This is a genomic window from Acidobacteriota bacterium, assembly GCA_016712445.1.
Taxonomy (GTDB): domain Bacteria; phylum Pseudomonadota; class Alphaproteobacteria; order Caulobacterales; family Hyphomonadaceae; genus Hyphomonas.
This window is the reverse complement of record JADJRB010000001.1, coordinates 2,387,830-2,443,278: the sequence shown is the minus strand read 5'-3', so window position 1 is coordinate 2,443,278 and position 55,449 is coordinate 2,387,830. Positions and strand designations below refer to the sequence as shown.

Below are 55,449 nucleotides of genomic sequence, written 5' to 3'. Positions count from 1 at the left end.
GCCGCCGGCCTGTCGGCCCTGATGACCGGCCACCGCGCCCCGCCCTCCGACGACCTGCGCCTGCGCATGGAACAGATCATCTCGCTCGCCGAAGAAATCGTGGAGGATGCCGACGCCCTGCCGGACCTTCCCGCCCTGTCCGAGGAGCCGCCCGCCCGCGTGCGGCGCACACGCCTGCCCGACCGCCGCAAAGGCTACATCCAGAAAGCAACCGTCGGGGGCCACAAGGTCTACTTGCACACCGGCGAATTCGACGATGGCAGCCTCGGCGAGATATTCATCGACATGCACAAGGAAGGCGCCGCCTTCCGCAGCCTGATGAACAATTTCGCCATCTCGGTCTCGCTCGGCCTGCAATACGGTGTGCCGCTCGAAGAGTATGCCGACGCCTTCGTGTTCACCCGGTTCGAACCTGCCGGCGCCGTGACCGGCAATGACCGGATCACCAACGCCACCTCGATCCTCGACTACATCTTCCGCGAGCTCGCCGTGTCCTATCTGGGCCGCGATGACCTCACGACGGCTGACGTCACGCATGACGGCCTCGGCCGGGGCGCCGGCGATGCGACCCGGGCAGAAGCGGCGTTCTCCAGCGAAGCGGCGCAGTTCATTTCTCGCGGCTTCTCGCGTGGCCAGCTGCCGGACAACATCGTGATCCTGGACAAGCGCCGCGCCGAAAAGGCAGCCGAAGAACCGGCTGAGAGCGAAGCCGCCCTGATGCCGACCTATGTCGCACAGGCCTGTCCGTCCTGCGGCAGCTTCACGCTGTTCGAAGCCGGCCCGGACGGGCATCTGGCGTGCGACACCTGCGGCGAGGAAAGCCGCGCCAGCCAGTAACCTGACAGGCGAACGGGCCCCCGGCTCGCACTTCTCCCGGCGCGAATTACATGACCATGCGGCAACACTTATTGCATTCTGGCAACAGTCATGCCGCATTTACAGTTCTTACAGCTTGTTCAGTATAGACCGTTCCGGAAAACGGCTATTCCGAGTCCCATGGACAACTTGAATCTGCGTCTCGTATCCCTTGCCGGTGCCTTCGCGGCTTTCGCGGCGCCGGGCGCCCTTGCCCAAGGCCAGCCCGTTGCCTGGTCGCCGAGCTATGTCGGCACCTGCGCCACCTGCGAACTTTCCGGCCGCAACCTGACGGGCTGGACGCTCGCCGGCGCCAACTATTCGGAAGCGAAGCTCGACTATTCGGTGATGCGCGGCGTGCAGGCCACGGCCGTCAACTTCGAGCGCGCGGACCTGACCGGCGCTGACATGCGCGGCGCGGTGCTCACCAATGCGAAGCTGGCCGATGCGATCTTCGCCGGCACGCGCCTTCAGGAAATCACGGCCTCGGGCGCTGACCTGCGCCGCGCGCTGCTGCACGGCGCAAGCTTGCAGGACGCTGTCCTGATCGGTGCCAACTTCGAAGACGCCGAGCTGAACATCGCCCGCCTCGAAGATGCCGACATGTCGACCGCCAACTTCGACGGCGCCGTATTCGACCGCGCCAACCTGCGCGGCGCGATCTTCAACGGCGCCAATTTCAAGGATGCCCGCTTCAAGGGCGCCGACATCACCGGCGCGTCCTTCAAGGACGCACGCTTCCCGGGCGCGAGCCTTGAGGGCGTGAAGGGGTTCGCTGAAGCCGACTTCGAAGGCGCCTGCGGTTCGCTGTCAACCCGCCTGCCGCCGGAAGCGCGCCTGCCGCTGTGCACCAATGCCCAGCTGTCGGCGCAACTGTCAGCCGATCTGGACTGATACCAACAGTCACAGCCAATTCCAGGCGCTCCGCGGCGCGCAGTTTGCTGCGCCGCACCCTTGTTAATTAAACGCAATGAACCCGCCTTTCGCTTGATCGGGCGGATGCCCCGATCAAGAACCAGACACCGCCTGGCCCGGACGCACGGCGGCAAGTTGGATCACCTGTCCATCCGTCTACGGCTTGAATCGAAAGGGAATGGGGAATGAAGAAATTTGCAGCATTGTTGGCGGCCAGCGCGTGTCTTGGCTCCGCCGCCTGGGCCGGCACGTTCATCGCGGTCACCGACCCCGCTGGTAGCGCCGGCACCGCCGCCATCGGCATCAATGATCATGGCGAAGTCTCGGGTTCCTACACGACCGACGGCGTAGACATGATCGGCTTCACCGGTTCGATCGACGGTGTCTACGAGACGTTCTCGTTCGACGGACACCCCACCCAAGGCCGGGGCCTCAACAACAGCGGCACGGTGACCGGTTACTATGTGCCCGACGGCCAGATGAATGCTTTCGTGCGTGCGCCAGACGGCGTGCTGTCGCCCGTAACGAAGGACGGAGCTGCGATCATCGGTCTCGCGGAAGGCATCACGAACGGCGGCAAGTTTGTCGGCGACTACCGCACCACGCCACCAGCCGTGCCGGCGCGCACCGGCTTCGAAGGCTACGCAGCCAGCTATGCCGGCGACGTCGTGTTGCCCTTCCCCGCCGTGCGCATCGCCGCCCGCGGACGCAACACCAGCGGTGACATTTCGGGCTGGTTCATCGCGGCCGCCGGCGAAGCCCCTCAGGGTTTCCTGATCAAGGGCGGCGTCACCACGGTGCTCACCTATCCTGATCCCAATACGGCCACCTTCGTCGAAGGCCTCAACGACAAGGGCGAACTCAGTGGCTCCTGGGTGGACATGGACGGCAACTCGCACGGGTTCGCCCTCGCCTCGGACCTTGTGACGTGGACATCCTTCGACGCCCCCGGCGCCTCACAGACGCAGGCCTGGCAAATCAACAAGCATGGCGAGATCGCCGTCTCGACGTTCAATGAGGCGACCGGTGCCTCAGGCTCGTTCGTCTATTGCCCGGGCAAAGGCGGCCTCTGCGCCGGCAAGAAGGGAAAGCCTGCGAAGGAGAAAAAATCCAAGAGCAAGGAGAAGCTGAAGAAGCCCAAAGCCGGCATCAAGGGTGTTGATCCGGAGGCCAAGTCCAAGGGCGCTTCCCACTAGAAACGCAGCGCCTGCTTACTGAAGCAAGACGGAGGCCCGCTCCATCTGGAGCGGGCTTTTTCGTCAGGCCTTGACCTGCGGCGCGAGACGGATGTTCAGCTCACGGAGCTGTTTTTCGTCGACCGGGCTCGGCGCCCCCATCAGCAGGTCGCGGGCCTGCTGGTTCATCGGGAACAGGATGACGTCGCGCAGGTTGTCGACTTCGGCGAGCAGCATGACGATCCGGTCCACACCCGGCGCAATGCCGCCATGCGGCGGGGCGCCGAAGCGGAACGCGTTGAGCATGCCGCCGAACTTCGATTCCACGACCTCCGGACCGTAGCCCGCCAGTTCGAACGCCTTCAACATGACTTCCGGCCGATGGTTCCGGATGGCGCCCGAGGACAGTTCCACACCGTTGCAGACGATGTCGTATTGGAAGGCCTTGAGGGCGAGCTGCTTCTCGACTGTATCTGCCGCCTTCAGCGCGTCCATGCCGCCTTGCGGCATCGAGAACGGGTTGTGGCTGAAGTCCACTTTCTTGTTGTCCTCGTCCCACTCGTACATCGGGAAATCGACGATCCAGCAGAAGCGGAAGATGCCTTGCTCGATCAGGCCGAGGTCGTTGCCGAGCTTCGTGCGCGCGGCGCCCGCCAGCTTGTAGGCAGCATCCTTGGCGCCGGCCGAGAAGAACACGCCGTCGCCTGCACCGAGGCCCATCTGCTTCAGCAGCGCGGCAAGGTGTGCGGGTTCGAAATTCTTCAGCACCGGGTCCTGGCTATCGACCCCGCCGCCATCGGCGTCCTTCAGGCGGGCATAACCGAGGCCGGGGGCCTGCATGTCCTTCTTCGCCCACTTGTCCATCTCGTCGAAGAACTTGCGCGACTGGGATGCGGCCGCCTTCGGCGCGGGAATGGCAATCACCTTGCCGCCGCCCGCGATGATCTTGGCAAAGATGCTGAAGCCGGTCTTGCTCTCGTCCGCGAAGAAGTCGGTGACGTCGGACAGGATGATCGGGTTGCGCAGGTCCGGCTTGTCGGAGCCATACTTCGCCATCGCCTCGGCATATGGAATGTGCGGGAAAGGACCCGGCGCCACCGTGCGGCCCTTGCCATCCCAGTCCGCGAACTCCTCGAACACGCCGCGCATGACCGGTTCAATGGCGCCGAACACGTCGTCCTGCGTCACGAAGCTCATCTCGATATCGAGCTGGTAGAACTCGCCGGGTGAGCGGTCAGCGCGGGCATCCTCGTCGCGGAAGCAGGGTGCGATCTGGAAGTAACGGTCGAAGCCGGAGACCATCAGCAGCTGCTTGAACTGCTGCGGCGCCTGCGGCAGCGCGTAGAACTCGCCGGGATGGATGCGGCTCGGCACGAGGAAGTCGCGCGCGCCTTCGGGGCTGGAGGCGGTCAGGATCGGCGTCTGGTATTCGGTAAAGCCTTCGGCCACCATCCGGCGGCGCAGGCTCGCTATCACGTTGGATCGCAGCACCATGTTCTTGTGCAGCGCCTCGCGGCGCAGGTCGAGATAACGGTGCTTGAGGCGGATCTCTTCCGGGTAGGAATGATCGCCGAACACCGGCATCGGCAACTCAGCCGCTTCCGACTGGACCTCGACCGCCCCGCCGACCACTTCGATCTCGCCGGTGCCGAGGTTTGCGTTCACGAGGTCGGCGTCGCGGGCTACAACCTTGCCCTCAACCGTGATGACGCTTTCGGCCCGCAGGCGCTCAACGGTTGCAAACCCTGCAGAGCCCGGATTGAAGACGATCTGGGTCAGCCCGTAATGGTCGCGAAGGTCGATGAACATGACCCCGCCATGGTCGCGCCGACGGTGCAGCCAGCCGGAAACCCGCACGGTTTCACCGACATGGGACTTGCGCAGCTCCCCGCAGGTATGGGTGCGATAGGCGTGCATCGGGCGAAACTCCGGAAAATCGGTCCAACAGAAAGAAGCGGCGTAGGGCACAGACCCCCTCGCCTTTGTCAAGATCGTGCGATAAGCGCTGAAACAATGACTGACAACACCTTGACGCCCATCACTGAGCAGTCCGCGCTGGAAGACCTCTGCGGACGCCTTGCCGAGGCGGATTTCGTCTGCGTCGACACCGAATTCCACCGGGAGACGACCTATTGGCCGGAACTGTGCCTGATTCAGGCCTCCGGGCCCGGCGTGGAGGGCGTCATCGACCCCCGCGCCGAGGATCTGGACATCAAGCCCTTCCTCGACCTGATTGCCTCGGACCGCCAGACCAAGGTGTTCCACGCCGCCCGGCAGGACATCGAGATCTTCAACCGCCTGATCGGCCACCCGCCCGGCCCGATCTTCGACACCCAGATTGCCGCCATGGCGCTGGGCTTCGGTGATTCGATTTCCTACGACAACCTCGTCCAGCGCGTACTCAAGAAGCAGATCGACAAGTCCAGCCAGTTCACCGACTGGATGCGCCGCCCGCTGAGCCAGAAGCAGCTGGTCTACGCCCTCGGTGACGTGACCCACCTGCGAGACATCTATCTCAAGATGCGCGACGAGCTCGAGCGCACCGACCGGATGACCTGGGTGCGCGAGGAAATGTCGGATCTCGAAAACCCCGAGACCTACGACACCGATCCCCTGAATGCCTGGCAGCGCCTGAAACTGCGCATGCCGAAGAAGGACTATGCGGCCATCGTGGTCTCCGTCGCCGCCTGGCGCGAGCGTGTGGCGCAAGAGCTCGACAAGCCCCGCCGCCGCATCCTGAAGGACGACGCGATCCAGGAGATCGCCGCCCAGAAGCCGCGGTCGGAGGAAGACTTCGCGCAGCTGCGCGCCGTGCCGAACGGTTTCATCCGTTCCAAGCATGGCAGCGGTTTGATCGAGGCCGTGCGCGCCGCGATCGACTCGCCGGACAGCTTTGCGCCGGAATTGTCGCGCCCGGTCCAGAACGCGCAAATCCCAGCCGGCGCTCCCGAACTGCTCAAGGTGCTGCTGAAGCATGTCTCGGACGAGAATGATGTCGTGCCACGCCTGATCGCCAACTCCGCCGACATCGACCGGATCGCGCGCGGCGAGACGAGCGAGGACATCCCGGCGATGACCGGTTGGCGCTACGACATGTTCGGCAAGAAGGCGATCGCGCTGCTCTCCGGCAAGCTCGCCGTATCGTTCAAGGGCGGTCAGGTCCGTTTGTTCGACGTCTGACGATCAGCGCACGCTGGTCCGCGACTTGAGCTTCAGCTGGCTTGCCGCCTGCGACAGGCGCCGTTCGACGGTTTCCGAAATCAGGCTCGCATCCCGCTTGCTGACTTCCAGCTCCAGCGTGTCACCCGAGCGCCGCAGTGATGCGCGTTTCAGGATCGGCCCCGAGCGGCCCGAGAAGACGGCGCCGAGACGCATCAGCAACCCCACCTGCCGCGCCCGGTCGGTCTGCGACTCGGTGGTCAGCCCCGCATGCTCGACTGGCCGCCGGAAGTCCTTGTCGTACCGGCACCCGATCGCATAGGCGATCATCGCGCGCTCGGGATGGGTGACGCCCAGATAGGGCGCTCGCAGGGCCTGATCATACGCCATCTCGGCGCGGTGGTCGGGATGATAGCGCCCGGCGCTGTCGGCCATCATGCAGGCCGCCTTCTCGATGCGGATATCGGCGTCGGGCGAGCCGAACAGGTCGGGCTGCGGCACCAGCGCGGGCGCGATGAAGTCGTGCAGTGCGCGGCCGAAATTCACCTGGTTGTTGTCAAGCCGGGCATAGGCGATGATACCATCCGTCAGCGGATCATCCAGCTTCATCGACAGGATGTCGTGCAACACGCCTTCGCGCACACCTGTGGCAGAGATGGTCACGCCTTCCAGCTTGCCTTGCGCCAGCACCTCTTCCATCAGGATTGCCGCCATCGGAAAATGCTTGGCCCGGCGCTTGTCCAGCGCCTCGATCTGCTGGCGCGCCGCCGCGTTCGACAGCGAGTCGACACACAGCTTCGAGGCCCGCGCCACCTGCCCTTCGTTCAGCTGGTAGCCCTGCAGCACATGCAGCGGATATCGCTCCAGCTCCATCACCAGCCGCCCGAAGGCGCGCCAGGCGCCGCCGACCGCAAAGAACCGCCCGCGCGCCCCGTTGAGCACGTCGCTTGTCTTCAGCGTTTCGCGGATGCGCTTGCGCAATTCCTTCGGCTCGCTGACGAGATCGCCGAGTGCCAGCGGGCCCAGCATCAGGCTTTCGCCTTCGGCCGTCGCGCCGCCGCCGATCCGCTTCAGTTCGAGACTGGAGCCGCCGAGGTCACCGATCAGGCCAAGCGGATTGTGGATGCTGAGATCGACGCCCCGCGCCGAGAGGCGCGCCTCGTCCTCTCCGCTGAGCAGGCGCACCGGCCGGCCCAGCACCTTCGCTGCCTGCTTCAGGAATTCGCTGCCGTCACTGGCCACTCGCACCGCCGCGGTGGCGACCGCTTCATAGGTGTCCACATTCAGTGCCCGGAGGATGGCGCGGTAGCGCGCCAGCGCCTGCAACGCCGAGGCCACCCCCTGGGGCGAGAGATGCCCCGTCTTGGTCAGCCCTTCACCGAGCCCGGCCATGACCTTTTCGTTGAAGCTCTGCAGGATCGAAGCACCGAGGACATCGCAGATCACGAGGCGGACCGAGTTGGAGCCGATATCGATGATGCCGGCCTGGCGGGGTTGGGGTATTGTCATCAATGACCCTCCGGCAGCGTCAGGCGCGGCGGCAGGCTGACCTCAAGCGCGCTGCCCCGGCCCGACAGGCTGGGGTTCGACATGAAGTAACCGTGCGCCGAAAAGCCCCGGTCGGGCCGTTCGCTGACGAGCCTTTTATAAGTGCCGTCCGGCCGCATCAGCCAGGTCTGCTGCTCGTCGTTGAGATTGGCGACCATGATCTGGTTCATCACCTGGCGGTGCACGGTCGGGTTCTCGATCGGCACCAGCACTTCGACCCGGCGTTGAAGATTGCGCGGCATCCAGTCAGCAGACGACATGAACACTTTCGAGCGCGGCGACGGCAAGGCCTCACCATTTGCGAAGCACAGGATGCGCGCATGCTCGAGGAAACGCCCGACAATGCTCTTTACCGTGATGTTTTCCGACAGGCCCTCCACGCCCGGTCGCAGGCAGCAGATGCCGCGCACCACCAGCACGATCGGCACGCCCGCCTGGCTCGCCTTGTAGAGCGCGTCGATCACTTCGCCGTCGACCAACGAATTCATCTTCGCCCAGATGCCGCAGGGCTTGTGCTTGCGCGCGGCCTGCGTCTCGGCGCTGATCATTTCCAGCAAATGCTGCTTCAGGTTAACCGGCGCCATGCAGATCGTCTCGAACTCCGGCGCCACATCCGGCGGCTCGCGGTTGGCGGTGACGTAGTTGAACAACCGGTTTGCGTCGCGCCCGAGGGCCGGATCAGCCGTGAACAGCGACAGGTCTGTATAGATACGCGCATTGATCGGGTGGTAGTTGCCAGTGCCGAAGTGCGTATAAGTGCGCAGCTCGTTGCCTTCCCGGCGCACGACCAGAGACACCTTCGCATGCGTCTTGTATTCGATAAATCCGTACACGACCTGTACGCCTGCCCGTTCCAGGTCGCGCGCAAGGCGCAGGTTCGCTTCCTCGTCGAAGCGCGCCTTGATCTCGACCAGCGCAGTCACCGTCTTGCCGGACTCGGCGGCCTCGATCAGCGCCCCGACAATCGGTGAGTTGATCGTGGTGCGATACAGCGTCTGCTTGATCGCCACCACCTGAGGATCATTCGCCGCCTGCCGCACGAACTCCACCACAACATCGAAACTCTCGAAGGGGTGGTGGACGATGATGTCCTTGGCACGGATCGCCGCCAGGATATCGCCGCCCATCTCGCGGATGCGCTCAGGATAGCGTGGCTCGTAGGGCGGAAAGATCAGGTCGGGCCGATCATCGACAATCAGCTCAGCGAGCCGCGCCATCCCGAGAATGCCGTCATACAGCACGACGTCCGACGGCTCGGCGCCGATTTCCCGGATGATGAAGTTGCGCAGCCGTTCCGGCGCGCTCGATTGCATCCGCAGGCGGACGATACGTCCCCGCCGGCGCTGTTTCAGCAGCACTTCGAACTCGCGGATCAGGTCTTCGGATTCTTCCTCGATCTCGATATCGCTGTCGCGCACGATGCGGAACAGGCAGCGGCCCGATTCCTTGAAGCCGGGAAACAGTGTCGTCAGGAACATCCCGATCACGTCTTCCAGTGCAATGAAGCGGATACCCGGCTTGTTGCCCTTCGGCAGCCGGATGAAGCGGCGCACGAATGTCGGCATCGGCACGATACCCACCTGTTCCTCGCCACCGCCATGCGGCTGCAGGTCAAAGGCGATGGTGAAGCCGAGGTTCGGGATGAACGGGAACGGATGAGCCGGGTCAATCGCCAGCGGCGTCAGGATCGGAAAGATGTTCGCGTGGAAATAGGTTTCGATCTCGACGCGCTCGCGCTTGGTCAGCTCATTCGCCTCCAGCACGAAGATGCCTTCGGCGGCCATGTCGTCCTTCACCTGCCGCCAGCATTTCTGCTGCCGGGCGATCAGCGTCAGCGCCGCCGCTTCGATCTCGGCGACCTGCTGGGCCGGCGTCAGCCCGTCTTGGCTGGCCTTGGTGATGCCCGCGCGCACCTGCTCGCGCAGGCCCGCATAGCGCACCATGTCGAACTCATCGAGGTTGCTGGCCGAGATGGAGAGGAACCGCAGCCGCTCGAACAGCGGATGGGCGGCGTTGTCGGCTTCCTCCAGCACACGCTGGTTGAACTCAAGCCAAGACAGCTCGCGGTTGAGGAATCGCTGCGGGGATCCCATCAGCTGCTTGTTGATGCGCTGCTGGCCGTCCACCATGCCGGTTCACCCCTCGTCTGCCTCATATCCCCCCGTCTCCCCCATCTGTTCGAGCACGCGGCGGGCCAGCGGCAAGCTGGGAGCCCGGTCGTGCGCGCTGACGGCGTCGCTGAGATGGTCCATGAAGGTCTCAACGGCCTCATAGGCAAGTTCCAGCCTCGGCACCAGATAGTTGAGCGTTTCAGGCGAAAGCCGCAGGTAACGGCGGGCGGCGGCAATTTCGAGCCGCCGGCGCACGATCTCGTCGTCCGGCTGGCCGATTTCGCCCACGGGCATCGCATTCAGCCGCGACTTGAGATCGGCCGAGCCGGTGCGCCACTGCGAAGGCGGGCGGTGCGCCATCAGCAAAAGGCGCCCGCCGCCCGTCGCCACGAGGTTGATCAGCGAAAGCAGCGTCTCATCGTGTTTCTGGGCGGCGAGGTCGCCGTCATCGACCACCACGTGCCGGCCTGCCAGCGCATCGAGGCCGCGCCGGCCGGCCCGGCCAAGTTGCGTAGAGGTGAGGTATTCGCCGCCGAACCGCTCCGCCCAGGCTTCCGCCAGGAAGGTGAGCCCGGATTTCGACGCGCCCGTGACGCAGAGCACAGGCGTCGCCCACCCCTCGGGCTGCGCAGCAATGCGCAGCGCCGCGGCATTGTGCGGACCCTGCAGCAGGCCGTCCCAATGCGCTGCCGGCGCGGGGAAACCGAACATCGGCTGCGACGGACTATCCGGATCGCTGCCCGCCGCCGTCACTGCCCGATCGAGCCGGACACCGCAGAGCGTAGCGTCAGCTTGTCGTTCTCGCGGCCCAGCATCACGCCGCGCTGGACCAGGTCGCTGCGCAGGCGCGATTCGTCGCCCGCATAGGAGAACTCGACCAACGCCCCTTCGCGCGCGACCGCCTTGGTGCGGAAATCCGACACGAGCGGCGAGCGGGCGAGCGCCCCGCGCAGCGTGTTCCACTCCGCGAGCGATGTGTAACGCACCGAGGCGGCGACGTTGGTGCGGCTGGTGTCGCGGATGATCGACGATTGCTTCCACGACTCGTCCAGCAAGGTCGTCACGGCCTCGACGGCGCCGGCGAGCGTGGCGGCCGGCGGCGTGGCGCCGACCGGCTCATTGCCGGCCGCCGTGATGGTCGACACGATCACGCGCCAGGCACCGTCGCGGCCTTGCAGCTCGGCAAGGATGCCGCGCCGGGCGTTCAGCGCGGTCGCTTCCGCCGAGACTTCATTCCAGGTGGTCGAGGGCGTGTAGCCGAAACCGGTGGTGGTCACCGACGGCACAAGGGCGCCCTTGTTGCGCTCGCCGAATGCCTCGGTCCAGGCGGCCTGCATGCCGGTGGTGGAAACAGGCAGCATCAGGCCCAGCGGAGCCTGCGCGTCCATGTAGGGCACCTTCAACGAATCGAGGTGAGCGCGCACCGTCTGCGGGTTCAGGACGACCGCCAGCTTGCCGCGATAGCGGCCCGCACCGGCGGTTTCCTCTTCAACGTCAACCGCGGCCGTGAAGCGCGAGGCGAGCGCCGCATCGACCGGCACACCGCCGGCCGCTGCGCGGTCTGACGCGAGCGTAATCTTGTTGATCAGCGACCGGGCCGCCGCGAGGCGCGCCGCCGACATCGCCTTGTCACGGGCCTCGAGCACCGTCGGTGCGGTCTCGTCCACGGCGATGCCGCGGATCGTGTAGACGTCCTTGGTATCGGCAACGGCCACACCGGCGCCAGCGAAGGCCATGAACAGGGCGGCCAGGAACAGTCGAATCATGGAAGGCAAACTCCTTGCTCAGGCTCTTCTATCAGCCGGAATCAGCGCCGGAAACCGCGAGCTTCACTTCCGAACCTTCACTGGAACTTGTTCCAGCCTCATGCTAACGCGCCGGTTCGGGCAAGCCGTGGGGCATTCCAGATGAACGCGACTTCTAAACCGCCCCTGTCGTACCGCGACGCAGGTGTCGATATTGAGGCAGGCGAGCGGCTGGTTGATGCCATTTCGCCGATGGCCAAGGCGACCCGCCGGGCCGGCGTGATGGGCGGCCTCGGCGGGTTCGGCGCACTCTTCGATCTGAAGGCAGCAGGCTACAGCGACCCGGTCCTCGTTTCAGGCACGGACGGCGTCGGCACCAAGCTAATGCTGGCCTTCGAGACCGGCATCCACAATACGGTCGGCATCGACCTCGTCGCCATGTGCGCCAATGACGTGCTGGCACAGGGCGCTGAACCGCTGTTTTTCCTCGACTATTTCGCGACCGGAAAGCTGGAAGGCGGGATCGCCGAAGCGGTCATCTCCGGCATCGCCGAGGGCTGCCGCCTGTCCGGGTGCGCCCTGGTAGGCGGCGAGACCGCCGAAATGCCGGGCATGTACCCGCCGGGACATTATGATCTGGCAGGCTTCGTCGTCGGCGCGGTCGACCGCGACAAGGTCCTGCCGCGCATGGACACGATGGCGCCGGGCGATGTGCTGATCGGCATCGCTTCTTCCGGACCGCATTCCAACGGCTACTCACTGGTGCGCCGCATCGTGGCGCGCGAGGGCCTGTTCTATGGCGGTCCCTCACCGTTTTCGAACAACCAGACGCTGGGCGAAGCGCTGCTGACGCCGACACGGCTGTATTCGCACCTCACCCTGCCCCTGATCCGCTCTGGCCGCGTGAAAGGCCTCGCCCACATCACCGGCGGCGGCCTGACCGAAAACACACCCCGCATGTGCCCGGAAACGCTCGTGCCCGTCATCGACCGCAAGAGCTGGACGCCGCCGCCCGTCTTTCAGTGGCTGCAGGAAGCCGGCGGCGTCGAGACCGACGAGATGCACCGCACCTTCAACATGGGTATCGGCATGGTGCTGGCGGTCAGCCCGGCGGACGCTGACAGCGTGATGGCCGACCTGACGGCCGCCGGCGAGAACCCGCGCGTGATCGGCGCGCTCGCATCGGCATGAGGCGGCTCAGGCTGGCGATCCTGATCTCGGGCCGCGGCTCGAACATGGAAGCCTTGCTCCGCGCGGCAACTGCGCAAGACGACTATCCCGCTACGCCGGTACTCGTTCTGTCGAACAAGCCTGAAGCGGCCGGGCTGAGGTTTGCCGAGAATGCCGGCGTGCCCATCCTCGCCCTTGACCACAAGCCGTTCGGGAAGGACCGCGAGGCCTTCGAGCGCGAACTCGACGCCGCGCTGCAGAAGGCGGGCGTGGAAGTGATTGCGCTGGCCGGATTCATGCGCGTGCTGACACCCTGGTTTGTCACGAAGTGGCAGGGGCGCATGGTCAACATCCACCCTTCGCTGCTGCCGAAGTACAAGGGCCTCGACACCCACCAGCGCGCGATCGATGCCGGCGACACGGAAGCCGGCTGCACGGTCCACTGGGTGAGCGCCGGTGTCGATGAAGGCGAGATCATTGCGCAGGCCAGTGTGCCGATCCTGCCGGGCGATACCGCCGAGACACTGGCGGCGCGGACCCTGCCGGAAGAACATCGCCTCTATCCGCTGGCGCTCGCGATGGCATGCCATAAGATACGCGCCAGAGAGGCAGCGCCATGAACGACATCGTCATCACCAAGGAAGACGGCCCCCGCAAGGGCCGCTACGTCGCCCGGATCGCCGGCATCGAGGCCGAAGGCGAAATCGCCTATACGCATCCGAAGCCCGGTGTGCTCAGTGCCAACCATACCGGCGTGCCCGACGCGATGGGCGGGCGCGGCGTCGCGAAAGCCCTGCTCGACTTCATGCTGGACGACGCCCGGACCAACGGCTTCAAGATTGTTCCTGTCTGCCCGTATGTGCGAGGCCAATACGCCAGGCACCCGGAATGGTCTGACCTCTTCACTATCCCGCCCGGCGTCGATCCCTGATCGCGAAACCAAACCCACCGAACGAGGCGTCCCATGCAGCAGATCGTATTGGCCCAATATTGCGACGGGCCACCGAAACCGTCTGACTTCCGGCTGGAAACCGTACCGACACCCGAACCCAAGGACGGACAATTCCGTGTACGGCATGTCTGGTCTTCGGTAGACCCCGGCACGCGCTCGCGCCTTTCCGGCGGCGACAGCTATGCTGCAGCCCTGCCGCTCGGCAAACCGATCGACGGGTTCAGCGTCGGCGTGGTCGATGCCTCAAACAATCCTGACTGGCCGGTCGGCACCAAAGTGTTCTGCGCCGGCGGCTGGAAAACCCATTCGGTCCAGTCCGGCAAGGGCTTCATCGGCAAGGTGATGGACGTGCCGGGCGTGCCGCTGTCCGCCTGGATCGGCGTGCTCGGCGTGCCGGGCCTGACTGCCTGGTTCGGTGTGAAGGATGTGGCGCGCTTCAAGGCCGGCGACGCCGTGCTCGTCACTTCAGCGGCCGGGCCGGTGGGTGCAACCGCCGGCCAGCTGGCGAAAAGCTGGGGCGCCTCGAAAGTCGTCGGCGTCGCCGGATCGGATGCGAAGTGCCGCTGGCTGGTGGACGAAGCGGGCTTCGATGCCGCGATCAACTACAAGACCGTCGAGAATCTCGATGCGGCCATCGCCGAGCAGTTTCCGAAAGGTGTCGATGTGCTGTTCGACAATGTCGGCAATGCGATGGTCAACCGCGTTCTGCCGCTGATGGCGATGCACGGCCGCATTTGCATTTCCGGACAGGTTGCAGACTATAATCTGACCCCGGAGCAAACGCCCGGCATCGTCAACACCAAGCCGTTCATCACCCACCGCGTGAACATGCAGGGCCTCGTCGTGTTCGACTTTGCGCGCGGCTTCCCGGACGCGCTCGGCAGCATGGCGAAGATGATCGCCGACGGATCCCTGAAGACCCAGGAAGAGCGCTTCGAAGGAATTGCTTCGATGCCGGAAGCCTTCTGCGGCCTGTTCCGGGGCGAAAATGCCGGCCGCCGCGTCGTGCGCGTCGGCGAAGACTAGAACGGGCGCACCGCCTCGGAGCTCAGCCCGGCGGCTTCTTCAGTCCCTTGAGCGCATCGGCGCGGGCCGACGCGATCTGGTCGCGCAGCGCCGCGCGCACCGCATCGGCGTCACCGGCTGCGCCCGCCTGCCCCTGAACCGGCATCAGCGGATTGTTGCAGTTCGAGCAGACCGCCTGTGTGACCCGGTTGCGTGTTCCGCATTTTGAACAGGTCCATTCCGGGATCGGAACCGGATTCATGTCGTTCGGATCATTCCCGCGCGATTGCCCGGGCACGAGGGCGTTGCCGCAATTGGCGCAGAAAGCGTGCGTTACCTTGTTGCGCGTGCCGCACTTCGAACACGTCCACTCGGGCGTCGGAACCGGAAACATGTCGTTGGGAACGCCGGTCGTCGCCTGCACGGGGATCAGCGGCGTGCCGCAGTTCGAGCAGACCGCCTGCGTGATCTTGTTCCGCGTGCCGCATTTCGTGCAGGTCATTTCCGGCGTGGGAATGGGAAACATGTCGTTGGGGTCGCCGGTGCGCGCACTCTGCCGTTCGAGGTGGGCGCGGATGGCGTCCTTAAGCACGTCCTGCACGAGGCGGTCGCTGCCATCGACCTTCTGGTAGGCGCCGCGCGCCTTGCTGCATTGCGAGCAGGCCGAGGCGGTGATCGAATTGCGCGTGCCGCAATCGGCGCAGGTCCAATACAGGTTCGGCACCGGCGCGGGTGTGATGTTCATGGCGGTTTCCTCCGGCAGACCTGCTGAAGTGAAAGGCGCGGGAATTCCGGCAAACAGGTCACGGAAGGCACAAAAAAGCCGGCCAGGCGAACTCGGCCGGCTTTTGTATCGAAGCGGCTGGCCTGGACTCAGGCGGTCAGGTCAGCTTCCGAGAAGAACTGGACGATTTCGAGCGCGGCATTGTCGGCCGAGTCCGAGCCGTGCACCGAGTTCTCGCCGATCGACTTGGCAAACAATTTGCGGATGGTGCCGTCGGCGGCGTCTGCCGGGTTGGTGGCGCCCATGACTTCACGGTATTTCGCAACGGCGTCCGGGCCTTCAAGCACCTGCACGACCACCGGGCCGGAGGTCATGAAGTCCACCAGCTCGCCGAAGAACGGGCGGGCACGGTGCACGCCATAGAAGCGCTCGGCCTGGGCCTTGGTCATCTGGATGCGGCGCTGGCCGATGATGCGCAGGCCGGCCTTCTCGATCACGGCATTGATGGCGCCGGTGAGGTTACGCTCGGTGGCGTCGGGCTTGATGATGGAAAAGGTACGCTGAACGGCCATGAGGGCTTCCTGAAGCTGCAAGTTATGGAGTTGCGGCGCCTATAGCGGGCTGACCCCCGGCCTGCAACAGCCGCCTGCAATCAGGCGGCGTCCGGGGCAGCCTGTCTCCCGAATGCAACGCCCGCAGGGAACAATTTCCTCCCCGCGGCGACTTTGATTGACAGCCCAGCCGACCTGTGCATTTTCAACGCCTGTTGAAAAAACTCAACACCTGTTGAGTCACAAAAAATTCCATTCACCAGTCCCGGGAGGACATTCATGGCTGCACATCTCAACAAGTTCCTTATTGCCGCAATGGCGGCGTCGGCCCTGACGCCGATGGCAGGCTACGCGCAGGAAGAAACCACCGCCGCGCAGGAAGACGCCGCTCCGGCCGCGTCCGAGGACCGCCGGCTCGGCGCGGTGGTCGTCACCGCCCAGCGCCGCGAGGAAAACCTGCTCGACGTGCCGCTGTCGGTTTCGGCCTTCGACGGCGACCTGCTCGCCCAGCTTGGCGTCCAGACGCTCGACGAAGTCGCCAAGATCTCGCCCAACGTGACCCTCGAAGTCTCGCGCGGCACCAACAACACCCTCTCCGCCTTCATTCGGGGCGTCGGCCAACAGGACCCGGTTTCGGGCTTTGAATCGGGCGTCGGCATCTATGTTGACGACGTTTATCTGAACCGTCCGCAGGGCGCTGTGCTGGAAGTCTATGATGTCGAGCGCATCGAGGTCCTGCGCGGCCCGCAAGGAACGCTCTACGGCCGCAACACGATCGGCGGGGCGGTGAAATATGTTACCAAGGGCCTCGCTGACGAGCCCATGTTCAAGGCGCGCGGCGCCTACGGTTCCTACAACCAGGCCGACATCGTCGCGTCGGGCTCTGTGCCACTCTCCGACACCGTTCGCGTCGGCGGCGGTCTCGCCTTCTTCACGCGCGACGGCTTCGGCGACAACTTGTTCACCGGTGAGGAAAACTACAACAAGGACGTCGCAGCGTACCGCCTCTCGGCCGAATGGGACGTCACCGACAACTTCCAGATCCGGGTGGCCGGCGACTACATGAACGACGAGTCGAACGCCCGACAGGGCCACCGCCTCATTCCCGATCTCTCGGCGCCGTTCGAGTATCCGGTGCTCAGCAATGTCTACGACACGCGCGCCGGTCTCGATGTCGTGAAGCAGAATGTTGAAGTGAAAGGTGGCTCTCTGGTCGCCGAGTACGAAGTCAACGACCACATCACTCTGAAGAACATCCTCGCCTACAGAGAGGACGAAGGCACCTCGCCGATCGACTTCGACTCGCTGCCCGCGGTCGACGTCGACGTGCCGGCGATCTACACGAATGATCAGCTCTCGAACGAATTCCAGATTAACTATTCGGGCGACCGCCTGAACGGCATCATCGGCGCGTACTATCTGGATGCCAATTCCGGCACCGTGTTCGATGTCGGCCTGTTCACGACGGGCGAACTCCTGAACCTGATCAACAGCACGACCGCTTTCACGGGCTTCACCGCGCAGACCTTCGGCGAAGTGGGCACGGAAACCTGGTCGGTATTCGCCGACTTCACCTACGACCTGACCGACAAGCTCTCGATCGCCGTCGGCGGCCGTTACACTGAAGACGAGCGCACCTCGACCGTTCTGCGCCGCAACTATGTCGGCGGCTTCTCCGAATTCTTCGGCGGCAACGGCATTCCGATCCAAACCACCTCGAACTTCGAAGGCTCGGAAACCTTCGACGATTTCAGCCCGCGCGTCTCGGTGACCTACAAGCCGGTGGACGACCACACCGTCTACGCCACCTACGCCCAGGGCTTCAAAGGCGGCTCGTTCGATCCGCGCGGCCAGTCCACGCTCGCCATCGACCTCAACGGCGATACCGTCGTCTCGCCGGACGAAGTCAAAGCCTTCATGCTGTTCGAACCGGAAGAAGTCGACAGCTACGAGATCGGCTGGAAGTCGAACATGTTCGGCGGCCGCCTGCGCTCCAGCCTCGCGGGCTTCTACATGGACTACAAGGACGTGCAGATCCCGGGTTCGGTCGGCGTCGACGCCAACAATGACGGCATCTTCGAAAGCTTTGCCGGTGTCACCACCAACGCCGGCGCGGCCACCCTCTGGGGCGTCGAACTCGAGAGCAATGCCATCCTCGGCGAAGAGATCTTCAACGACTCGGACATGTTCACGGCATCGACGGCCATCGGTTACATCAATGCCCAGTACGACGAGTTCATCGTCATCGTGGGCGGCGTGCCGACCAACCTCGCCGACCAGCGCGTCGTCCAGAACACGCCGGAATGGACCGGCAGCCTGCGCCTCTCCTACGACACGCCGTTCAACATCCTCCAGAAGGATGGCCGCCTGATCGTCAGCCAGCTGACGTCCTATCGCGGCGACTCGAGTCAGTTCGAAACGCCCACCCCGATCGACCAGGAAGCCTTCACGCTGCTCGACCTCAGCCTGCGCTGGCAGGAAAACGGCAGCCCGTGGGGGTTCACGCTGAGCGGCAAGAACCTGTCCGACGAGCGCTACCGCGTGTCGGGCTACAACTTCCTCAACGCCGTCGGCGCCCCGGCGCTCGGCCTGGAAGGCGTGCTGACCGGCTTCTACGGCGACCCGCGCACGGTCACCTTCGGCGTAGACTACAACTTCTAAGGGCCTCTGGCGTTTCCTCCCCGGTCCGGCCACGGTGTGGGCCGGGCCGACCAGAAAGCCCCCTTGGGGCGGCGTCAGAAGGCGCCGCCCCTTTTTCTTGGGATCAGGGAAATCAGTGCGCGGAGCTTTTCACGCGTTGCGGACGCGGCCGGGCTGCCGGCGCAGCGCGGCGGGCGGCTTCAAAGCCGCCGGTGATGAACGGGATCATGTGCTCGCAGGCGTCGCTCAGGTCTTCGGACCGGCAGACGCCGCCGGACAGGAAGTCGATCCGTCCGGTCTGGGCCAGCACCAGCGTGATCGCGCCGGAAAAGCAGTGATAGCCCCAGTAGAGATCCTTCTCGTCCATGCTGGGCAGCGCTAGGCGCAGCGCGTCGAGGAACTTGCGGATCAGCGGGTCGAAGTGGGCCGCCATCAGCCGTCCGCCCCAACCGGGCGTGTTGTTCACGTAGGCCACGAGGGCGTAGTAATTCTTCCAGGCCGGATCGGCGAGATGATCCGCCTTCAGCATCGGCTCGATATAGGCCCGCACGATCGCCTCTACCGATGGCGCCCCCGGATGCGCAGCGGCCAGCGCCGCATTCAGCGCATCCTCGCGCCAGGCGTTCAGCATTTCGGCGCGGCGCAGGAACACCGCTTCGAACAGCGATTCCTTCGGGCCGAAATAATAGTTCGGCAGCGCGAGATCGACGCCCGCCCGCTTGGCAATGGTGCGCAGCGTGACGCCGTCATAGCCATGCGCACTGAATTCGGCCTCCGCCGCATCCAGAATGGCGGTGCGGCGGTCGGTTTTCGGAGGGGGAGTCGACTTGCGGGCGCTCAGCGGCGTGTCCTCGGCATGGAATTCAAATGCAGTATGTGCCCTTTGGGCGGCGAAAGTCAAAGCAGGTTTGGACCGGCGGCCTGCGGACTGCTTGCATCCTGTACGCTTTCCTGCAAAGTCTTCAACAGGCGTTGAAACGGGACATCAGCTTCCGTCAACCGAGGGAGGCACACGGACCATGCTGGACGCTGGCACCGACATCACGTGGACATCGGCGGACGGGCTCGCGCTCTACGCGAAATCCTACGGACCGGAGACGGCCGGGCTGACCGTTCTGTGCATCCACGGCCTCACGCGCAACCACAAGGATTTCGAACCGATGATCGCCGCCCTGCCCGGCCGCTTCCGGTTCGTCGCCGTGGACGTGCGCGGGCGCGGCAAGTCCGCGTATGATCCCGATGCAGATCATTACAATCCGAAAGTCTACGCCGAGGACATGGGCCGCCTGCTCGACAAGCTCGGCCTCGCCCGAGTTGCTCTGATCGGCACCTCGATGGGCGGCCTGATCTCGCTGATGATGATGCGCAAGATGCCGAAACGCATCGCCGGCATCGTGCTCAACGATGTCGGACCGGTCGTCGAGAAGACCGGCATCGCGCGCATCGCCGGCTATGCCGGCAAGGTCCAGCCCGTCACCGACTGGCCGAGCGCAGCCGCCGCCGTGAAAGCCATCCAGGGCGCGGCCTTCCCCGACATGCCGGAAGAGCGCTGGATGGACTTCGCCCGCCGCACCTACAAGGAAATGCCGGACGGACGGCCCGTGCTCGACTACGACCCGAACATCGCCAAAGGCCTCGGCAAGGTGAAGCCCGGCGCGCTGACGAATTTTGTCATGTGGCGCCTGTTCGGCGGCCTGAAGAAAGCGCCGCTGCTGATCGTGCGCGGCGAGACGTCCGACATCCTCTCGCAGGCAACCGCAGAAGAGATGGTCCGCCGCCATCCCGATGCGCGCCTCGCGGTCGTGCCCCGTGTCGGTCATGCGCCGATCCTCGACGAGGCGCCCGCCATCTCCGCCATCACCGATTTCCTCACCGACCTGGAGACCCGGGCATGACCCCGAACACCCTGCCCGCTGCGGCGCCAAAAATCCCGGGCCGCGCCTGGGTGCTGGCCGTGCTGACGCTCACCTACACGTTCAACCATGTCGACCGTCAGATCCTCGTGATCCTGCTCGAGCCGCTGAAGAACCATTTCCAGATGACCGACGGCCAGATCGGCTGGCTTACCGGTCTCGCCTTCGCCGCCTTCTATGCCACGCTCGGCATCCCCGTCGCCCTCTGGGCCGACCGGGGCAACCGGCGCAACATCATCGCGCTCGCCCTCGGCGTCTGGTCGCTGATGACCGCGCTTTCGGGCGTCGCGCAGACCTACTGGCAGCTGCTCCTTGCACGGATGGGCGTTGGTGTCGGCGAAGCAGGCGGCACGCCGCCGGCGACCTCGATGATCGCAGACCTCTACCCGCCGCAGGAACGCGCCACCGCGCTCGGCATCTACACCTGCGGCATCGGCTTCGGCATCCTCGCCGGCTTCGCTCTCGGCGGCTATGTCTACGAGCTCTACGGCTGGCGCGCGGCCTTCTTCATCGCGGGCGTACCCGGCCTGCTGCTTGCCCTGCTCGTCCGCTTCGGCGTCAGGGAACCGGTCCGCGGCCTCGCCGATCAGCGCACGGACGACGGCCCCGCGCCCACCCTCGGCGAAACGATGAAATTCCTGCTCGGCCAGACGTCCTATCTCTGGCTCCTCGCCGGCTGCCTGCTGATCTGTATCTCGGCCAACGCCTTCCTCGTCTTCACCTCCAGCCACCTGCAGCGCACCTACACGCTGACGCCCGGACAGGTCGCGCTCCCGCTCGGCCTCCTGATCGGCGGCGTCGGCAGCCTCGGCGCCGTCGTCCTCGGCCGCGTCTGCGATACGCTCTCGAAGCGCGACATGCGCTGGCGGCCGGCCATCATCGCGCTCTGCGCCGCCGTCGCCATCCCCTTCGCCTGGATGTTCCTGCGCGCGCCGACTGTCGAGCTCGCCTACGCCTGGAACCTCGTGCCCAGCTTCATCGGCCTCATCTATGCCAGCGTCGCCTACACCGCCTCGCAGGAACTCGTGAAGCTCCGTATGCGATCCTTTGCCTCCGCCTTCATGCTGTTCTGCCTCACGCTGATCGGCATCGGCTGCGGCCCGCTGATCGCCGGGCTCCTGTCGGACCACTTCACCGCCACCGGCGCCGCCCAGCCGCTCGCCCGCGCGCTGGAGATCATCCTCCTGTTCAACGCCGCCAGCATCGTCTGCCTGCTGATGTCCACCCGCCACTACCGCCGCGACGTCGCCCGCGCGGCGGAATAGGGGTCAGCAACGCAACACTCATCCTGAGCGAACTGCGGCCTTGTGCCCCGCCGCAAGGCACCATAGGTCCTGAAAGATGACGGAGTCCGCGATGACCTACACTCTGCCCGACAGCGACCTGACGCCCGAACGCTTCAACCAGCGCGCCGAGGGCAAGCTGCCCGGCCATATCAGCATGGTCGTGACCCATGCCGCGCGCGACCGGTTCGAGGGCTATTTCGACATCGCGCCGCACCATCACGCGCCGAACGGCTTCCTGCACGCCGGCGCCGTCGTCACCCTCGCCGACTCCCTCTGCGGCTATGGCACCGTCGCCAACATCAAGGACGGCGCGACCGGTTTCACCACGATCGAGCTGAAGACCAACTTCTTCTCGACCGCCCTCGTAGGCCGGGTCCACGCCGTCGCGACGCCCGTCCACATCGGCGGCTCCACCCAGGTCTGGGACTGCGAAGTCACCAGCGACAAGGGCAAGCGCATGGCGCTCTTCCGGTGCTCGCAGATGGTGCTGCGGCCGAAAGCCTGATTGCGCGCCGAGCATGCGCCGCTTAGGCCGGTGGCATGAAAGACCTGCCCGCCTGCCCCGAATGCGAATCCGTCCTCACCTATGAGGATGGCCCGCTGTTGATCTGTCCCGAGTGCGGGCATGAATGGGAAGCCGCCGCGCCGAAGGCCGACGGCGACAAGGTCATCCGGGATTCAGTCGGCAACCCACTTGCGGACGGCGACACCGTGACGGTGATCAAGGACCTGAAGGTCAAAGGCAGCTCACTGGTCGTGAAGCGCGGCACCAAGGTCAAGAACATCCGCCTCGTCGACGGCGACCATGACATCGACTGCAAGATCGACGGCATCGGCGCGATGGGACTGAAGTCAGAGTTCGTGAAGAAGGCTTCACCTGGTTAGGCGCTCACCCCCGCGAACGGCTCATCCTGAGCGAAGTCGAAGGAGAGCCGGGGCTTGCGCTGCGCTGCGTGGCACATCCTTCGACTTCGCTCAGGATGAGCGTTGCGTACTTTGGCAGGTTGATCCCTAAACCCCAGCCTCTTTCCATCCGCCTGCGGAGGTTTGCTGGAAGTAGCGGGTGACGAGGCCGGAGTCCTTGGCGGCCTTGAACTGTTCGCGGGCTTTGGCGCGGGTGTCCCGGTCGCCGTCCTCGAAGATCACCATGCAGCGCTTGAACGGCGCCTCGACCGGCGAGTCCGTGCCGTCCATCAGCACGAGCGCATCCGCGTCATTGGCATTCTTCAGCTTCGCCGACAGCAGCACCGGCTGGCGCGCGGCGTCGAGGCCGGGGGCTTCGGCCTGGCCGTGCGGGAGGAAGGAGGCGTCGTCGAAGGTCCAGAGCGCGGCGTCGAGTTTCGCAAGCCGCTCGAGGTTCGGCGAGACGGCCAGCACTTTCCACCCGGCCTCGAGGCATTTCTGCATCAGCGGCGGCGCCGCCACCTCCAGCGCCGAGCGCGAGAGGTGGTAGAACCACCATTCGGGGCGGATCGTTTCGGTCATCCCTCACTCCGCTCATCCCCGCGAAGGCGGGGATCGGGTATTTCCTGCCGCCCGGGACTCCCGCCTTCGCGGGGGTGAGCGGACTTGGGTATTACTCGTAGTTGTCCGTAATCCACTTCGTCAGCAGGCGCGGGCCGTAGCCGGAGGCCCAGCTCGGATCGGTCGGGGCTTTCTCGCCTTCGACCCAGGCCACGCCGGCGATGTCGATATGCGCCCAGCGCACGCCGTCCTTGATGAAGCGTTTCAGGAATTGCGCCGCCGTGATCGAGCCCGCTGCGCGGCCGCCAATATTGCGCATGTCGGCGAACTTGGACTTGATCAGGGAGTCGTACTCGGAGCCGAGCGGCATGCGCCAGACACGCTCGCCTTCAGCAAGGCCGGCCTTGGTCAGTTCTTCGGCGAGGTCGTCGCTGTTCGAGAACAGGCCGGCATGGTGGTGGCCGAGCGAGATGACGATCGCGCCGGTCAGCGTCGCGAGGTCGACGATGGCTTTCGGCTTGAAGTGTTCCTGCGCGTACCAGAGCACGTCGCACAGCACGAGGCGGCCTTCGGCGTCGGTGTTCTGCACTTCGATCGTCTGGCCGGAGGCCGAGCGGAGGATGTCGCCGGGGCGGATCGCGTTGCCGTCCGGCATGTTCTCGACGAGGCCGATGAGGCCTACGACGTTGACCTTGGCTTTCGCCTGCGCCAGCGCCCGCATCGTGCCGGTCACGGCCGCTGCGCCGCCCATGTCGCCGCGCATCTCTTCCATGCCGGGGCCGGGCTTCAGCGAGATGCCGCCCGTGTCGAAGCAGACGCCCTTGCCGACAAGGATCACCGGATCCTCACCGGCCTTGCCGCCGTTCCATTTCATGATGCCGAGCTGGCTTTCCTTCACCGAGCCCTGGCCGACGCCCAGCAGCGCGCCCATGCCGAGCTTCTTCATTTCCTTCTCGCCGAGCACCTCGACTTCGACGCCGAGCGCCGAGAGTTCCTTGATGCGTTCGGCGAACGAGGCCGGATAGAGGTCGTTCGGAGGCAGGTTGACGAGGTCACGGGCGAGGTAGGTGCCGTCGGTGGCCGCATCGAGCGGGCCGTAGGCCGCCTTCGCTGCTTTCGGGTCCGGCGTGACCACTGTGAGGCCGGACAGGCTCGGCTTCTGGTCGGACTTCAGTTTGGTGAAGTAGGTATCGAAACGATACGCAGCGAGCTTGGCACCCGCCGCGATTCGGGCCGCTGATTCGGCGTCAGGCGCTGCAATCGAGGCGGTCTTGAAACCGCTGGAGGCCACGGCTTTCACAAGGTGTGCGCCGATATTCTCAAGGGTGCGGGCATCGCGCTTCTTGGCCTTGCCGCCGCCCATCAGTACGGCGCGGCGGGCCTCGCCGCCCTTCGGCAGCACGATCAAGGCGTGCTGGCCGGCCTTGCCGTCGAACCGGCCGCCTTCCAGCGCCTCGCTGAGCAGGCCGCCCGAGGCCTTGTCGAGCGCGGCCGCCGCGGCCGGCAGCTTGTCGCCTTCGTCTACGATAAAGGCCGCGATGTCCGCCTTGCCGCTTTCTGCGAATGTAATCTTCATGTGTGGAAACTCCGTTGTGAGCGGAAACTAAGCATCGACGCGCCAAGCGCAACTCGTTAGCAAGGGAAATCACCCGACTTACCCACCTGTTTTTACAGCCAGAGTGTCTGCCGCCCCGCCCCGATGACCAAAATCCAGGCCCATCTGTTCCGTCAGATCCTGCAGGCGGTGGTGATCATCGTCGGCGGGCTCGTCATGATGGCGCTGCTGGCGCAGGGGCTGTCGCGGACCGACCTGATCCTCGAAAACCGCCAGTCGGCGCTGACTTACTTCTATATTGTCATGCTCGGCTCGCCGCAGGTGGTCGCCCTGCTGACGCCGCTGGCCATCTTCGTCGGCGCCGTCTGGTCGCTCAACCGGATCCACAAGGATTCCGAGATCGTGGTGGCGCAGGCCGCCGGGATGACGCGCTGGCAGGTCGCCTCGCCCGTGCTGCGGCTGGCGGTGATGTGCGCCGTGCTGCACCTCGCGGTGAACCTCTGGGTGCAACCCGCCGCGCAGCGCACCATGCGCGAAGCCGTCGCGGTGGCGCGGGCAGACCTCGCCGCCGCCCTGATCCGGCCCGGCCAGTTCACGACGAACGGTGAACGCCTGACCTTCTACGCGCGCGAGCAGGTGAACGGCGAGCTGCGCGGTGTGCTGATCTCCGACATGACGGACCCGGACTATCCGACCGACATCCTCGCCCGTTCGGCGGCGCTGGTCAGCGTGGAAGGCCGCCCGACTTTGCTGCTGCGAGACGCGCTGAGCCAGCAGCTCGATCCGAACCAGCAACTGTCGATCCTCGAGTTCGACCAGTACATGTTCGACCTGACCGAGTTCATGAAGGAAGACTCCGAGCTGATCCTGAAGGCGTCGGACAAATACCTGCACGAACTGTTCTTCGTCGACCGCAAGGACTACTTCCAGAACAAGGAAGCCGACGGCTTCCTCGCCGAAGCGCATGCGCGCCTGACGACGCCGCTGCTCAATATCGTGATGGCGCTACTGGCCATCGTCGCTGTGTTGGGCGGCGACTTCAGCCGGCAGGGTTATTCCAAGCGGATCGGCTTCGCGACCGGCGCCGCGGCGCTGGTCCTGATCGTGCAGCTGGCGCTGCAGTCCGAGGCGGCCAACGATCCGGCGCTGAACGCCGTGCAATGGGCCGTGCCGTTGCTGGTGATCGCCAGCTTGTCCTGGGTCTATTTCGGACGCGGGCGCAATATCGGGAAACGGCCGCCACCGATGGGCGGTGTGCTGATCTCGCGCGATGAGGCGGTTGTCTGATGCCGTTCCTGTCACGCATCCAGACCTATATCCTGAAAGAGTGCCTGTCGGGCCTCATCATGGTGCTCAGCCTGCTGCTGCTGGCGATCCTGATGATCGACGTGGTGGAACAGCTGCGCACCGTCGGCGGCGATGTCAGCCTCAGCCTCGTCAGCGCGCTGCGCCTGTCGCTGATGAAGATGCCGCTGCTGATCGAGCAGACCCTGCCCTTCGCCTTGCTGGCGGCCTGCATGCTCGCCTTCACGCGGCTGAACCGGCGCTCGGAGCTGTCGATCATCCGCGCCAGCGGGCTGTCGGCCTGGCGGTTCCTGACCCCGGTGATCGTGCTGTCGGTCGGCCTCGGCCTGTTCTCTTCCCTCGTGCTCAATCCCTTCGCCGCCCGCCTCACCCAGTCGTTCGAGTTCGAGCGTGCCCGGCTGTTGCAGATCGGGCAGGAGACGCTGGCGGTTGCCGACACCGGCATCTGGCTGCGCCAGGGCGACGACACCAGCCAGTTCGTGATCCACGCCCGCAAGGTGGAAGATTCGGGGCGCACGCTGCGCGACGTGAAGATCATCGAGGAGCAGCGTCTCTATTCCGGCCGCAAGCCAACCAGCGACTTCGCCTTCGTGCGCCGCATCGACGCCGAGAAGGCGACGCTGAACGACGGCTTCTGGCAGCTTGAGAACCTCGTCGAGAACCTTCCCAACCAGCCGCCGGAGCGCAAGGCGAACCTTGCCATCCCGACTTCGCTGGACGCGGTGACGCTGCTCGACAAGTTCGCCTCGCCGAACACGATCGGCTTCTGGGACCTGCCCGGCTTCATCTATGACACCAAGGCCGCCGGGCTCGACGCCTCGCGCTACACGATGCGCTGGTATGCGCTGACGGCGACGCCCATCCTGTTCGTCGCGATGGCGCTGATCGGGGCGCTCGCGTGCCTGCGCCTGCAGCGACTGGGCGGCACATCGCGGCTGCTGGCGACCGGTGTCCTGGCCGCCGTGGACCTCTATTTCTTCACCCAGTTTTCGGCGAGCCTCGGGGCCACAGGCGCCGCGCCGCCGCCTGTTGCGGCCTGGTCCCCGCCCCTCTTCGTGCTGTTCGTGGCCCTCGCTTTCGTCGCCTACCGCGAAGACGGCTGACTCTGCGGCGGCCTTGACAAGGCCTCCCTGCCCGAACCATGTCTGCCGCCCTTGAAGCGGCGTTCCGCAATCCGGGAACCGGTTTTCGGGTAAACGCTGCGACCATGAACTGACTGGGAATCCGCATGAAGCTTGTCGTCGTAGAGTCGCCCGCCAAGGCCAAGACGATCAACAAGTACCTGGGCAAGGACTATAAGGTCCTGGCTTCCTACGGGCATATCCGCGACCTCCCGTCGAAGAATGGCTCGGTCGATCCGGCCAATGATTTCGAGATGGTCTGGGAGGCGGATGCCAAGTCGGCGAAGCGGATTTCCGAAATCGCAGGCGCCCTCAAGGACGCCGACACCCTGATCCTCGCGACCGACCCTGACCGCGAAGGCGAAGCCATTTCCTGGCACCTCGTGGAAGCACTGAAGAAACGCAAGGCGCTTAAGAAAGACGTGCATGTCGAGCGCGTAGTGTTCAACGCCATCACCAAGAGTGCCGTGACCACGGCGATGGAACATCCGCGCCAGATCGATGGCGAGCTGGTGGATGCCTACCTCGCGCGCCGGGCGCTGGACTATCTCGTCGGCTTCAATCTCTCGCCGGTCCTGTGGCGCAAGCTGCCGGGCTCGCGCTCGGCCGGGCGCGTGCAGTCCGTGGCGCTGCGCATCGTGTGCGACCGCGAGAACGAGATCGAACTCTTCCGTCCGCAGGAATACTGGAACATCGCCGCCGAACTGCGCGCGCCGGATGGCACCGCGTTCGAGGCTCGCCTGCACAGCCTGGACGGCGAGACGCTGAAGAAATTCACGCTCGGCAACAAGGGCGACGCCGACCGCGCGCTGGAGATCGTCCGCGCTGGTGGCTACTCGGTCACCTCGGTCGAGGCGAAACCGGTGAAGCGCAATCCGCCGCCGCCGTTCATCACGTCGACCCTGCAGCAGGAAGCGAGCCGCAAGCTCGGCTTCAATGCCAAGCGCACCATGCAGGCCGCGCAGAAACTCTACGAGGAAGGCCGCATCACCTATATGCGGACCGACGGCGTCAACATGGCGGAGGAGGCTTATGCCGCCGCCCGCCAGATGATCCAGTCCAACTACGGCGCGCGCTACCTGCCGGAAAACACCCGCCGCTATTCGTCGAAGGCGAAGAACGCGCAGGAGGCCCACGAGGCCGTGCGCCCGACCGACTTCAACCTGCGCCCCGAAGACTATCGCGGCGACGGCGACCTGATGAAGCTCTACACGCTGATATGGCGGCGCGCGGTGGCCTCGCAGATGGAAACGGCGCTGTTCGAGCGCACGACGATCGACCTCACCTCGAAGGACAAGCGCGCGGGCCTGCGCGCGACCGGCCAGGTTCTGGTGTTCGACGGCTATATCAAGCTGTACACGGAAGGTCATGACGCCGGCGACGACGATGACGAGGCCGAAGGCCGTCTGCCGAAGATGACCGAGGGCCAGCATGCCGACCTCGTGAAGGCCGACGCCAACCAGTCGTTCACGACGCCGCCGCCGCGCTATACCGAAGCCTCGCTGGTCAAGCGTCTTGAGGAACTCGGCATCGGCCGGCCCTCGACCTACGCCTCCACCATGTCGACGCTGGAAGACCGCGGTTATGTCCGCGTTGAAGGCAAGGCGCTGGTGCCGGAGGACAAGGGCCGGCTGGTCACGGCCTTCCTTGAGAATTTCTTCGCGCGCTACGTGGAGTATGATTTCACCGCCGGGCTCGAGGAGAAGCTGGACGTCATCTCCGACGGCAAGCTCGACTGGAAAGCCTTCCTGCGCGATTTCTGGACACAGTTCGCCAGCGACATCGACGGCACCAAGGACCTGCGCGTGACGCACGTGCTGGACGCGCTGAACGAAGCGCTCGGCGCGCACGTCTTCCCGCGCCAGGACGCTGACGGCAACCCGATCGAAAACCCGCGCCTGTGCCCGCTGTGCAAGGAAGGCGAGCTGTCGATGAAGCTCGGCAAGTTCGGCGCCTTCGTCGGCTGCTCGCGCCATCCCGAATGCAAATACACGCGCCAGTTCTCGGGCGACGGCGATGCGGCGGGGATCAATCCCGACGGCAACGAGATCGGCATCCACCCCGAGAAGGGCGTGATGATCCTGCTGAAGTCCGGCCGGTTCGGCCCCTATGTCGAGATGGAGAATGGCGAGAAGCCGAAGCGGGCGAGCCTTGCCAAGTCTGACAGCCCCGACACGCTGACGCTGTCGCGCGCGGTCGAGCTGCTCAGCCTGCCGCGCGAGATTGGTCCGCACCCGGAAGATGGCGAGATGATCCTCGCAAACTTCGGCCGGTTCGGGCCTTACGTGCAACATGGCAAGACCTATGCGAACCTGAAGGACCCGACCGAGGTGTTCTCGATCGGCATCAACCGCGCAGTCGACCTGATCGCCGAGAAACGCGCCCGCGCAGCTGCCGGCGGCGGACGCGGCGGCGCGCAGGCGCTGAAATCTCTGGGCGAGCATCCGGACGGCGGCGCGGTCGAAGTCTTCGCCGGCAAGTACGGCCCGTATGTGAAGTGGGGCAAGGTCAACGCCACCCTGCCGAAGGACATGGCGCCGGAGACCGTGACGCTGGAAGCCGCGCTGGAACTGGTGAACGCCAAGGCTGGCAGCGGCACGGGCAAGAAAAAGGCTGCGCCGAAGAAGGCAGCGGCGAAAAAGCCTGCCGCCAAGAAGAAAGCGCCCGCGAAGAAGAAGCCGGCAGCGGAGTGATAGCCCGGAGACGCGCGGCCCCTGCCTGCAAGGCACAGCCGGCGTAACCAATTGGTAATCCCCGCGCGGAATAGACCTGCGCTCGAGTTGGGAGTAGTGTTCCCGCCGGTCTCTTGAGGGGCGACGTCATGGTCCGCATCCGGTACTCACATGCGCTGCTCGGCGGCGTTGCGGTCGTCGCTGCGGCCTGCGCGACGACGGAAGCGGTGAAGACTACGCCGCCGCCGGTTGCCGAAACGCCCGCGCCCGCCCCGCCAAAGCCGGAGCCCAGCGTGTTTTCGGATACGATGTCAGTCTGCCCCGGCATGACGGTCGCCAATCGTCCGGCCACGGACGCAGACCTCGTGATCGCGCCTTTTTCACCCTTCGTCACGGTTGACGGCAAAGTCACGCTCGCGGTCGCGCCGGTCGCCGATGGCTGCTTCTCCTCGGGCTTCGGCCCGCGCAGCTTCTCTAACCACAAGGGCATTGACTATTACAGCTCCGCCCCGGTCGACGTGTATGCAGCGGGCGGCGGCACCGTGAAGGAAAAGACGTACCGGGACGATTTCGGCAACATGCTGGTGATCGACCATGGCAATGGCGTGTTCACACGCTATGCCCACCTCGACTCTTTCGCGCCCGGCCTCGCCGAAGGCCAAAAGGTCGCCGCCGGCAAGGTGATCGGCGTGATGGGCAACACCGCAAGCTACAAGATCCCGCGCCACCTGCACTACGAAATGCTGACCGGCGAATGGGGCGCCCAGGCGAAGTCGTTTGCGCTCACTGCCATCGACCCGATGAAACAGCCGACGGCGGGCACAAGAAGCTGACGTATGCGAATTGATTCCAACGAACTACGGCTTTCAACCAAACTTCAGACTTTCGTCTTCCTAAAGATATTTCCTGCGCTAGGCGCACTTTTGCTTCTGTCGTCGCTTGTTTGTGCTGCCCATTCAATCTCGCTTGGATTGCCTGCAATTATTCAAATTGATGCGAACAGCGCGGCGGGTTCCGCAGGTGCATTCGCCGCCGGTAGCGGTCTCTTTTTCGCAATCAACCAATACTATCGATCTGAACTCGTCCACCGCTCGCAGAGAGCACTCGACGCAGCTTGCCGCGGAGTCGAACGAGCATGGTTAGTGATCGACTCCGACGCGCCGACCCGAAATATTGCTTGGGTGAATGCGGCGCGCTTGTTACTTCGAGCTCAACATTTATCGAAGTCCATTACCGAGGAGTATCATGAGCGGGAGTGGCGGCTGTTCACCGAGGAATGGAAGATAAAGTTTCTGCCATTCTTGAGCAACTCGCACGAATATTACTTTGGGCTTCCCTCTTCGGACCCCGTGGTTCCTGCTACCAAGATTGAAAAGACAGACATCGACAGTATCGCTGAGAGGTCGGTGGTCGAGACATCTCTAGAAATAGATGGCTATTCATCGACTCTACACGCGAACTCATTTGTCAGCGAAAGGGCGATTCGGGTGATATTCGAATTTACTGAGATATACGACCACAATGACGACCCTTTGAACAACACTCGCGGTTTCTTAGACGACGGAATGACTCAAGTTGAAAACCGGCACCTGTTGGGTCTGCTCGCGTATCTGAAAATTCGGCTGCGCTATCTGTTCATTGGTGAGGAAGTGCGCGAACGCTCAAAACTCAACGATTGAGCTTTTGGCACCGCCGGGAGATGGGCCCTCAGACCGGCTTCGCCGGTCGAGGGTGACGCGCATCAAGAGCGTGCAGAAGGAAAAACACTTTCCCCAAGCATTCCGCCGCGAACTCCCCTATATGCGGCCACATGAGCTTTCCTGACCGCCAGACCGTCCTCGATTTCCTCAAGGAACACCCCGAAGCCACCTCCAAGGCCGATATCGCCAAGGGCCTGAAGGTGAAGGGGCGTGAGCGCGCCGTGCTGCGCGAAGTGCTCGAGGAGCTGGAGCGCGAAGGCAAGCTGGAGCGCACCGGCAAGCGGAGTTTCGCGCAGGCGGACCGCCCCCCGCCGAGCGGTCTGGTCGAGTTCACCCGCCAGACCCGCGACGGCGACCTGATCGGCCAATGCGTCGGCGACAATGGCCTGTTCGGCCCGGAACTCGTCTATGGCGGGCCCTCGGGCAAGAACCGCAGCCGCGCGCCGGCCAAGGGCGACCGCGCAATCTGCAAGATCGCCGGGCGCGACAATGGCGAATGGCGCGCCTATGTCGTCACGCTGCTGGAAAAGCGCGTCAGCGACAAGATCGTCGGCCTCTACGAGCGCACGGCGCATGGCGGGCGCGTGACGCCGGCAAGCCGCAAGGAGCGCCGCGAATTTCTGATCCAGGAATCCGACCGCAAGGGCGCCAAGGACGGCGACCTCGTCGTCGCCCAGCCGAAGCCGCAAGGCCGGCGCCAGTATGGCCCGGCGCTCGGCATCATCACCGAAGTGATCGGCCACATCACCGATGCGCGCTCGGCCAGCCTGATCGCCATCCACGCCAATGACATCCCGGTCGAATTTCCCGACGCCGTGATCGAGGAAGCGAAGACCAAGAAGCCCGCCGATGTTCCGCGTACGGACCTGACGCGCGTGCCGCTGATCACTATCGACCCGCATGACGCCCGCGACCATGACGACGCCGTCTATGCCGAAGAACTGGAAGACGGCTGGAAGGTCATCGTCGCCATCGCCGACGTGTCCGCCTATGTCACCGAAGGCTCGGCCCTCGACAAGGAAGCCGAGAAGCGCGGCAACTCGACCTACTTCCCCGACCGCGTCGTGCCGATGTTGCCGTTCGAGCTGTCGGCGGACGCCTGCTCGCTGCGCGAGGGGGAACTCCGCCCATGCCTTGCGGTGGAGATGATCTTCAACAAGGACGGCAACAAGCGCAGCCACCGTTTCTTGCGCGCCAACATGCGCTCGGCGGCAAAGCTCGCCTACGAGGAGGCGCAGGCCGCCATCGACGGCAAGCCGGGCGGCAAGGCCGGCGACATCCTCGAGACGGTGCTGAAGCCGCTCTGGGGCGCCTACACCGCCGTCGCGAAAGCGCGCGACCAGCGCAGCCCGCTCGATCTCGACCTGCCGGAGCGCCGCATCCAGTTCGACGCCGAAGGCGAGATCACCGGCATCACGACCAAGGAACGCCTCGAGGCCCACCGCCTGATCGAGGAGTTCATGATCCAGGCGAACGTCGCGGCCGCCGAAACGCTGGAAGAAAAGAAGAGCCCCGTCGTCTACCGCGTCCACGACACGCCGTCGGACGCGAAGATCGCGGCCTTTGCGGACTTCCTGCAGACGATCGACATGAAGTGGAATATCGGCGAACGTCCGCAGACGCACAAGTTCAACAAGCTGCTCGCGGAAATCCGGGGCGGCGACTATGAAGGCATGATCCAGCAGATGGTGCTGCGCTCGCAGGCGCAGGCGATCTATTCGGAAGAGAACCTCGGCCATTTCGGCCTGAACCTTGCCAAGTATTCCCACTTCACCTCGCCCATCCGCCGCTATGCCGACCTCGTGGTCCACCGTGCACTGATCACCGCCCACGGCTTTGGGCCGGATGGCCTTTCGGAACGCTCTGCCGCCCGGCTGGAGGAAATCGCCAGCCACATCTCGATGACCGAGCGCCGTTCGATGGCGGCCGAGCGCGACGCGACCGATCGCTACCTCGCCATCTTCCTCGCCGACCGCGTCGGCGCGGAATTCGAGGGCCGCATCACCGGCGTCACGCCAGCGGGCCTGTTCGTGGCGCTGGCGGGCAGCGGGGCGGACGGTTTCGTGCCGATCTCGTCGCTCTCCGAGGATTACTGGATCCACGACGAGGCCGCCATGGCCGTTTATGCGCGTGGCTCGGGCAAGACCTTCTCGCTCGGCCAGATCGTCCGTGTACGGCTGCGCGAAGTGACGCCGCTGCAGGGCGGCCTGCTGCTGGAGATGATCTCCGACCCGATGCCCGCCCCCGCCGGACGGCGCGAAGCGCGCAAGGCGATCACGCGGGAGAAAGGGGCGCCGCGCAGCCACCGCGGCCCGCCCGGCAAAGGCCCGCCGCGCAAGGGCAAGCCCAAGTTCGACAAGCGCTCGCTGCCGAAAGGCGCCGGCAAGAAAAAGCGGCGTTAGGCCCTCACCTCCCATTGCTGCGCAATGGGCCCCTCCTCTCCCGCAGTGTGGGAGAGGGGTTGGCGCCGCCTCTTACCCCTCTCCCGCCTCGCGGGAGAGGAGGGACCCGCGCCCGCAGGGCGTGGGAGGTGAGGGTGGTGACCCAACGTCATGGTGCAGTGCGCCTTGCAATCGCCATTCTGGCATCAATGATGTCGTTCATGCTGAACACGGTTTTTGACAAGGATGAGGACGGCGTCGCGGTCACCCGGGGGGTGCCCAGCCTGCGCCCGCGTGACGCCGCAACGCTGATCCTGGTGCGCCGCGACCAGACGCAGCCGCGCGTGCTGATGGGCAAGCGGGCGGGCACAAATGCCTTCATGCCCGACAAGTATGTCTTCCCCGGCGGACGTGTGGATCCCAAGGATTCCAAGGCGATCGCCTGGGAGGAGCTTCGCCCCGAAGTCGAGGCAAAGCTGCGCATCCAGTCGCGCCGCATTCCGCGCGCCTTTGCGCTGACGGCCATCCGCGAGACCTTCGAGGAGACCGGCCTGATCGTGGGGCGGTCAGCCGAAATGCCCGATGCAGCACCGCCCGGCTGGGAAGAATTCCACAGGCTGGACCTGGTCGCGAACCTGTCGCCACTCGTCTTCATCGGCCGCGCCGTGACCCCGCCGTCCCGGCCCCGGCGGTTCGATGCGCGCTTCTTCATGGCCGAGGCCGAACTCGCCCTGATCGACGAGCGCCCGCCGGTTGACGGGGCCGAACTGTCAGACCTCCAATGGGTGACGCTCGCCGATGCGATGAAACTCGACCTGCCCTCGGTGACCCGCTTCATGTTGGGCGAAATCGGCGAGCGGCTGGCCAAACCCGACGAGGAGCACCGCCCGCCCTTCCTGCGCTGGAGCCGGAGTGGCCACGCCACCGACCGGCTGTAACAGTGCAGCGCGCCGGATGGCTTGACTTTGCCGGTCCACCCCGCCAATAAGCGCCCTTTCGAGATACACCCCTAGCCTCAAGCGAGCCGTCCCATGGCAAAACCCGCCACTATCAAGATCCGCCTGAATTCGACGGCAGATACCGGCTTTTTCTACGTGACGAAGAAAAACCCGCGCACCATGACCGAGAAGATGGTGAAGCGGAAATACGATCCGGTTGCGAAAAAGCACGTCGATTTCAAAGAAGGCAAGATCAAGTAAGATCCTGTTCCTTCTGGGAATTTCTGGAAACCCGCGCCCCTTCGGCGCGGGTTTTCGCTTTTGGGGACCTAGACCTCTGCCCGCTCCTGCAGGTGCCGGATGCGGCGCAGTCTGGGGAAGATGACGATCGAGGCCGCCGCGATGCCCATCGCCGCGAATCCGCCTGCCACGACGGTGAACACAGGTCCGGTCAGGGCCGCCATGAAGCCGGCCCGGGTCTCGCCGAGTTCGTTGGAGGCGCCGACGAAGATCGAGTTCACCGCGTTGACCCGCCCGCGCACCTCATCCGGCGTCCAGAGCTGCAGGATGATCTCGCGGACATAGACCGAGATCATGTCGAAGGCGCCGACGCACATCAGGGCGGCGATGGAGAGCCAGGCGAGCGTGGAGGCCCCGAACACGGCAGTCGACAGGCCGAACATCGCCACGGCGCCGAGCAGGATCCAGCCGGCATGGTCCCGGATCGGGAAGGCCGTGATGAGGGCGATGGCAATGATCGCGCCGATGCCCGGCGCGGCGCGCAGCAGGCCGAGGCCCGCCTCGCCGACATGCAGGATGTCGCGTGCATAGATGGGCATCAGCGCCACAGCCCCGCCGAGCAACACGGCGAAGAGGTCCAGCGAGATCGCGCCGAGCACGACCTTGTCCTTCCAGACATAGCGGAACCCGCCGAGGATGCTGGCGAGCGAGGGCGGCTCGCGCGAGACAACCTGGTTGGGTTTCGGGATCGAGAAGATCAGCGTGGCGGCAACCGCCAGCAGCGCCGTGGCGGTGCCATAGGCGGCTTGCGGCGAGAGACCGTAGAGCAAGGCGCCGACCACCGGACCGGCGATGGACGCCATCTGCCAGGACGAGGTGATCCAGCCGACCGCGTTGGGGAAATCTTCGCGCGGTACGAGGTTGACCGCGAGGCTTGTGGCCGCCGGCCCGTAGAAGGCGCGGGCCGTGCCGAGCAGGGTGAGCAGGCCGAGGATGTAGACGGGCTCGAAATGCCCATCGAGGACGTGCACGAGGATGCCGGCCGCGACCGCCATCATCACCAGCGCGCCGACGCCCATCACCATGCGGCGGCCGAGGCGGTCGGCGGCGTTGCCGGTGACCACGACCAGCGACAGCGCCGGCAGGAACTGGACGAGGCCGATCCAGCCCAGCAGCGCCGGATTGCGGGTGACATCATACATCTGCCAGGCGACCGCCACCGAGACGATCTGCACCGAGAAGGATGTCAGGAAGCGCGAGAGGAAATACCGCGCGTAGGAGGAGTGCCGGAAGGCCGCGAATCGGGTGGACATGCTGGGGCGGCCTGCAATCAAACGCTTACCGGCCTGTCGCGCGATGACGGGGGCCTGTCAATCAGGCGGCGATGCTCTCGACCCGGTTGCGGCCGCCGGATTTGGCCTGGTAGAGCGCCGTGTCGGCGCGGTTCAGAAGCTCGGCCATCGTATCGTCCGGCCCGAGCAAGGATGCGACGCCGGCGCTGACCGTGACGGCGACCTGCCTGGTATCGCTGAGCACATTGAACGAGTCGGCGGCAATCGCCCGACGCACCCGTTCCGCTGCCGCGCAGGCGAGTTCGCCCGGCGTCTCCGGAAGTATGACGAGGAATTCCTCGCCGCCGGGACGGCAGGCGACATCCATCGGGCGCACATTGTGGCGCAGGCGGTCGGCGAGTTCCTGCAGCACCTCGTCACCGGCCTGGTGACCGAGCGTGTCGTTGATGCGCTTGAAGTGGTCGATATCGAGCATCATCACCGACAGCGGCTTTCCGCCCTTCACGGCGCGGTGCATGAACTGCTGCAGCTGGTTGGTCATGTAGCGGCGATTGTAGAGACCGGTGAGCTGATCGATGACCGACAGCTCGAGGCCGCGGTCGACCCGCTCGCGCAGGATCTCGACATACCGTGTACGGCGGGTCTGCGTGCGCACACGCGCCACCAGTTCCTGCGCATCGATGGGCGCCATGATCATGTCGCTGGCGCCGATCTCGAGTCCCTTGACCGCCTTGGCGCGCTCCAGCGGATCACAGATCAGCAGGATAGACACGGCGCGGGTCACGTCATTGGTCTTGAAGTGGGCGCAGAGTTTCAGCGGATCGAAGCTTTTCGACAGCAGCGAGACGAGCAGCACATCGGTGCGCTCAGTCGCAAGCTCGCCCATGTTGCCGGACTCCAGCAAGGTCATCACCTTGTGGCCATGCTCGCGCAGCACGTTCGCCGTGCGGGCGGAGGTGCGCGGGTTGTCATCGATCAGGAAGACGCGGGCGGGCTGGTCGATCTCGTCGCTGGCCGAACCATCGACTGCGCCGACTTTCAGGCCGCTCGCTTCGCGCTGGCGCAGTTCGGACGTCACCGCATTGTAGCGCATCAGGGCATTGACGCGCGATGTGAGCAGGAAGTCGTCGACCGGCTTGGTGAGGAAATCCTCCGCCCCCGCATCAAGTCCGCGCACGCGGTCTTCGGCGTCGCTGAGCGCCGTGACCATGACGACCGGGATATGGTTCGTGGCCGGATTGGCTTTCAGGCGGCGGCAGACTTCATAGCCGTCCATGCCCGGCATCATAACGTCGAGCAGGATGATTTCGGGCTTGTGCTCGTTCGCCATCTCGAGCGCCTGCGGGCCGCTGCTGGCGAGGAGCACCGAATGGTACTGTGCTTCAAGCTTGGCGGCGAGCAGCTTGCGGTTCGCTTCGATGTCATCGACGACGAGGATCCGTGCGCTCATGCCGGCTCCTTCGGCATCAGCGCTTCCACCGCCCGGATGAAGGATGCGATCTGGATGGGTTTGGACAGGTAGCCTTCGCAGCCGGCTTCGCGCACACGCTGTTCGTCCGTACGCATGGCAAAGGCGGTCACGGCCAGCACGGGAATGTGGGCGACCTTCTTGTCGTCCTTGAGCCAGCGCGTGATGTCGAGACCCGACACTTCCGGCAGCTGGATATCCATGATGATGAGGTCCGGCAGCTCCTTGCGGGCGATCTCGACCGCTTTGGCGCCGTCGCGGCACTGGAAGGTCTTGAACCCGTAGGCCCCCAGCAAGTCACAGAACAGGCGCATGTTGAGGTCATTGTCCTCAACCACCAACACTGTCCTGGAATGCTCTTTGGTCATACGGCCCGAATTTGCTGACGATTCGCGCGGATGCTGATCCGCGATTTTCAGTTATACTGTCAAAAGTTAACACGTGTTTGAGCCGGTCTGGCGGCAGGTTTCGGGCAAGCAATGCGGAAGGCGGACGAATAGCGACATGGCAAGCCTTTGCCGCGACTGCCTCACTGTAAAGACAGGGGATTTTGACCGGTGCCCGGCCTGCGGGCGGTTGCGTGTCGTCAGTCACCCGGCCCTGCTCTCCCTGTCGATTGCGCATGTTGATTGCGATGCATTCTATGCAGCAGTCGAGAAGCGGGACAATCCGGCGCTTCGTGACAAGCCCTTAATCGTTGGCGGCGGCACGCGCGGGGTGGTGACGACCTGCTGCTACATGGCGCGGCTGTACGGAGTGCGCTCGGCCATGCCGATGTTCAAGGCGCTGAAGCTGTGCCCTGAAGCGGTCGTGGTTCCGCCCGATTTCCGCAAGTACCATGAGGCGGGCCGGGCCATCCGTGCGCGGATGGATGCCCTGACACCGCTGGTGCAGCCGGTCTCGATCGACGAGGCTTACCTGGACCTTGCCGGCACCGAGCGCCTGCACGGTGTGCCGCCGGCGGCGAGCCTGGCACGCCTCGCGCTGGATGTGGAAGCGCAGGTGGGCGTGACCGTGTCGGTGGGCCTGTCCGCCAACAAGTTCCTCGCCAAGACCGCGAGTGAACTCGACAAGCCACGCGGCTTCGCCGTGCTGGCACCCGAGGATGCCGAGGCGTTCCTTGCCGACCAGCCGGTGAGCTTCCTGCACGGCGTCGGGCCGAAATTTGCCGAATCGCTGAACCGCGACGGGTTCCATACGGTCGCCGACCTTCAGCGTGCGGATCTCAAGGACCTGATCCGCCGGTATGGCGAGACCGGTGAATGGCTGAAGAAGTGTGCGCATGGCCGCGACAACCGGAAGGTCAGCCCGCACGACGACCGCAAATCGGTCTCCAGCGAGACGACCTTCTTCGAGGACACCGCCGACCTTGCGGTGCTGGAGGACCACCTCTGGCGCCTCAGCGTGAAGACCGCTGACCGCGCGAAGGCCGAGGGCGTGGTGGGCATCGTGGTGACGCTCAAACTGAAGACAGCCGACTTCAAGCCGGTGACGCGGCGCCTCTCGCTGCACGCGCCGACGCAGCTGGCGCAGGAAGTGTTCCGCACGGCGCGGCCCTTGCTGGCGAAGGAGGTGACGGGGCGTGTGCGCTACCGGCTGATCGGGGTTGGCCTGTCCGGCCTCTCGCCGCACCATGCCGACAGCGTCGACCTGATCGACCCGAAGGTGGCCAAGCGCGCCGCAGCGGAGCGGGCTTCCGACAAGGCACGGGCGAAGTTCGGCCGCAACGCGGTGATCACCGGCCGGGCCGCCCGGATGGCGAAGAAGGACGAGGGCTGACTCGCGCGGCGCCGCAGGCTAGGACGGACGCCAGACAGATGAGGGAGCCTTTCCATGTCCACGCCCGAAGAGAACCTTGACCGTCTCGGCATCGTGCTGCCGGCGCCGATGAAGCCGGTGGCGACGTACGTGCCCTTCGTGATCACCGGCAACCTGCTCTACGTCTCCGGCCAGGTGAGCGCGACCGCGGACGGGCGCATCCTAGGGCGCCTTGGCGAGAACATGGAACTTTCCGCCGGCCAGCACGCCGCGCGCATCTGCGGCATCAACCTGATCGCCCAGTGCAAGGCTGCCGTGGGCGACCTGTCGCGCATCAAGCGGGTGGTGAAGCTCGGCGGGTTCGTCAACGCGGCGCCGGACTTTGTCGACATTCCGCAGGTGGTGAACGGCTGCTCGGACCTGATGGTCGAAGTGTTTGGCGAAGCGGGCAAGCATGCGCGCTCGGCGGTCGCCTGCCCCACCCTGCCGCTGGGCGTGGCGGTGGAAGTGGACGGCGTGTTCGAGATCGCGTGACCGATGGCCGAGCGGTTTGACCTCAAGGGTTTCGCCTATGCCCATCGCGGGCTGTGGCAGCAGGCCGGGCCGCCGGAAAACTCGCTCGGTGGTTTCCGCGCGGCGGCGGCAGCGGGGCTCGGCATCGAGTTTGACCTGCGCCCTTCGGCGGACGGCGAGGCGATGATCTTCCACGATTCGCTGCTTGACCGGATGACACCGGCGAGCGGCGTTTTCGAACAGCGGGCGGCGGCGGAGCTTGCCTCCATCGCGCTTACGGGGTGGGACGAGCGGATACCCTGCTTCGAGGACCTGCTCGCGTTCTGGCCGGCGCACCTGCCGCTGCTGTGCGAGATGAAGATCGACGGATCGACCGACCCGGCGGCGTTCGCCCGGCGGATTGCGGCGCGGCTGGCCGACTGGCCGGGGCGGGCGGCGGCGATGAGCTTTTCCGAGGCGGCGGTGCGCGCGCTGCCCGCCCGCCTGATGCGGGGCCAGCTGGTCCTGCCGGCGGTTCAGGCGGGCGAAGACGTTTTCACGCAGACCGCGAAGCGGGCGCTGGCGGACGGCATCGACTATCTCGCCGTGCATCATACCGATACGGCGCGTGCGGCGGCGTTACTTGAGGGCGCGGCGACGCCGTTCGTGGTGTGGACGATCCGCAACGAGGCCGATCTGGCGGCGGCGCGGACTTACAATCCGGCAATTATCTTCGAGCATATCGACCCGGCGGGCGCGGCGCCCTAAATTGGCGGGATGGATGCCTCCCTGCCCCGCCTCAGCCAGGTCAATTCGATGTCGGCCGTTGATCCGGCGGCGTGGAACGCGGTCGCCAATCCGCCGGGGCTGGCCTACGACCCGTTCCTGACCTGGGAATTCCTGGACGCGATGGAACGCTCCGGCGCCGCAACACCGCGGACCGGCTGGCGGGGCGCGCATGTGCTGGCGCACGATGCCGGCGGGCGGCTGCGCGGGGCGATGCCGATGTGGCTGAAGAGCCACTCGCGCGGCGAGTTCGTGTTCGACCAGAGCTGGGGCGAGGCCTGGGAGCGCGCGGGCGGATCGTATTATCCCAAGCTGCTGTCGGCGGTGCCGTTCACGCCGGTGACCGGGCGGCGGCGGCTGGTGGCGCCGGGGCCGGACGAAGCGCTCTACAAGTCCGCGCTTTTGCAGGGCGCCTTCCAGATGGCGATGGAGATGGACCTGTCCTCGCTGCACATCAATTTCATCGAGGACGCCGAAGTGCCGGCGCTGGAGGCGGCGGGCTTGCTGATCCGCACGGACCAGCAATTCCACTGGAAGAATGACGGGTACGGATCATTCGGTGATTTTCTCGCGACGCTGTCTTCCGACAAGCGCAAGAACCTGCGCAAGGAGCGCGCGAAGGCGCAGGAGGGGCTGGAGTTCCGGCACATCACCGGCGACGCGATCACCGAGGCGCATCTCGACCGGTTTTTTGATTTCTACATGGACACTGGCAGCCGAAAATGGGGCTCGCCCTACCTGACGCGGGCGAGCTTTTCGCTGCTCCGTGAACGGATGGCGAAGGACCTGCTCTTCATCTTCGCCTATGAGGACGGCGAGGCGATTGCCGGGGCGATGAACCTGATCGGTTCGGAGACGCTGTATGGCCGCTACTGGGGCTGTATCGACCAGCGGCCGATGCTGCATTTCGAGACCTGCTATTACCAGGCGATCGACTTTGCGATCGCGAACGGCCTGAAGACGGTGGAGGCCGGCGCGCAGGGCGGGCACAAGCTGGCGCGCGGCTATGGCCCGGTGCTGACCCATTCGGCGCACTGGATTGCCCATGCGGGCTTCCGCGCCGCTGTGGCGGACTATCTCGAGCGCGAACGCGCGGCAGTGGACGCCGATTTCGACTACCTCAAGGACCGCACCCCGTTCAGGAAAGGCGAATGAGCGGGGCAGTTGTCATCCGGAGATGTGCCAGCGCGGAAGAGGCGGCCATCATCTCCGCGCTGCTGAACGATGCCGGAATCGCGGCAAGCCTCGAGAACTGGCACCACGCGATGATCGATTGGGGTGTTTTGCAAGCACTGGGAGGTGTGGGTGTGCGGGTGCCCGCCGACCGGCTGCGAGAGGCGCAAGCAGCGATCATTGACTATGCGGAGAGCGCAGACGAGCGACTGCGCGTCGACTTTCCGGATCTTGAGACGACGCCCTCGAAGCCGAAGCGGTTTCGCCAATTCGTGCTGACGGGATATTACACCGGTCTGCTGCTGGTGCCCCTCATACTGCTTTTCATGCTGATCGAGGTGGTTGCTCAGGTTCGTGCTGTGTCTGCTGACGGCGGGTTCGGTTGGGAATTGCTGGGCGCGCGCCTGGCGGAAGCCGATTGGGTACTTCTGCTGGGGTACGTGGCATTTTCAGCCATGTGGTTCCTTGTGCCACTCGTGATTTTTGTGTTCCTTGCGCGCCAGTTCCTTTCGCGGCGCGCAAAAATGAAAGTTGCCTCATGACCCTTCACGCTCCCTACGACCCCGCCAATATCTTTGCGAAAATCCTGCGCGGCGAGATGCCGAGTGTGAAGGTTTTCGAGGATGAGGTGGCGCTCGCCTTCATGGATGTGTTCCCGCAAGTGGAGGGGCATACGCTGGTGATCCCGAAGGCGGTTGAGGCGCGCAACCTGCTCGACATGCCGGAGGACGAGCTGGGCGCCTATATGCTCCGCGTGCAGAAGGTGACGCGGGCGGTGGAAGCCGGGCTGAAGCCGGACGGGGTGCGCGTGATGCAGTTCAACGGCGCGCCCGCTGGTCAGACGATCTTCCACATTCACTTCCACATCCTGCCGATCTTTGACGGCGTTAAACCCGGCGCGCATGCCAGCGGCGGTATGAAGAGCGCCGCAGACCTGGAGCCAATTGCGGCGAAGATCCGCGCGGGATTCTGAGGCATTTTTCCTAAAGCGGTAGCAGGCCCTCACCTCCCACCGCCTTCGGCGACGCCCCCCCCTCTCCCGGAGGGAGAGGGATTGGCGCGCCGCTTCTGCCCCCATATTCCTTTTGAAAAATTTGGAGACCGCAGCCCAGCACAAGCGCCCGGAGCGGCGGGGCCGTCCGGGGGCTGAGGTTCGTAACGGGCGCGCTGTCAGCTGGTGTTGCAGAGTTGTGCCCAGGCCGTTTCGGCCTCGGCATCGCTGCGCAATAGGCAGGCCGACAGAACGGGATCGAGCGCGGCTGCCTCGAGGCCGGGCGGCGCGCCGAAGGCGAGCGGCGGGGCGGTCTCGCCTTTGGCGGCACGGCGGCGCAGGAAGCGGCGGGCTTCGGCCGTTGTATAGTCGAGCGCGTGGATGACGGCGTTCAACCGGCGGAAGACCTGGAGCGCGAGACGCTCGGCGGGATCGCGGACGGAGGCGGCTTTACCGGGGGCGCTGTTTGCCGCCGGCTTCGGCGAGGCGCCAGCCCGGACGGCGGGCGGGGTTTCCAGCATGCGGAAAGCGGGCTTCAGATTGCCGTAGGAAGGCGCGGCCGGCGGCAGCGGGGCTTTGCACCCGGCCGGCGCTGACGGCGCACGCGGCGAAGGGGGCACCGGCATGGGCAGGCGCGCAGCAACCGCCAGGATGATACGGCGGGCGAGCGCTTCGGCCGGAATGATCAGGGTAAGGAGTATAGCCTTGAGGATCGCGGGGGTTAGCCCGGCGGCTTCGCGCAGCCGCGTGCGTGCCTCGGCCGCAAGGAACATTGCGGCGCCGCGCGGTGTGGCGCGCAGAAGGTCCGTCAACGGATCAGGCGGGGCGGGTGCGGTCATGCGGCCAGTATAAGGCCGGCCGCAGGGGTGTTGCGTAAGTTTCCTGAAATTAGTTTTACACGTTTGCTTTTGCTGGATTATTTTCCGGCAAAGCGTTGCGTAAGCCGGTCAGAGTCCGAGCTTGGCTTTCAGGATGTCGTTGACGGCCTGCGGGTTGGCCTTGCCGCCCGAGGCTTTCATCACCTGGCCGACGAACCAGCCGAGGGTCTGCGGCTTGTCCTTCACCTTGGCGACCTGTTCGGGGTTTGCCGCGATGATCTCGTCGACGACCTTCTCGATGGCGCCGGTGTCGGTGACCTGTTTCAGGCCGTGTTTCTCGACGATGGCGCCAGCCTCGCCCTCACCCGCGATCATCCGGGCAAAGACGTCCTTGGCGATCTTGCCGCTTATCGTGTTGTCCGAGATGAGGCCGATCAGGCCGCCGAGCGCGGAGGCCGAGACGGGGCTGTCAGCGAGCTCCAGGCCTTCCTTGTTGAGGTAGCCGAAGAGTTCCTGCGTGACCCAGTTGGCGGCGAGTTTCGGATCGCGGCCCTTGGCGACGGTTTCGTAGTACTCGGCCTTGTCGGCGTCGGACGTGAGAACGCCGGCGTCGTAACGCGAGAGGCCGTAGTCCTTCTCGAAGCGGGCGCGCTTCTGGTCCGGAAGTTCGGGCAGCGATTTGCGGATGTCCTCGATCCAGGCCTGCTCGAATTCGAGCGGCAGGAGGTCAGGATCCGGGAAATAGCGGTAGTCGTGCGCGTCTTCCTTGGAGCGCATCGAGCGGGTCTCGCCTTTCACGGCGTCGAACAGGCGGGTTTCCTGATCGACCTTGCCGCCGCTTTCGATGATCTCGATCTGGCGGCGCGCCTCGTATTCGATGGCCTGCTGGATGAAGCGGTAGGAGTTCATGTTCTTCAGCTCGCAGCGCGTGCCGAGGTGTTTGAAATCGCCGGTTTCCCGGAACTTCTCGTAGGCGCCGGGGCGGCAGACGGAGACGTTCACGTCGGCGCGCAGGTTGCCCTTCTCCATGTCGCCGTCGCAGGTGCCGAGCGCGATGACGATGGCGCGCAGTTTCTTGACATAGGCGGCGGCCTCGGCGGGCGAGCGCACGTCAGGCTTGGAGACGATTTCCATGAGGGCGACGCCGGAGCGGTTGAGGTCCACATAGGTGGCGTTCGGGTCCATGTCGTGGATCGACTTGCCGGCATCCTGTTCGAGGTGCAGGCGCTCGATGCGGCAGGTGAAGGCGTAATCCTCCTTGCCCGGAACTTCGACGTCGACCTCGATCTCGCCCTCGCCGACGATCGGGTGGGCGAACTGGGATATCTGGTAGCCTTGCGGCAGGTCCGGGTAGAAGTAGTTCTTCCGGTCGAAGCGGCTCCAGGTGTTGATCCTGGCCTTGAGGCCGAGGCCGGTCCGGATCGCCTGCTCGACGCAGAACCTGTTGATGACCGGCAGCATGCCCGGCATGGCGGCGTCGACGAGCGAGACGTTGCAGTTCGGGTCTGCGCCGAAGGTGGTGGCCGCGCCGGAGAACAGCTTCGCATTGGAGGCGACCTGGGCGTGGATTTCCAGCCCCATGACGACTTCCCAGTCGCCGGTTTCGCCCTTGATGCGGAAGGTAGGTCTGTCGGTCATCGGTCGGTCCTCAGGGTATTTCGGGTTCCTTACCCGGCTTGTCATCCCGGCGAAAGCCGGGATCCAGCGGGAAGCAGCGCGGCGGGGCTAACTGGGTCCCGGCTTTCGCCGGGATGACAAGAAAACAGGGCGCTGCAAAGCCTCTGCGTTCAGATTTTGCCCTGTTCCTTGGCAAGGCGGACGCGTTCGGCGCGGGCGGCCATGCGGTCCTTGATCGGGGCATCGGCGGCGACGCGGGTCGGCTTTTCGCCTTCTGCGGCCGGGGGCGGCGGTGGCGGCGGGGCCTCTTCGGGCTCCAGCTTGCCCTCTTCGATCAGCTTGCGGCGGCGGGCTTCGAGCGAGGCCTCGCGGGCCTCATGGGCGGCGCTCTTTTTCGGCGCGAACAAGCCGGCGAGCTTGCCCTGCCCCGCGCCGCCAGGGGCCGGACGGCCGGAGAGGTCGTTGCGGCGGTTCTTCAGCAGTGTCGAGATGCGCCAGGCGACATAGGCGGCCACCGCGACGGCGACGGCCACCATCATGCGCATTTCGGGGTCGAACAGGCTGTAGCCATACTGCGCGAGGATCGCCGCCATCATGGCGAGGCCGATGGCAACCAGCACGACGAAAAGGACAAGGTAGCGGGTCACGGGCTGTTGTCTCCGGGGGCGCGCCCGGGGGGCGTTTCGGAAGCCTCGGCCCGGTTCTTGTAAGGTATGGCATCGAACTCGGCCTTCAAGCGCGCGTCCGAGCCGTCGATGTCGATGAAGCCGGTGGCGGCGATGGCGAGGCCGATGAGGGCAATGCCGGCGAGCAGGCCGACGGGCACGAAGACGAGGGCCTCGCCCTGCGTCTCGTTGGTGTAGGTGAAGTGGGGCGCGAGGTAGAGGCCGATCGCCAGAACGACGAGGCCCAGACCGAACGCGATGCGTATCCAGCGGCTCATGGAGGTAGAACTACCACCACTTCTCCGGTTTGGCCACGAAGCCGGCTGCGTCTTCCAGGGCGCCGCCGACGCGGAAGCAGGCGCTCTCGTCGAGGGCCTTGCCGATGACCTGCAGGCCGAGCGGCAGGCCGTTGGCGGAGAGGCCGGCCGGAACGGCGATGCCGGGCAATCCGGCAAGGTTCGCGGTGACCGTGAAGACGTCGTTGAGGTACATCTCGATCGGGTCGCCGGACTTTTCACCGAAGGCGAAAGCGGGCGACGGACAGGCCGGCGTCAGGATCGCGTCGCAGGTCTTGAAGGCCTCGACGAAGTCCTGGAAGATCTTGGTACGGACTTTCTGGGCGCGCAGGTAGTAGGCGTCGTAATAGCCGGACGAGAGCACATAGGTGCCGATCATCAGGCGGCGCTGGACTTCCTTGCCGAAGCCGGAAGCGCGCGTGCCTTCATAGGTGCCGGTCAGGTTCGCGCCCTCGACGCGGGCGCCGTAGCGCATGCCGTCATAGCGGGCGAGGTTGGACGAGGCTTCGGCGGGCGCGACGATGTAGTAGGCGGGCAGCGCATACTTCGTGTGCGGAAGGGAGATGTCGACGATCTCGGCGCCGGCGGCCTTCAGCCACTTGATGCCCTGCTGCCAGAGCGCGTCAATCTCCTCGGAGAGGCCTTCAATACGGTATTCCTTCGGGATACCGATCTTCATGCCTTTCACGCCCTTGCGGACATCTTTCCGCCAGTCGGGCGTCTTGATGTCGAGGGAGGTGGAGTCCTTCGGGTCGTGGCTGCACATCACTTCGAGGAGGATGGCGCTGTCTTCGACGGTCTTGGTGATCGGGCCGGCCTGGTCGAGCGAGGAGGCGAAGGCGACCATGCCGTAGCGGCTGGCGCGGCCATAGGTCGGCTTGATGCCGACGGTGCCGGTGAAGGCGGCGGGCTGGCGGATCGAGCCGCCGGTGTCGGAGGCGGTGGCGGCAAGGCAGAGGTTGGCGGCGACCGAGGAGGCCGATCCGCCCGACGAGCCACCGGGGGTGAGGCCCTGGTTGTCGCCCTTGCGGCGCCACGGGTTGATGACGTTGCCGAAATGCGAGGTCTCGTTGGAGGAGCCCATCGCGAACTCGTCCATGTTGAGCTTGCCGAGCATGACGGCGCCTTCGTCCCAGAGGTTCTGGGTGACGGTGGACTCGTAGGTGGGCGTGAACTCGCCGAGGATGCCCGAGCAGGCGGTCGTGCGGACACCCTTGGTGCAGTAGAGGTCCTTGATGCCGAGCGGGGCGCCGTCGAGCTTGCCGGCCTTGCCCTTGGCGCGGCGGGCGTCCGAGGCCTTGGCCATCTCGAGCGCTTTTTCCGGCGTTTCGACCACGAAGGCGTTGAGCACGCGGGCGCCCTGGATGGCGGCGTTGAAGGCCTCCGTCAGCTCGACCGAGGAAAACTGCTTCGATTCCAGCCCGTCCAGCGCTTCGGCGAGGGTCAGGGCGGTGAGATCGGTCATCGGGACACGTCCTTGGAGTGAAGCCCCGCCTGCTACGGCCCCGGCGGCAAAAGTTCAAGTCTCCGTGAGGTGATTGCAGCCGGGCGCGGGGCAGCGCACACTGGCGGAGCGTGTGGGATACTGCGGAAGAGGACAACGCCATGAAACAGGTCATTTTCGCCGCCGTCGCGGCTGCAACGCTCGCGGGCTGCACGAGCACCCCGGCTGAACCCAGCCCGCGCGGGATCGCCCAGTATGCCGACGATCCCCGCCTTGGCGAGGAGACCAACAAGGTCTGTTTCGCGTCGAGCATCGACGGGTTCAGCATGAACGACCGCAGCACGGTGCTGCTGCACGACGGCAAGAAGCGCTACATGGTCGAGGTGACGGGCACCTGCCTCGACCTCGACAATGCCGAATCGATTGCCCTCGACAATTCCACCAGCTGCCTGACGCCGGGCGATTCCATCATCATCGCCTCGACCTTCGGGGAAACCTTCGGGTCGCGCCGGTGCATGATCAGGAACATCTACAACTGGGACAAGGACGCCAAGAAGGCTGAAGAAAATCCCGCCTGACCCCGCTGGCGCGGGCATCGGCGCGTGCTAGACACGCGCCATGCTTGCACCAGACGGAGGGGCCCGCGCCGAGGTTCGCACCTCGCCCCTGCATGGCCGCGGATTGTTTGCTTCGGTTCGCCTTCCGGCGGGGGCCGAGATCGGCACCTATCCCCTGCTGGTGCTCTCCCACGAAGACACCGAGACGCTGAAGGCAACGCGGCTCTACCACTACGTTTTCTATGTCGATGAGCGCGCCGACGGCGCGATCCGGGCGGCGGTGGCGTTCGGGGAGATCTCGATGTGCAACCACAGCAGCAAGGCCAATGCCGACTTTACGGTTGACGCGGGCGCGCAAACCGTGAGGTTGACCGCGCGCACCGCCCTGAAGGCGGGAGACGAAATTCTCATTGATTATGAGGAGTTTGCCGAAGAGGCGATCTGACCGCCCGCGGCCCACAGGAGGAAGACCCGATGCCGAAGACCGCCCTTCAACTGCGCAGCCTTGTGCGCTCGTCCGGGGAACTGGAACTGTCACTGGAAGAGGTGCTGGTGCCGGAGCCGGGCCCGGATGACGTGCTGATCGAAGTGCAGGCGACGCCGATCAACCCGTCGGACCTTGGCCTGCTGGTCGGCGCGGCCGACCTGTCGACGGCAAAGCAGTCCGGTACGAAGGACCGCCCGGTGATCACCGCGGCGGTGCCGCAGGCGGCGCTGCGCGTGATGAAGCCTCGGCTCGACCAGTCGATGCCGGTCGGCAACGAGGGCGCCGGTGTCGTGGTGAAGGCGGGCTCTTCGCCGGCCGCGCAGGCGCTGCTTGGCAAGATGGTCGCCGGCCTCGGCGGCGAGATGTATTCGCAGTACCGCCTTTTGAACGTGGCGCAGGTGCTGCCGCTGCCGGATGGCACCTCGGCGCGCGACGGCGCCTCCTGCTTCGTGAACCCGCTGACGGCGCTCGCCTTTGTCGAGACGATGAAGGCGGAAGGCCACACGGCGCTGGTGCATACGGCGGCTGCCTCGAACCTCGGCCAGATGCTGAACAAGATCTGCCTCAAGGACGGGGTGGAGCTGGTCAACATCGTGCGCAAGGAAGAGCAGGCGAAGATCCTGCGAGACATCGGCGCCAAGCATATCGTCGACTCCTCCTCGCCGAAATTCATGGAAGAGCTGATCGACAAGCTGGCGGAGACCGGCGCGACGCTGGCGTTTGACGCGATCGGCGGCGGGCCGCTGGCCGGGCAGCTGCTGGTGGCGATGGAAGCGGCGGCGAGCCGCAACATGAAAGAGTTCAGCCGCTACGGCTCCGGCAAGGAGACGCAGGTCTACATCTATGGCCGCCTCGACATGGGACCGACCATCGTGCCGCCGGGCGTCGGCTTTGCCTGGAAGCTCGGCGGGTTCCTGTTGACGCCGTTCCTGCAGAAGGCCGGCCCGCAGGTGCGCGCCAAGATGCGCCAGCGCGTGGTGGACGAACTGACGACGACGTTCGCCAGCCACTACACGGCGGAAATCTCGCTGGCCGAGGCGCTCGATCTGAAGACGCTGCAGGCCTACAACGCCAAGGCGACCGGCGAGAAGTACCTAATCAATCCGAGCAAGTAGGATTGAAATCTTCGCCCTCTCGGCGTGTCATCCCGGCGAAAGCCGGGACCCAGTATCAACTTCAAAGTCTGGGTCCCGGCTTTCGCCGGGATGACACCGTGGCGAGGTGAAGGTCGGGTTCGTGCTGAGCGAAGTCCAAGCATGGGGTCTGCGGGAACGTTGGTGCGCCCGCTTCATCCTTCGACTTCGCTCAGGGTTAGCTTCGGGGACGAGCCCCTACTCGACCGACTTCGGGACGACGAAGAAGCCGTGGTCGGTGCGGGGGGCATTGGCGAGGACCTGGTCCTGGATGTTGCCGTCGGTGACGACGTCTTCGCGCATCGGGAGCTTGGTCTCGACCACCGAGGTCATCGGATCGACGCCCTCGACGTCGACTTCGTTCAGCTGGTCGATCCAGCCGAGGATGCCGTTCAGCTCACCAGCGAGTTCGTCGAGGCGCTCTTCCGGCACCGCAATGCGGGACAGGCGGGCAACTTTGCGGACGTCGTCGCGGGTGACGCTCATGGGGAAGCTCCTCTTGTGGGGCCCGATTACGCCATAGGCAAAGCCGCTTCAAGGCGGTATGTGCCCGGCGATGGCTGTCGTGGACCTGTTTGACCTGCCGCAGAAGGGCGTGCTGCTGGGGCTGGACCCCGGCACGAAGACGCTGGGCGTGGCGGCGACGGATGCGAGCCGGATCCTGGCAAGCCCGGTGGAGACGATCCGCAAGGAGAAGCTGGCCCCTGCCCTCGAACGGCTGCTGGCGCTCTATGACGAGCGCGGCGCGGTCGGGCTGGTGGTCGGCCTGCCCCTCAACACGGACGGCACGCAGGGGCCGCGCGTGCAGTCGGTGCGCACGCTGGTGTCGAACCTCTTGAAGGCGCGCGACATTCCGGTGGCGTTCCAGGACGAGCGGTATTCGACCGTGGCGGCCGACGAGGTGATGCGGGAGCTGTCCTTCACCGAGCAGCGCCGGTCTGACCGGGTGGACGCGATGGCGGCGGCGATGATCCTGCGCGCGGCGCTCGGGCGGATGGAAGCGGGCGCATGACCTCGTTCCTTGTCGCGCTCGTGCCGGTGATGCTGGTGGTCGCGCTCGGCCAGTTCCTTGTACGGATGAAGTTCATCTCGGCGGATGCGTTCCGGGGCCTCGACCGGTTGTCGTTCCTGGTGCTGCTGCCGGCGCTGATCGTGCGGGCGCTGGCGAATGCGGACTTCGACCATGCGCCGTGGGCGATGCTGGGCGCGCTGATGGCGGCGCAGCTGGTGCTGGGCGGGTTCGGGCTGGTCGCGACGTTCTGGCCGAACATCCGCACGCCGGCAGTGGGCACGATCATCCAGTCCAACGTGCGCTGGAACACGATCATCGGCCTGTCGCTGGGCGGACTGTTGTTCGGCGACGAGGGCCTCGCGCTGGTGAGCCTCGCGGCGGCGGCGATGATCCCGCTGGCGAACGTGATTTCGGTCTATGCGCTGGTCAGCCATGCCGAGCATCCGCCGGGCAGCGCGCCGCGTCCGCTGCTGGCGCTGACGCGCAACCCGCTGATCTATGCGTGCCTGATCGGGATCGGGCTTGCGGGGTTCCATGTCGACCTGCCGGTGATCGCCGACGAGACGCTGAAGATGCTGGCGAATGCAGCGATTGCGCTGGGCCTTTTGAGCGCGGGGTCGGGCGTCGATCTCGGCGCGCTCAAGCGGGCGGGGCTTAAGACGTTCACCTGGTCGCTGGTGCGGCTGGCCGGCCTGCCGGCGCTGGTGCTGGGCATTGGCCTCGCCATCGGGCTGAGCGGCCTGCCCCTGGCCGTCGCCCTGCTCTGCGCGGCGACGCCGACCGCGCCGAACTCGTTCGTGCTGGCGCGTGAACTGGGCGGCGACACGACGCTGGCGGCAAACCTGATCGCGGCGCAGACCACGCTGGCCGCGCTGACCCTGCCGCTGACCTGGGCGCTGATCCTCTGGATTGGCGCGGTGTGAGGCTTGCCCCGGCGGGGAATCCCCCCTAAACCGCCGCAAATCGAAGGGGCCTTCATGGCAGCGGCGCACGCAGACTACACCTTCCGGCACGACCATCTGCTCGGAATCGAAGGCCTTCACCCCCTTGATATTGCACACATTCTGGACCTGGCGGACACCTACGCCGAGGCCACGCGCGCGGGCAAGCGGCCGGAACCGATCCTGAAGGACCGGACCGTGGTTAACCTGTTTTTCGAGAACTCGACGCGGACCATGTCGAGCTTCGAGATTGCGGCCCGCCGGCTCGGGGCGGACGTGGTGTCGATGCCGGTCGCGAACTCTTCGGTGAAGAAGGGCGAAACGCTGATCGACACGGCGATGACGCTGAACGCGATGCGCCCGGACGCGCTGGTGGTGCGCCACTCGGCCTCCGGCGGGGCGAAGCTGCTTTCGCGCAAGGTCGACTGCGCGGTGATCAATGCCGGGGACGGCACGCACGAGCACCCGACGCAGGCGCTGCTGGACCTGTTGACGATCCGCCGCGTGAAGGGCCGCATCGAAGGCCTGAAGGTCGTGATCTGCGGCGACATTGCGCACAGCCGGGTGGCGCGCTCGACGACGATGGCGCTGCACCTGATGGGTGCGCGCGTGCACCTGTGCGGGCCGCGCACGCTGATCCCTCCGGGTACGGAGACATGGGGCGCGGAGAGCGCGGGCTACAACTTCGATGCAGTGCTGCCGGGCGCGGATGTCGTGATGATGTTGCGCCTGCAGCTGGAACGGATGAATGGCAGCTTCCTGCCGAGCCGGCGCGAGTATTTCCGGTATTTCGGGCTGACGGCGGACCGGCTGGCGCTGGCGAAAGAGGATGTGACGGTGATGCATCCCGGGCCGATGAACCGGGGTGTCGAGATCGAAAGCTCGATCGCCGACGGTGAACGCTCGGTGATCACGCAGCAGGTGGAGATGGGCGTCGCGGTGCGCGAGGCGGTGCTGCACCTGCTGGCGGGAGGCCGCACATGAGCCTCGAGATTGTCAATGCACGGATCATCGACCCGGCCACGGGCACCGACGCGCCGGGCGGCGTGTGGGTCGACAAAGGCGTCATCCGGGAAGTGCGCACCGGGACGGGCGTGTCGTTCAAGGACGCGAAGGAAACCATCGACGCAGGCGGGCTCTGCCTCTCGCCGGGGCTGATCGACCTGCGCGCCAAGACGGGCGAGCCGGGCGAGGAGCACAAGGAAACACTGGCCACCGCCTCGCGCGCGGCGCTGGCGGGCGGGATCACCAGCCTCGTGGTGATGCCGGACACGCGGCCGGTGATCGATGATGTGGCGCTGGTGCAGTTCATTGCGGAGCGCGGGCGCGAGACGGCGTTTGCGCGCGTCTATCCAGCGGGCGGATTGACGCTGGGCCTTGCTGGCGAGGCAATGGCCGAGATCGGCCTGATGGCGGAAGCCGGGGCGGTACTGTTCACGAACGGCGACTGGCCGGTTGCGAGCGCGCAGGTGATGAAGCGCGCGATGACCTATGCGGCGAGCCGCGGGGCAATCGTGATGTCGCGGCCGGACGACCGCACGCTGGCTGGCAGCGGCGTGATGAATGCGGGCGACTTCGCAGCGCGCAATGGCCTGTCGGGCATTCCCATCGAGGCGGAATGGCTTGGCGCGATGCGCGACGTGACGCTGGCCGAGCAGACGGGCTGCACGCTGATCCTCGACCAGGTGACGAGCCAGCGGACGCTGGACGTGGCAGACATTGCGCGCGGGCGCGGCGCAAAAGTGTTCACGACGGTGGCGGCGCATTCGCTGTTCTTCAACGAGCTCGACGTCGGCGACTACCTCACCTACTGCAAGGTCAACCCGCCCTTCCGGACGGAGCAGGCGCGCAAGACGCTTGTCCAGTCGCTGAAGGAAGGCTCGATCAATGCGGTTGTCTCCGCGCACGATCCTCAGCCCCCGGAGGAAAAGCGCCTGCCCTTCGGCGAGGCGAGCTTTGGCGCGGCGGGACTCGAGACGGTGCTGCCCTGCCTGCTGACGCTGGTGGCGGAAGAGGAACTGACGCTGCTGGAGGCGCTGGCGCCGGTGACAATCGGGCCAGCCTCGATCCTCGGCCTCGCGCAGGGACGGATCGAGAAAGGCGCACCGGCCGACCTGATCCTGTTCGACCCCGGCAAGCCCTGGCTCTGCGAGCGGGATGAACTGCTCTCGCGCTCCAAGAACTCGCCGTTTGACGGGCGCCGCCTGCAAGGCCGCGTGACGCGGACGTTTGTTGCCGGGAAGACGGTGTTCGAGCGGTAAGTGCGTCCGAAGAACAACCTCACCGAGGGGCCGATTGGTCCGGCCTTGATCGCCTTTGCGTTGCCAACGCTGATGTCATCGGTCCTGCAATCGGCAAACGGCTCCATCGATACGATCTGGGTGGGCCGGTTGCTGGGCGAGAATGCGGTCGCGGCGACCACCAACGGCAACATCGTCGTGTTCCTGCTGACGGCTTTCGTGTTCGGCTTCGGCATGGCCTCCACCATTCTCATCGGTCAGTCGATGGGGCGCGAGGACGTGATTGCCGCACGCCGGGTTGTGGGGACGGTGGTCGGCACGTTCCTGCCTGTTTCGGTACTGCTGGGGGTCGCGGGCTGGTTCCTCTCGCCTTCGCTGCTCGCACTCCTCGAGACACCGGCGAGCGTGGTGCCGCTGGCGCAGGATTTCCTGCAGGTCGTGTTCCTCGCCCTGCCCGCCATCCTGATCATGACAATGGTGATGATGGCGCTGCGCGGGAGCGGCGACGCGGTGACGCCTCTGATCTTCATGGCACTAGCGGTGGTGTTGTGCGCGGGTCTCAACCCGGTCTTCATACTGGGACTGGGGCCGTTGCCGCGCCTTGGCATCGGCGGCTCGGCGCTGGCGATGGCGGTGGCGAACTATATCAGCCTCGCGGCGATGTTCGTTTACGTCTACCGGCGAGACCTGCCCTTGCGCCTGCGCGGCGCGGAACTCGCTTACCTCAAGCCCGACATGGGGATCCTGCGGCTCATGGTGGTCAAGGGACTGCCGATGGGCTTGCAGATGATCGTGCTGTCCGGTTCGCTGCTGGCGATGATGTCGCTGGTGAACCAGCAGGGCGTGCATACGACCGCCGCCTTTGGCGCGACGCAGCAGCTGTGGACCTATGTGCAGATGCCGGCGATGGCGATTGGCGCGGCAGTGAGCGCGATGGCCGCGCAGAACATTGGCGCGGGGCGCTGGGACCGGGTGGCGCAGATCACGCGGCTGGGCATTCTCTACAATGTCGGCCTGACCGGCATCCTGATCGTGGTGCTGATGCTGGCCGACCGGGCGGCGATGACGCTGTTCCTCGGCAGCGGCAGCGAGGCCATCGCGATCGGGCAACACATCACGCGGCTGGTGACCTGGGGCTTCGTGCCGTTTGCGGT

54 protein-coding genes (2 of these 54 cut by a window edge) are annotated in these 55,449 nt (G+C 65.4%); 35 read left to right on the top strand and 19 right to left on the bottom strand.

Features of this window, described 5'->3' with window-relative positions:
* The 3 genes from IPK75_12415 to IPK75_12405 all read left to right on the top strand — a co-directional run.
* On the top strand, positions 1-837 hold the 3' end of the coding sequence (locus IPK75_12415; GenBank protein MBK8199161.1) for a hypothetical protein. 1,404 nt of this gene lie to the left of the window's left edge; only the last 837 of its 2,241 coding nucleotides appear in the window; its start codon lies off the left edge, out of view; the stop codon is at positions 835-837.
* Between the two features lie 159 nt (positions 838-996).
* A complete protein-coding gene (locus tag IPK75_12410) occupies positions 997-1,749 on the top strand; it encodes a pentapeptide repeat-containing protein (protein ID MBK8199160.1) in 753 nt (250 codons plus the stop codon).
* Positions 1,750-1,955: 206 nt separating this feature from the next.
* Positions 1,956-2,966 (top strand): hypothetical protein, encoded by a 1,011-nt coding sequence (locus IPK75_12405; GenBank protein MBK8199159.1) that lies wholly within the window; start codon positions 1,956-1,958, stop codon positions 2,964-2,966.
* A 63-nt stretch (positions 2,967-3,029) separates the two neighbouring features.
* Here the strand turns inward: IPK75_12405 and aspS are convergent, their stop codons facing one another.
* A complete protein-coding gene (aspS, locus tag IPK75_12400) occupies positions 3,030-4,862 on the bottom strand; it encodes an aspartate--tRNA ligase (protein ID MBK8199158.1) in 1,833 nt (610 codons plus the stop codon).
* 96 nt (positions 4,863-4,958) lie between these two features.
* Between aspS and rnd the strand changes: the two genes are divergently transcribed.
* Positions 4,959-6,125 carry a ribonuclease D gene (gene rnd, locus IPK75_12395; protein ID MBK8199157.1) on the top strand — a complete coding sequence of 389 codons (1,167 nt, stop codon included), beginning with the start codon at positions 4,959-4,961 and terminating at the stop codon, positions 6,123-6,125.
* A gap of 3 nt (positions 6,126-6,128) precedes the next feature.
* On the opposite strand, the gene IPK75_12390 is transcribed toward rnd, so the two are convergent.
* From IPK75_12390 to IPK75_12375, 4 genes are read right to left on the bottom strand one after another with little or no spacing between them, the layout of a single operon-like run.
* Positions 6,129-7,613: a Ppx/GppA family phosphatase gene (locus IPK75_12390; protein ID MBK8199156.1), complete on the bottom strand. Its 1,485-nt coding sequence runs from the start codon at positions 7,611-7,613 to the stop codon at positions 6,129-6,131.
* Entirely contained in the window at positions 7,613-9,781 is a 2,169-nt protein-coding gene (locus tag IPK75_12385; GenBank protein ID MBK8199155.1) for an RNA degradosome polyphosphate kinase, read from the bottom strand. Before IPK75_12385 ends, IPK75_12390 begins: the two co-directional genes overlap by 1 nt.
* Before the next feature lie 6 nt (positions 9,782-9,787).
* On the bottom strand, positions 9,788-10,474 hold the full coding sequence (locus IPK75_12380) for a hypothetical protein (GenBank protein MBK8199154.1): 687 nt from the start codon (positions 10,472-10,474) through the stop codon (positions 9,788-9,790).
* A gap of 38 nt (positions 10,475-10,512) precedes the next feature.
* A complete protein-coding gene (locus IPK75_12375) occupies positions 10,513-11,529 on the bottom strand; it encodes a hypothetical protein (GenBank protein MBK8199153.1) in 1,017 nt (338 codons plus the stop codon).
* Positions 11,530-11,670: 141 nt separating this feature from the next.
* On the opposite strand from IPK75_12375, the gene IPK75_12370 reads away from it, so the two are divergent.
* Genes IPK75_12370 through IPK75_12355 form a run of 4 tightly spaced genes read left to right on the top strand, consistent with a single transcriptional unit; the run spans position 11,671 to position 14,656 of the window.
* Positions 11,671-12,699 (top strand): phosphoribosylformylglycinamidine cyclo-ligase, encoded by a 1,029-nt coding sequence (locus IPK75_12370; protein ID MBK8199152.1) that lies wholly within the window; start codon positions 11,671-11,673, stop codon positions 12,697-12,699.
* Entirely contained in the window at positions 12,696-13,298 is a 603-nt protein-coding gene (locus IPK75_12365) for a phosphoribosylglycinamide formyltransferase (protein ID MBK8199151.1), read from the top strand. The genes IPK75_12370 and IPK75_12365 overlap by 4 nt, the downstream gene beginning before the upstream one ends.
* Complete coding sequence (locus IPK75_12360; protein ID MBK8199150.1) at positions 13,295-13,609, top strand: N-acetyltransferase; 315 nt, start codon at positions 13,295-13,297, stop codon at positions 13,607-13,609. Before IPK75_12365 ends, IPK75_12360 begins: the two co-directional genes overlap by 4 nt.
* Before the next feature lie 33 nt (positions 13,610-13,642).
* Positions 13,643-14,656 (top strand): NADP-dependent oxidoreductase, encoded by a 1,014-nt coding sequence (locus IPK75_12355; protein MBK8199149.1) that lies wholly within the window; start codon positions 13,643-13,645, stop codon positions 14,654-14,656.
* A 22-nt stretch (positions 14,657-14,678) separates the two neighbouring features.
* On the opposite strand, the gene IPK75_12350 is transcribed toward IPK75_12355, so the two are convergent.
* Both IPK75_12350 and ndk read right to left on the bottom strand, forming a co-directional pair.
* A complete protein-coding gene (locus IPK75_12350; GenBank protein MBK8199148.1) occupies positions 14,679-15,380 on the bottom strand; it encodes a zinc ribbon domain-containing protein in 702 nt (233 codons plus the stop codon).
* Positions 15,381-15,508: 128 nt separating this feature from the next.
* Entirely contained in the window at positions 15,509-15,931 is a 423-nt protein-coding gene (gene ndk / locus IPK75_12345; GenBank protein ID MBK8199147.1) for a nucleoside-diphosphate kinase, read from the bottom strand.
* A 258-nt stretch (positions 15,932-16,189) separates the two neighbouring features.
* Between ndk and IPK75_12340 the strand changes: the two genes are divergently transcribed.
* Positions 16,190-18,571, top strand: coding sequence for a TonB-dependent receptor (locus IPK75_12340; GenBank protein ID MBK8199146.1), 2,382 nt, complete (start codon positions 16,190-16,192; stop codon positions 18,569-18,571).
* A 112-nt stretch (positions 18,572-18,683) separates the two neighbouring features.
* Here the strand turns inward: IPK75_12340 and IPK75_12335 are convergent, their stop codons facing one another.
* On the bottom strand, positions 18,684-19,391 hold the full coding sequence (locus IPK75_12335; protein ID MBK8199145.1) for a TetR family transcriptional regulator: 708 nt from the start codon (positions 19,389-19,391) through the stop codon (positions 18,684-18,686).
* Positions 19,392-19,569: 178 nt separating this feature from the next.
* On the opposite strand from IPK75_12335, the gene IPK75_12330 reads away from it, so the two are divergent.
* The 4 genes from IPK75_12330 (at position 19,570) to IPK75_12315 (ending at position 22,634) form a co-directional block, all read left to right on the top strand.
* Entirely contained in the window at positions 19,570-20,445 is an 876-nt protein-coding gene (locus tag IPK75_12330; GenBank protein MBK8199144.1) for an alpha/beta hydrolase, read from the top strand.
* Positions 20,442-21,728, top strand: a complete 1,287-nt coding sequence (locus IPK75_12325; protein ID MBK8199143.1) for an MFS transporter — start codon at positions 20,442-20,444, stop codon at positions 21,726-21,728. The genes IPK75_12330 and IPK75_12325 overlap by 4 nt, the downstream gene beginning before the upstream one ends.
* Before the next feature lie 91 nt (positions 21,729-21,819).
* Positions 21,820-22,254 (top strand): PaaI family thioesterase, encoded by a 435-nt coding sequence (locus IPK75_12320; protein ID MBK8199142.1) that lies wholly within the window; start codon positions 21,820-21,822, stop codon positions 22,252-22,254.
* 35 nt (positions 22,255-22,289) lie between these two features.
* On the top strand, positions 22,290-22,634 hold the full coding sequence (locus IPK75_12315; GenBank protein ID MBK8199141.1) for an alkylphosphonate utilization protein: 345 nt from the start codon (positions 22,290-22,292) through the stop codon (positions 22,632-22,634).
* A gap of 126 nt (positions 22,635-22,760) precedes the next feature.
* Here IPK75_12315 and IPK75_12310 read toward each other — a convergent pair whose 3' ends face one another.
* Positions 22,761-23,234, bottom strand: coding sequence for a DNA polymerase III subunit chi (locus IPK75_12310; GenBank protein MBK8199140.1), 474 nt, complete (start codon positions 23,232-23,234; stop codon positions 22,761-22,763).
* Between the two features lie 91 nt (positions 23,235-23,325).
* Positions 23,326-24,789 (bottom strand): leucyl aminopeptidase, encoded by a 1,464-nt coding sequence (locus IPK75_12305; GenBank protein ID MBK8199139.1) that lies wholly within the window; start codon positions 24,787-24,789, stop codon positions 23,326-23,328.
* Positions 24,790-24,912: 123 nt separating this feature from the next.
* Here IPK75_12305 and IPK75_12300 point away from each other — a divergent pair, with 123 nt between their 5' ends.
* From IPK75_12300 to rpmG, 8 genes are all read left to right on the top strand, one after another.
* On the top strand, positions 24,913-26,055 hold the full coding sequence (locus IPK75_12300; GenBank protein ID MBK8199138.1) for an LptF/LptG family permease: 1,143 nt from the start codon (positions 24,913-24,915) through the stop codon (positions 26,053-26,055).
* Positions 26,055-27,176, top strand: coding sequence for an LptF/LptG family permease (locus IPK75_12295; GenBank protein ID MBK8199137.1), 1,122 nt, complete (start codon positions 26,055-26,057; stop codon positions 27,174-27,176). The genes IPK75_12300 and IPK75_12295 overlap by 1 nt, the downstream gene beginning before the upstream one ends.
* 125 nt (positions 27,177-27,301) lie before the next feature.
* Positions 27,302-29,887, top strand: a complete 2,586-nt coding sequence (topA, locus tag IPK75_12290; protein ID MBK8199136.1) for a type I DNA topoisomerase — start codon at positions 27,302-27,304, stop codon at positions 29,885-29,887.
* A 128-nt stretch (positions 29,888-30,015) separates the two neighbouring features.
* Complete coding sequence (locus tag IPK75_12285) at positions 30,016-30,699, top strand: M23 family metallopeptidase (GenBank protein MBK8199135.1); 684 nt, start codon at positions 30,016-30,018, stop codon at positions 30,697-30,699.
* A gap of 3 nt (positions 30,700-30,702) precedes the next feature.
* Positions 30,703-31,545, top strand: coding sequence for a hypothetical protein (locus tag IPK75_12280; GenBank protein ID MBK8199134.1), 843 nt, complete (start codon positions 30,703-30,705; stop codon positions 31,543-31,545).
* A 131-nt stretch (positions 31,546-31,676) separates the two neighbouring features.
* Complete coding sequence (gene rnr / locus IPK75_12275; GenBank protein MBK8199133.1) at positions 31,677-33,968, top strand: ribonuclease R; 2,292 nt, start codon at positions 31,677-31,679, stop codon at positions 33,966-33,968.
* A gap of 200 nt (positions 33,969-34,168) precedes the next feature.
* Entirely contained in the window at positions 34,169-34,885 is a 717-nt protein-coding gene (locus IPK75_12270) for an NUDIX domain-containing protein (protein ID MBK8199132.1), read from the top strand.
* Positions 34,886-34,978: 93 nt separating this feature from the next.
* Positions 34,979-35,146: a 50S ribosomal protein L33 gene (rpmG, locus tag IPK75_12265; protein ID MBK8199131.1), complete on the top strand. Its 168-nt coding sequence runs from the start codon at positions 34,979-34,981 to the stop codon at positions 35,144-35,146.
* A gap of 68 nt (positions 35,147-35,214) precedes the next feature.
* On the opposite strand, the gene IPK75_12260 is transcribed toward rpmG, so the two are convergent.
* From IPK75_12260 to IPK75_12250, 3 genes are all read right to left on the bottom strand, one after another.
* A complete protein-coding gene (locus IPK75_12260) occupies positions 35,215-36,438 on the bottom strand; it encodes an MFS transporter (protein MBK8199130.1) in 1,224 nt (407 codons plus the stop codon).
* Positions 36,439-36,499: 61 nt separating this feature from the next.
* Positions 36,500-37,867 (bottom strand): PleD family two-component system response regulator, encoded by a 1,368-nt coding sequence (locus tag IPK75_12255; GenBank protein MBK8199129.1) that lies wholly within the window; start codon positions 37,865-37,867, stop codon positions 36,500-36,502.
* Entirely contained in the window at positions 37,864-38,253 is a 390-nt protein-coding gene (locus tag IPK75_12250) for a response regulator (protein ID MBK8199128.1), read from the bottom strand. The genes IPK75_12255 and IPK75_12250 overlap by 4 nt, the downstream gene beginning before the upstream one ends.
* A 136-nt stretch (positions 38,254-38,389) precedes the next feature.
* On the opposite strand from IPK75_12250, the gene IPK75_12245 reads away from it, so the two are divergent.
* The 6 genes from IPK75_12245 to IPK75_12220 are packed head-to-tail and all read left to right on the top strand — an operon-like array spanning position 38,390 to position 43,067.
* On the top strand, positions 38,390-39,664 hold the full coding sequence (locus IPK75_12245; GenBank protein MBK8199127.1) for a DNA polymerase IV: 1,275 nt from the start codon (positions 38,390-38,392) through the stop codon (positions 39,662-39,664).
* A gap of 54 nt (positions 39,665-39,718) precedes the next feature.
* On the top strand, positions 39,719-40,177 hold the full coding sequence (locus IPK75_12240) for a RidA family protein (GenBank protein ID MBK8199126.1): 459 nt from the start codon (positions 39,719-39,721) through the stop codon (positions 40,175-40,177).
* Between the two features lie 3 nt (positions 40,178-40,180).
* On the top strand, positions 40,181-40,903 hold the full coding sequence (locus IPK75_12235) for a phosphodiesterase (protein MBK8199125.1): 723 nt from the start codon (positions 40,181-40,183) through the stop codon (positions 40,901-40,903).
* A gap of 9 nt (positions 40,904-40,912) precedes the next feature.
* Positions 40,913-42,076, top strand: coding sequence for an N-acetyltransferase (locus IPK75_12230; protein MBK8199124.1), 1,164 nt, complete (start codon positions 40,913-40,915; stop codon positions 42,074-42,076).
* The gene (locus IPK75_12225) at positions 42,073-42,636 is read left to right on the top strand and encodes a hypothetical protein (GenBank protein MBK8199123.1); all 564 of its coding nucleotides are present in this window, start codon (positions 42,073-42,075) and stop codon (positions 42,634-42,636) included. The genes IPK75_12230 and IPK75_12225 overlap by 4 nt, the downstream gene beginning before the upstream one ends.
* Entirely contained in the window at positions 42,633-43,067 is a 435-nt protein-coding gene (locus IPK75_12220; GenBank protein ID MBK8199122.1) for an HIT family protein, read from the top strand. The genes IPK75_12225 and IPK75_12220 overlap by 4 nt, the downstream gene beginning before the upstream one ends.
* Positions 43,068-43,264: 197 nt before the next feature.
* Here IPK75_12220 and IPK75_12215 read toward each other — a convergent pair whose 3' ends face one another.
* From IPK75_12215 to gatA, 5 genes are all read right to left on the bottom strand, one after another.
* Complete coding sequence (locus tag IPK75_12215; GenBank protein MBK8199121.1) at positions 43,265-43,924, bottom strand: hypothetical protein; 660 nt, start codon at positions 43,922-43,924, stop codon at positions 43,265-43,267.
* Positions 43,925-44,032: 108 nt separating this feature from the next.
* Positions 44,033-45,541 (bottom strand): Asp-tRNA(Asn)/Glu-tRNA(Gln) amidotransferase subunit GatB, encoded by a 1,509-nt coding sequence (gene gatB / locus IPK75_12210; protein ID MBK8199120.1) that lies wholly within the window; start codon positions 45,539-45,541, stop codon positions 44,033-44,035.
* 149 nt (positions 45,542-45,690) lie between these two features.
* Positions 45,691-46,167, bottom strand: a complete 477-nt coding sequence (locus IPK75_12205; protein ID MBK8199119.1) for a hypothetical protein — start codon at positions 46,165-46,167, stop codon at positions 45,691-45,693.
* Positions 46,164-46,463: a hypothetical protein gene (locus IPK75_12200; protein ID MBK8199118.1), complete on the bottom strand. Its 300-nt coding sequence runs from the start codon at positions 46,461-46,463 to the stop codon at positions 46,164-46,166. Before IPK75_12200 ends, IPK75_12205 begins: the two co-directional genes overlap by 4 nt.
* Before the next feature lie 10 nt (positions 46,464-46,473).
* Positions 46,474-47,946, bottom strand: a complete 1,473-nt coding sequence (gatA, locus tag IPK75_12195) for an Asp-tRNA(Asn)/Glu-tRNA(Gln) amidotransferase subunit GatA (GenBank protein MBK8199117.1) — start codon at positions 47,944-47,946, stop codon at positions 46,474-46,476.
* Positions 47,947-48,086: 140 nt separating this feature from the next.
* On the opposite strand from gatA, the gene IPK75_12190 reads away from it, so the two are divergent.
* Genes IPK75_12190 through IPK75_12180 form a run of 3 tightly spaced genes read left to right on the top strand, consistent with a single transcriptional unit; the run spans position 48,087 to position 50,084 of the window.
* Entirely contained in the window at positions 48,087-48,503 is a 417-nt protein-coding gene (locus IPK75_12190; GenBank protein MBK8199116.1) for a lipoprotein, read from the top strand.
* A gap of 40 nt (positions 48,504-48,543) precedes the next feature.
* Positions 48,544-48,927 carry an SET domain-containing protein-lysine N-methyltransferase gene (locus IPK75_12185; GenBank protein ID MBK8199115.1) on the top strand — a complete coding sequence of 128 codons (384 nt, stop codon included), beginning with the start codon at positions 48,544-48,546 and terminating at the stop codon, positions 48,925-48,927.
* A gap of 29 nt (positions 48,928-48,956) precedes the next feature.
* Positions 48,957-50,084, top strand: a complete 1,128-nt coding sequence (locus IPK75_12180; protein ID MBK8199114.1) for a zinc-binding dehydrogenase — start codon at positions 48,957-48,959, stop codon at positions 50,082-50,084.
* 216 nt (positions 50,085-50,300) lie between these two features.
* Here the strand turns inward: IPK75_12180 and gatC are convergent, their stop codons facing one another.
* Positions 50,301-50,588, bottom strand: a complete 288-nt coding sequence (gene gatC, locus IPK75_12175; protein ID MBK8199113.1) for an Asp-tRNA(Asn)/Glu-tRNA(Gln) amidotransferase subunit GatC — start codon at positions 50,586-50,588, stop codon at positions 50,301-50,303.
* 70 nt (positions 50,589-50,658) lie between these two features.
* Here gatC and ruvX point away from each other — a divergent pair, with 70 nt between their 5' ends.
* The 5 genes in view from ruvX to IPK75_12150 are tightly spaced (at most 54 nt apart) and all read left to right on the top strand, a layout consistent with a single transcriptional unit that may run on beyond the window.
* Positions 50,659-51,114 carry a Holliday junction resolvase RuvX gene (gene ruvX / locus IPK75_12170; GenBank protein MBK8199112.1) on the top strand — a complete coding sequence of 152 codons (456 nt, stop codon included), beginning with the start codon at positions 50,659-50,661 and terminating at the stop codon, positions 51,112-51,114.
* Positions 51,111-52,037: an AEC family transporter gene (locus IPK75_12165; GenBank protein ID MBK8199111.1), complete on the top strand. Its 927-nt coding sequence runs from the start codon at positions 51,111-51,113 to the stop codon at positions 52,035-52,037. Before ruvX ends, IPK75_12165 begins: the two co-directional genes overlap by 4 nt.
* A 54-nt stretch (positions 52,038-52,091) precedes the next feature.
* Positions 52,092-53,039 (top strand): aspartate carbamoyltransferase catalytic subunit, encoded by a 948-nt coding sequence (locus IPK75_12160; protein ID MBK8199110.1) that lies wholly within the window; start codon positions 52,092-52,094, stop codon positions 53,037-53,039.
* The gene (pyrC, locus tag IPK75_12155; GenBank protein ID MBK8199109.1) at positions 53,036-54,316 is read left to right on the top strand and encodes a dihydroorotase; all 1,281 of its coding nucleotides are present in this window, start codon (positions 53,036-53,038) and stop codon (positions 54,314-54,316) included. The genes IPK75_12160 and pyrC overlap by 4 nt, the downstream gene beginning before the upstream one ends.
* Positions 54,317-55,449 carry the 5' portion of an MATE family efflux transporter gene (locus IPK75_12150; protein ID MBK8199108.1) on the top strand. Its footprint extends 343 nt past the window's final position, so only the first 1,133 of its 1,476 coding nucleotides appear in the window; it begins with the start codon at positions 54,317-54,319; its stop codon lies off the right edge, out of view. It begins immediately after the preceding gene.

What these genes read in the sequence shown, in the direction of transcription:
- IPK75_12410 (MBK8199160.1), top strand. Translation starts at nt 997, where the DNA reads ATGGACAACTTGAATCTGCGTCTCGTATCCCTTGCCGGTGCCTTCGCG.
- IPK75_12405 (MBK8199159.1), top strand. Translation starts at nt 1,956, where the DNA reads ATGAAGAAATTTGCAGCATTGTTGGCGGCCAGCGCGTGTCTTGGCTCC.
- aspS (MBK8199158.1), bottom strand. Translation starts at nt 4,862, where the DNA reads ATGCACGCCTATCGCACCCATACCTGCGGGGAGCTGCGCAAGTCCCAT.
- rnd (MBK8199157.1), top strand. Translation starts at nt 4,959, where the DNA reads ATGACTGACAACACCTTGACGCCCATCACTGAGCAGTCCGCGCTGGAA.
- IPK75_12390 (MBK8199156.1), bottom strand. Translation starts at nt 7,613, where the DNA reads ATGACAATACCCCAACCCCGCCAGGCCGGCATCATCGATATCGGCTCC.
- IPK75_12385 (MBK8199155.1), bottom strand. Translation starts at nt 9,781, where the DNA reads ATGGTGGACGGCCAGCAGCGCATCAACAAGCAGCTGATGGGATCCCCG.
- IPK75_12380 (MBK8199154.1), bottom strand. Translation starts at nt 10,474, where the DNA reads ATGTTCGGTTTCCCCGCGCCGGCAGCGCATTGGGACGGCCTGCTGCAG.
- IPK75_12375 (MBK8199153.1), bottom strand. Translation starts at nt 11,529, where the DNA reads ATGATTCGACTGTTCCTGGCCGCCCTGTTCATGGCCTTCGCTGGCGCC.
- IPK75_12370 (MBK8199152.1), top strand. Translation starts at nt 11,671, where the DNA reads ATGAACGCGACTTCTAAACCGCCCCTGTCGTACCGCGACGCAGGTGTC.
- IPK75_12365 (MBK8199151.1), top strand. Translation starts at nt 12,696, where the DNA reads ATGAGGCGGCTCAGGCTGGCGATCCTGATCTCGGGCCGCGGCTCGAAC.
- IPK75_12360 (MBK8199150.1), top strand. Translation starts at nt 13,295, where the DNA reads ATGAACGACATCGTCATCACCAAGGAAGACGGCCCCCGCAAGGGCCGC.
- IPK75_12355 (MBK8199149.1), top strand. Translation starts at nt 13,643, where the DNA reads ATGCAGCAGATCGTATTGGCCCAATATTGCGACGGGCCACCGAAACCG.
- IPK75_12350 (MBK8199148.1), bottom strand. Translation starts at nt 15,380, where the DNA reads ATGAACATCACACCCGCGCCGGTGCCGAACCTGTATTGGACCTGCGCC.
- ndk (MBK8199147.1), bottom strand. Translation starts at nt 15,931, where the DNA reads ATGGCCGTTCAGCGTACCTTTTCCATCATCAAGCCCGACGCCACCGAG.
- IPK75_12340 (MBK8199146.1), top strand. Translation starts at nt 16,190, where the DNA reads ATGGCTGCACATCTCAACAAGTTCCTTATTGCCGCAATGGCGGCGTCG.
- IPK75_12330 (MBK8199144.1), top strand. Translation starts at nt 19,570, where the DNA reads ATGCTGGACGCTGGCACCGACATCACGTGGACATCGGCGGACGGGCTC.
- IPK75_12325 (MBK8199143.1), top strand. Translation starts at nt 20,442, where the DNA reads ATGACCCCGAACACCCTGCCCGCTGCGGCGCCAAAAATCCCGGGCCGC.
- IPK75_12320 (MBK8199142.1), top strand. Translation starts at nt 21,820, where the DNA reads ATGACCTACACTCTGCCCGACAGCGACCTGACGCCCGAACGCTTCAAC.
- IPK75_12315 (MBK8199141.1), top strand. Translation starts at nt 22,290, where the DNA reads ATGAAAGACCTGCCCGCCTGCCCCGAATGCGAATCCGTCCTCACCTAT.
- IPK75_12310 (MBK8199140.1), bottom strand. Translation starts at nt 23,234, where the DNA reads ATGACCGAAACGATCCGCCCCGAATGGTGGTTCTACCACCTCTCGCGC.
- IPK75_12305 (MBK8199139.1), bottom strand. Translation starts at nt 24,789, where the DNA reads ATGAAGATTACATTCGCAGAAAGCGGCAAGGCGGACATCGCGGCCTTT.
- IPK75_12300 (MBK8199138.1), top strand. Translation starts at nt 24,913, where the DNA reads ATGACCAAAATCCAGGCCCATCTGTTCCGTCAGATCCTGCAGGCGGTG.
- IPK75_12295 (MBK8199137.1), top strand. Translation starts at nt 26,055, where the DNA reads ATGCCGTTCCTGTCACGCATCCAGACCTATATCCTGAAAGAGTGCCTG.
- topA (MBK8199136.1), top strand. Translation starts at nt 27,302, where the DNA reads ATGAAGCTTGTCGTCGTAGAGTCGCCCGCCAAGGCCAAGACGATCAAC.
- IPK75_12285 (MBK8199135.1), top strand. Translation starts at nt 30,016, where the DNA reads ATGGTCCGCATCCGGTACTCACATGCGCTGCTCGGCGGCGTTGCGGTC.
- IPK75_12280 (MBK8199134.1), top strand. Translation starts at nt 30,703, where the DNA reads ATGCGAATTGATTCCAACGAACTACGGCTTTCAACCAAACTTCAGACT.
- rnr (MBK8199133.1), top strand. Translation starts at nt 31,677, where the DNA reads ATGAGCTTTCCTGACCGCCAGACCGTCCTCGATTTCCTCAAGGAACAC.
- IPK75_12270 (MBK8199132.1), top strand. Translation starts at nt 34,169, where the DNA reads ATGCTGAACACGGTTTTTGACAAGGATGAGGACGGCGTCGCGGTCACC.
- rpmG (MBK8199131.1), top strand. Translation starts at nt 34,979, where the DNA reads ATGGCAAAACCCGCCACTATCAAGATCCGCCTGAATTCGACGGCAGAT.
- IPK75_12260 (MBK8199130.1), bottom strand. Translation starts at nt 36,438, where the DNA reads ATGTCCACCCGATTCGCGGCCTTCCGGCACTCCTCCTACGCGCGGTAT.
- IPK75_12255 (MBK8199129.1), bottom strand. Translation starts at nt 37,867, where the DNA reads ATGAGCGCACGGATCCTCGTCGTCGATGACATCGAAGCGAACCGCAAG.
- IPK75_12250 (MBK8199128.1), bottom strand. Translation starts at nt 38,253, where the DNA reads ATGACCAAAGAGCATTCCAGGACAGTGTTGGTGGTTGAGGACAATGAC.
- IPK75_12245 (MBK8199127.1), top strand. Translation starts at nt 38,390, where the DNA reads ATGGCAAGCCTTTGCCGCGACTGCCTCACTGTAAAGACAGGGGATTTT.
- IPK75_12240 (MBK8199126.1), top strand. Translation starts at nt 39,719, where the DNA reads ATGTCCACGCCCGAAGAGAACCTTGACCGTCTCGGCATCGTGCTGCCG.
- IPK75_12235 (MBK8199125.1), top strand. Translation starts at nt 40,181, where the DNA reads ATGGCCGAGCGGTTTGACCTCAAGGGTTTCGCCTATGCCCATCGCGGG.
- IPK75_12230 (MBK8199124.1), top strand. Translation starts at nt 40,913, where the DNA reads ATGGATGCCTCCCTGCCCCGCCTCAGCCAGGTCAATTCGATGTCGGCC.
- IPK75_12225 (MBK8199123.1), top strand. Translation starts at nt 42,073, where the DNA reads ATGAGCGGGGCAGTTGTCATCCGGAGATGTGCCAGCGCGGAAGAGGCG.
- IPK75_12220 (MBK8199122.1), top strand. Translation starts at nt 42,633, where the DNA reads ATGACCCTTCACGCTCCCTACGACCCCGCCAATATCTTTGCGAAAATC.
- IPK75_12215 (MBK8199121.1), bottom strand. Translation starts at nt 43,924, where the DNA reads ATGACCGCACCCGCCCCGCCTGATCCGTTGACGGACCTTCTGCGCGCC.
- gatB (MBK8199120.1), bottom strand. Translation starts at nt 45,541, where the DNA reads ATGACCGACAGACCTACCTTCCGCATCAAGGGCGAAACCGGCGACTGG.
- IPK75_12200 (MBK8199118.1), bottom strand. Translation starts at nt 46,463, where the DNA reads ATGAGCCGCTGGATACGCATCGCGTTCGGTCTGGGCCTCGTCGTTCTG.
- gatA (MBK8199117.1), bottom strand. Translation starts at nt 47,946, where the DNA reads ATGACCGATCTCACCGCCCTGACCCTCGCCGAAGCGCTGGACGGGCTG.
- IPK75_12190 (MBK8199116.1), top strand. Translation starts at nt 48,087, where the DNA reads ATGAAACAGGTCATTTTCGCCGCCGTCGCGGCTGCAACGCTCGCGGGC.
- IPK75_12185 (MBK8199115.1), top strand. Translation starts at nt 48,544, where the DNA reads ATGCTTGCACCAGACGGAGGGGCCCGCGCCGAGGTTCGCACCTCGCCC.
- IPK75_12180 (MBK8199114.1), top strand. Translation starts at nt 48,957, where the DNA reads ATGCCGAAGACCGCCCTTCAACTGCGCAGCCTTGTGCGCTCGTCCGGG.
- gatC (MBK8199113.1), bottom strand. Translation starts at nt 50,588, where the DNA reads ATGAGCGTCACCCGCGACGACGTCCGCAAAGTTGCCCGCCTGTCCCGC.
- ruvX (MBK8199112.1), top strand. Translation starts at nt 50,659, where the DNA reads ATGGCTGTCGTGGACCTGTTTGACCTGCCGCAGAAGGGCGTGCTGCTG.
- IPK75_12165 (MBK8199111.1), top strand. Translation starts at nt 51,111, where the DNA reads ATGACCTCGTTCCTTGTCGCGCTCGTGCCGGTGATGCTGGTGGTCGCG.
- IPK75_12160 (MBK8199110.1), top strand. Translation starts at nt 52,092, where the DNA reads ATGGCAGCGGCGCACGCAGACTACACCTTCCGGCACGACCATCTGCTC.
- pyrC (MBK8199109.1), top strand. Translation starts at nt 53,036, where the DNA reads ATGAGCCTCGAGATTGTCAATGCACGGATCATCGACCCGGCCACGGGC.